Source organism: Dubosiella muris, assembly GCF_004793885.1.
GTDB lineage: Bacteria > Bacillota_I > Bacilli_A > Erysipelotrichales > Erysipelotrichaceae > Dubosiella > Dubosiella muris.
The window spans coordinates 1-57,671 of record NZ_SRYG01000009.1 but is presented as its reverse complement, the minus strand read 5'-3'; the positions used below and the strand labels follow the sequence as shown (position 1 = coordinate 57,671).

The 57,671-nt window shown below is 53.6% G+C and carries 52 protein-coding genes and 1 rRNA gene (1 of these 53 running past the window's edge); 12 read left to right on the top strand and 41 right to left on the bottom strand.

The annotated features are described in order from the left end of the window. Nucleotides 1-478, top strand: partial view of a TetR/AcrR family transcriptional regulator gene (locus E5336_RS05615; protein ID WP_277820796.1) — the 3' portion only. It extends 107 nt beyond the left edge of the window; only the last 478 of its 585 coding nucleotides appear in the window; its start codon lies off the left edge, out of view; the stop codon is at nt 476-478. Here E5336_RS05615 and trpA read toward each other — a convergent pair. From trpA to E5336_RS05580, 7 genes are read right to left on the bottom strand one after another with little or no spacing between them, the layout of a single operon-like run. Continuing rightward, a complete protein-coding gene (trpA, locus tag E5336_RS05610) occupies nt 412-1,200 on the bottom strand; it encodes a tryptophan synthase subunit alpha (protein ID WP_135980097.1) in 789 nt (262 codons plus the stop codon). The two genes, E5336_RS05615 and trpA, sit on opposite strands and share 67 nt — an antisense overlap. Further along, on the bottom strand, nt 1,193-2,377 hold the full coding sequence (gene trpB / locus E5336_RS05605; RefSeq protein WP_135980096.1) for a tryptophan synthase subunit beta: 1,185 nt from the start codon (nt 2,375-2,377) through the stop codon (nt 1,193-1,195). The genes trpA and trpB overlap by 8 nt, the downstream gene beginning before the upstream one ends. Then, the gene (locus E5336_RS05600; protein ID WP_135980095.1) at nt 2,374-2,976 is read right to left on the bottom strand and encodes a phosphoribosylanthranilate isomerase; all 603 of its coding nucleotides are present in this window, start codon (nt 2,974-2,976) and stop codon (nt 2,374-2,376) included. Before E5336_RS05600 ends, trpB begins: the two co-directional genes overlap by 4 nt. Next, the gene (trpC, locus tag E5336_RS05595; RefSeq protein ID WP_135980094.1) at nt 2,967-3,755 is read right to left on the bottom strand and encodes an indole-3-glycerol phosphate synthase TrpC; all 789 of its coding nucleotides are present in this window, start codon (nt 3,753-3,755) and stop codon (nt 2,967-2,969) included. The genes E5336_RS05600 and trpC overlap by 10 nt, the downstream gene beginning before the upstream one ends. Continuing rightward, on the bottom strand, nt 3,748-4,758 hold the full coding sequence (trpD, locus tag E5336_RS05590; RefSeq protein WP_135980093.1) for an anthranilate phosphoribosyltransferase: 1,011 nt from the start codon (nt 4,756-4,758) through the stop codon (nt 3,748-3,750). The genes trpC and trpD overlap by 8 nt, the downstream gene beginning before the upstream one ends. Beyond that, nucleotides 4,755-5,315, bottom strand: a complete 561-nt coding sequence (locus E5336_RS05585) for an anthranilate synthase component II (RefSeq protein WP_135980092.1) — start codon at nt 5,313-5,315, stop codon at nt 4,755-4,757. The genes trpD and E5336_RS05585 overlap by 4 nt, the downstream gene beginning before the upstream one ends. Further along, nucleotides 5,299-6,747 (bottom strand): anthranilate synthase component I family protein, encoded by a 1,449-nt coding sequence (locus tag E5336_RS05580; protein ID WP_135980091.1) that lies wholly within the window; start codon nt 6,745-6,747, stop codon nt 5,299-5,301. The genes E5336_RS05585 and E5336_RS05580 overlap by 17 nt, the downstream gene beginning before the upstream one ends. A gap of 447 nt (nt 6,748-7,194) precedes the next feature. On the opposite strand from E5336_RS05580, the gene E5336_RS05575 reads away from it, so the two are divergent. After that, entirely contained in the window at nt 7,195-7,815 is a 621-nt protein-coding gene (locus E5336_RS05575) for a flavin reductase (RefSeq protein WP_135980090.1), read from the top strand. A gap of 19 nt (nt 7,816-7,834) precedes the next feature. Here E5336_RS05575 and E5336_RS05570 read toward each other — a convergent pair whose 3' ends face one another. After that, nucleotides 7,835-8,467, bottom strand: coding sequence for a bifunctional 4-hydroxy-2-oxoglutarate aldolase/2-dehydro-3-deoxy-phosphogluconate aldolase (locus E5336_RS05570; RefSeq protein WP_135980089.1), 633 nt, complete (start codon nt 8,465-8,467; stop codon nt 7,835-7,837). Then, complete coding sequence (gene uxaC, locus E5336_RS05565; RefSeq protein WP_135980088.1) at nt 8,464-9,879, bottom strand: glucuronate isomerase; 1,416 nt, start codon at nt 9,877-9,879, stop codon at nt 8,464-8,466. Before uxaC ends, E5336_RS05570 begins: the two co-directional genes overlap by 4 nt. Nucleotides 9,880-10,145: 266 nt before the next feature. Between uxaC and E5336_RS05560 the strand changes: the two genes are divergently transcribed. Beyond that, nucleotides 10,146-11,138: a LacI family DNA-binding transcriptional regulator gene (locus E5336_RS05560; protein ID WP_135980087.1), complete on the top strand. Its 993-nt coding sequence runs from the start codon at nt 10,146-10,148 to the stop codon at nt 11,136-11,138. A 93-nt stretch (nt 11,139-11,231) separates the two neighbouring features. Then, nucleotides 11,232-11,687, top strand: coding sequence for a MarR family winged helix-turn-helix transcriptional regulator (locus tag E5336_RS05555; RefSeq protein ID WP_277820795.1), 456 nt, complete (start codon nt 11,232-11,234; stop codon nt 11,685-11,687). Between the two features lie 9 nt (nt 11,688-11,696). On the opposite strand, the gene E5336_RS05550 is transcribed toward E5336_RS05555, so the two are convergent. From E5336_RS05550 to lepB, 9 genes are all read right to left on the bottom strand, one after another. Next, nucleotides 11,697-12,629 (bottom strand): MucBP domain-containing protein, encoded by a 933-nt coding sequence (locus tag E5336_RS05550; RefSeq protein ID WP_135980086.1) that lies wholly within the window; start codon nt 12,627-12,629, stop codon nt 11,697-11,699. Beyond that, on the bottom strand, nt 12,622-13,401 hold the full coding sequence (locus E5336_RS05545; protein WP_135980085.1) for a hypothetical protein: 780 nt from the start codon (nt 13,399-13,401) through the stop codon (nt 12,622-12,624). The genes E5336_RS05550 and E5336_RS05545 overlap by 8 nt, the downstream gene beginning before the upstream one ends. A 14-nt stretch (nt 13,402-13,415) precedes the next feature. Beyond that, on the bottom strand, nt 13,416-14,177 hold the full coding sequence (locus tag E5336_RS05540) for a hypothetical protein (RefSeq protein WP_135980084.1): 762 nt from the start codon (nt 14,175-14,177) through the stop codon (nt 13,416-13,418). A 3-nt stretch (nt 14,178-14,180) separates the two neighbouring features. Next, on the bottom strand, nt 14,181-14,675 hold the full coding sequence (locus E5336_RS05535; protein WP_135980083.1) for a hypothetical protein: 495 nt from the start codon (nt 14,673-14,675) through the stop codon (nt 14,181-14,183). A gap of 1 nt (nt 14,676) precedes the next feature. Then, nucleotides 14,677-15,693, bottom strand: coding sequence for a hypothetical protein (locus E5336_RS05530; protein ID WP_135980082.1), 1,017 nt, complete (start codon nt 15,691-15,693; stop codon nt 14,677-14,679). Nucleotides 15,694-15,750: 57 nt separating this feature from the next. Next, the gene (locus E5336_RS05525; RefSeq protein ID WP_135980081.1) at nt 15,751-16,578 is read right to left on the bottom strand and encodes a class C sortase; all 828 of its coding nucleotides are present in this window, start codon (nt 16,576-16,578) and stop codon (nt 15,751-15,753) included. A gap of 96 nt (nt 16,579-16,674) precedes the next feature. Further along, nucleotides 16,675-18,342, bottom strand: coding sequence for an isopeptide-forming domain-containing fimbrial protein (locus E5336_RS05520; RefSeq protein WP_135980080.1), 1,668 nt, complete (start codon nt 18,340-18,342; stop codon nt 16,675-16,677). 11 nt (nt 18,343-18,353) lie between these two features. Beyond that, nucleotides 18,354-22,178 (bottom strand): DUF7601 domain-containing protein, encoded by a 3,825-nt coding sequence (locus tag E5336_RS05515; RefSeq protein WP_135980079.1) that lies wholly within the window; start codon nt 22,176-22,178, stop codon nt 18,354-18,356. 19 nt (nt 22,179-22,197) lie between these two features. After that, entirely contained in the window at nt 22,198-22,794 is a 597-nt protein-coding gene (gene lepB / locus E5336_RS05510; RefSeq protein WP_277820794.1) for a signal peptidase I, read from the bottom strand. A gap of 468 nt (nt 22,795-23,262) precedes the next feature. Here lepB and E5336_RS05505 point away from each other — a divergent pair, with 468 nt between their 5' ends. Next, nucleotides 23,263-24,294 (top strand): Rpn family recombination-promoting nuclease/putative transposase, encoded by a 1,032-nt coding sequence (locus E5336_RS05505; RefSeq protein WP_168353568.1) that lies wholly within the window; start codon nt 23,263-23,265, stop codon nt 24,292-24,294. 48 nt (nt 24,295-24,342) lie between these two features. Here the strand turns inward: E5336_RS05505 and E5336_RS05500 are convergent, their stop codons facing one another. Genes E5336_RS05500 through E5336_RS05470 form a run of 7 tightly spaced genes read right to left on the bottom strand, consistent with a single transcriptional unit; the run spans nt 24,343 to nt 29,648 of the window. Beyond that, nucleotides 24,343-25,428 (bottom strand): MraY family glycosyltransferase, encoded by a 1,086-nt coding sequence (locus E5336_RS05500; protein WP_135980076.1) that lies wholly within the window; start codon nt 25,426-25,428, stop codon nt 24,343-24,345. Next, on the bottom strand, nt 25,428-26,357 hold the full coding sequence (locus E5336_RS05495) for a rod shape-determining protein (protein WP_135980075.1): 930 nt from the start codon (nt 26,355-26,357) through the stop codon (nt 25,428-25,430). Before E5336_RS05495 ends, E5336_RS05500 begins: the two co-directional genes overlap by 1 nt. A 1-nt stretch (nt 26,358) precedes the next feature. Next, complete coding sequence (locus E5336_RS05490; RefSeq protein WP_135980074.1) at nt 26,359-26,568, bottom strand: DUF1146 family protein; 210 nt, start codon at nt 26,566-26,568, stop codon at nt 26,359-26,361. 12 nt (nt 26,569-26,580) lie between these two features. Continuing rightward, nucleotides 26,581-27,411: a 4-(cytidine 5'-diphospho)-2-C-methyl-D-erythritol kinase gene (ispE, locus tag E5336_RS05485; RefSeq protein WP_168353567.1), complete on the bottom strand. Its 831-nt coding sequence runs from the start codon at nt 27,409-27,411 to the stop codon at nt 26,581-26,583. Next, entirely contained in the window at nt 27,371-28,252 is an 882-nt protein-coding gene (gene rsmA / locus E5336_RS05480; protein ID WP_135980072.1) for a 16S rRNA (adenine(1518)-N(6)/adenine(1519)-N(6))-dimethyltransferase RsmA, read from the bottom strand. Before rsmA ends, ispE begins: the two co-directional genes overlap by 41 nt. Next, the gene (rnmV, locus tag E5336_RS05475; RefSeq protein ID WP_135980071.1) at nt 28,249-28,782 is read right to left on the bottom strand and encodes a ribonuclease M5; all 534 of its coding nucleotides are present in this window, start codon (nt 28,780-28,782) and stop codon (nt 28,249-28,251) included. The genes rsmA and rnmV overlap by 4 nt, the downstream gene beginning before the upstream one ends. After that, nucleotides 28,779-29,648: a YitT family protein gene (locus tag E5336_RS05470; RefSeq protein WP_135980070.1), complete on the bottom strand. Its 870-nt coding sequence runs from the start codon at nt 29,646-29,648 to the stop codon at nt 28,779-28,781. The genes rnmV and E5336_RS05470 overlap by 4 nt, the downstream gene beginning before the upstream one ends. 108 nt (nt 29,649-29,756) lie before the next feature. On the opposite strand from E5336_RS05470, the gene deoD reads away from it, so the two are divergent. The 5 genes from deoD (at nt 29,757) to rho (ending at nt 39,084) form a co-directional block, all read left to right on the top strand. After that, nucleotides 29,757-30,470, top strand: coding sequence for a purine-nucleoside phosphorylase (gene deoD / locus E5336_RS05465; RefSeq protein ID WP_135980069.1), 714 nt, complete (start codon nt 29,757-29,759; stop codon nt 30,468-30,470). Nucleotides 30,471-30,576: 106 nt separating this feature from the next. After that, complete coding sequence (locus tag E5336_RS05460) at nt 30,577-33,039, top strand: PD-(D/E)XK nuclease family protein (protein WP_135980068.1); 2,463 nt, start codon at nt 30,577-30,579, stop codon at nt 33,037-33,039. Further along, a complete protein-coding gene (locus E5336_RS05455) occupies nt 33,036-36,194 on the top strand; it encodes a UvrD-helicase domain-containing protein (protein WP_135980067.1) in 3,159 nt (1,052 codons plus the stop codon). Before E5336_RS05460 ends, E5336_RS05455 begins: the two co-directional genes overlap by 4 nt. Before the next feature lie 59 nt (nt 36,195-36,253). After that, on the top strand, nt 36,254-37,588 hold the full coding sequence (locus E5336_RS05450; protein ID WP_135980066.1) for an NCS2 family permease: 1,335 nt from the start codon (nt 36,254-36,256) through the stop codon (nt 37,586-37,588). Between the two features lie 83 nt (nt 37,589-37,671). Continuing rightward, nucleotides 37,672-39,084: a transcription termination factor Rho gene (gene rho, locus E5336_RS05445; RefSeq protein WP_277820793.1), complete on the top strand. Its 1,413-nt coding sequence runs from the start codon at nt 37,672-37,674 to the stop codon at nt 39,082-39,084. A gap of 18 nt (nt 39,085-39,102) precedes the next feature. Here rho and E5336_RS05440 read toward each other — a convergent pair whose 3' ends face one another. The 5 genes from E5336_RS05440 to E5336_RS05420 all read right to left on the bottom strand — a co-directional run bounded on the left by E5336_RS05440 (nt 39,103) and on the right by E5336_RS05420 (nt 44,663). After that, the gene (locus E5336_RS05440; RefSeq protein WP_135980065.1) at nt 39,103-39,720 is read right to left on the bottom strand and encodes a cytidylate kinase-like family protein; all 618 of its coding nucleotides are present in this window, start codon (nt 39,718-39,720) and stop codon (nt 39,103-39,105) included. 153 nt (nt 39,721-39,873) lie between these two features. Continuing rightward, nucleotides 39,874-40,176 carry a hypothetical protein gene (locus E5336_RS05435; protein WP_135980064.1) on the bottom strand — a complete coding sequence of 101 codons (303 nt, stop codon included), beginning with the start codon at nt 40,174-40,176 and terminating at the stop codon, nt 39,874-39,876. Nucleotides 40,177-40,264: 88 nt separating this feature from the next. Beyond that, complete coding sequence (locus E5336_RS05430; RefSeq protein ID WP_135980063.1) at nt 40,265-41,515, bottom strand: glutamate-5-semialdehyde dehydrogenase; 1,251 nt, start codon at nt 41,513-41,515, stop codon at nt 40,265-40,267. Continuing rightward, nucleotides 41,512-42,330, bottom strand: coding sequence for a glutamate 5-kinase (gene proB, locus E5336_RS05425; protein ID WP_135980062.1), 819 nt, complete (start codon nt 42,328-42,330; stop codon nt 41,512-41,514). The genes E5336_RS05430 and proB overlap by 4 nt, the downstream gene beginning before the upstream one ends. A gap of 14 nt (nt 42,331-42,344) precedes the next feature. Beyond that, nucleotides 42,345-44,663, bottom strand: coding sequence for a beta-glucosidase (locus E5336_RS05420; RefSeq protein WP_135980061.1), 2,319 nt, complete (start codon nt 44,661-44,663; stop codon nt 42,345-42,347). Between the two features lie 89 nt (nt 44,664-44,752). Here E5336_RS05420 and E5336_RS05415 point away from each other — a divergent pair, with 89 nt between their 5' ends. Beyond that, entirely contained in the window at nt 44,753-45,478 is a 726-nt protein-coding gene (locus E5336_RS05415) for an SDR family NAD(P)-dependent oxidoreductase (RefSeq protein ID WP_135980060.1), read from the top strand. A gap of 10 nt (nt 45,479-45,488) precedes the next feature. On the opposite strand, the gene E5336_RS05410 is transcribed toward E5336_RS05415, so the two are convergent. Next, complete coding sequence (locus tag E5336_RS05410; protein ID WP_135980059.1) at nt 45,489-45,770, bottom strand: hypothetical protein; 282 nt, start codon at nt 45,768-45,770, stop codon at nt 45,489-45,491. Between the two features lie 68 nt (nt 45,771-45,838). Here E5336_RS05410 and E5336_RS05405 point away from each other — a divergent pair, with 68 nt between their 5' ends. Beyond that, nucleotides 45,839-47,053 (top strand): peptidoglycan bridge formation glycyltransferase FemA/FemB family protein, encoded by a 1,215-nt coding sequence (locus E5336_RS05405; RefSeq protein WP_277820792.1) that lies wholly within the window; start codon nt 45,839-45,841, stop codon nt 47,051-47,053. Between the two features lie 69 nt (nt 47,054-47,122). On the opposite strand, the gene kduI is transcribed toward E5336_RS05405, so the two are convergent. From kduI to E5336_RS05355, 10 genes are all read right to left on the bottom strand, one after another. Continuing rightward, a complete protein-coding gene (gene kduI, locus E5336_RS05400; RefSeq protein ID WP_135980057.1) occupies nt 47,123-47,989 on the bottom strand; it encodes a 5-dehydro-4-deoxy-D-glucuronate isomerase in 867 nt (288 codons plus the stop codon). Next, the gene (locus E5336_RS05395) at nt 47,980-48,645 is read right to left on the bottom strand and encodes an RpiB/LacA/LacB family sugar-phosphate isomerase (RefSeq protein WP_135980056.1); all 666 of its coding nucleotides are present in this window, start codon (nt 48,643-48,645) and stop codon (nt 47,980-47,982) included. The genes kduI and E5336_RS05395 overlap by 10 nt, the downstream gene beginning before the upstream one ends. A 10-nt stretch (nt 48,646-48,655) precedes the next feature. After that, a complete protein-coding gene (locus E5336_RS05390; protein WP_135980055.1) occupies nt 48,656-49,465 on the bottom strand; it encodes a gluconate 5-dehydrogenase in 810 nt (269 codons plus the stop codon). 32 nt (nt 49,466-49,497) lie between these two features. Next, entirely contained in the window at nt 49,498-50,526 is a 1,029-nt protein-coding gene (locus E5336_RS05385; protein WP_168353566.1) for a LacI family DNA-binding transcriptional regulator, read from the bottom strand. A 257-nt stretch (nt 50,527-50,783) separates the two neighbouring features. Then, nucleotides 50,784-52,142 carry a citrate transporter gene (locus E5336_RS05380; RefSeq protein WP_135980053.1) on the bottom strand — a complete coding sequence of 453 codons (1,359 nt, stop codon included), beginning with the start codon at nt 52,140-52,142 and terminating at the stop codon, nt 50,784-50,786. Between the two features lie 120 nt (nt 52,143-52,262). Continuing rightward, the gene (locus tag E5336_RS05375) at nt 52,263-53,015 is read right to left on the bottom strand and encodes a M28 family peptidase (protein WP_135980052.1); all 753 of its coding nucleotides are present in this window, start codon (nt 53,013-53,015) and stop codon (nt 52,263-52,265) included. Further along, on the bottom strand, nt 53,012-53,617 hold the full coding sequence (locus E5336_RS05370; RefSeq protein ID WP_135980051.1) for a hypothetical protein: 606 nt from the start codon (nt 53,615-53,617) through the stop codon (nt 53,012-53,014). Before E5336_RS05370 ends, E5336_RS05375 begins: the two co-directional genes overlap by 4 nt. Nucleotides 53,618-53,793: 176 nt before the next feature. Next, nucleotides 53,794-55,932 (bottom strand): hydantoinase/oxoprolinase family protein, encoded by a 2,139-nt coding sequence (locus tag E5336_RS05365; RefSeq protein WP_135980050.1) that lies wholly within the window; start codon nt 55,930-55,932, stop codon nt 53,794-53,796. 62 nt (nt 55,933-55,994) lie between these two features. Next, the gene (locus E5336_RS05360) at nt 55,995-57,023 is read right to left on the bottom strand and encodes an aldose epimerase family protein (protein WP_135980049.1); all 1,029 of its coding nucleotides are present in this window, start codon (nt 57,021-57,023) and stop codon (nt 55,995-55,997) included. Between the two features lie 544 nt (nt 57,024-57,567). After that, nucleotides 57,568-57,671 (bottom strand): 23S ribosomal RNA (locus E5336_RS05355); the annotation flags it as partial.

Here is a 57,671-nt window from a genome sequence, read left to right as displayed (position 1 = left end):
TTACGAATGCCTTGCCCAAGACGCCCCGCTGACCATCACGCGCCTATGCGACCAGGCCGGCGTCGGCCGCCGCACCTTTTACCGCCACTACGACGGGCTGGACGGCGTGTTCGCCGACTGCCTGGAACAACTGCTCACTCGCTACCAGGACGCCGTTTCCCCGCTGCAAACGTACGACCTCGAACAAATCGCCACCGAGTTTTTCTCATTTTGGAAACAGCAGAAAAAAGAGCTTTTGCTGTTGCGCCGCTACGACGCGCAAAAGCTCCACTATGGCTTGCTTTCGGGTGGCATCCGGCTCGTCCAGGCCCGCTCGAACCACCGCTTCGCCTTGTTTTCGACGTATTCGGCCGGCGGCTTTCTCGCCCTGCTGAACGAGTGGATCGAGGAAGATATGCGAACGCCCGTCGATCAGCTCGTTTCCCGCCTCGTTTCGGAAGCGCGCAGCGCGTCTTTCAACGCCTTCGCCAGCTCGTAAACCGCCTGCGGCGCCTTCTCTTTGTGTCGGGCGCAAAGATCGACAAACGCGCTGCCGACAATGACGCTATCAGCCATATCCGCCATCGCCTCCGCCTGCTTTGGCGTCGAAATGCCAAAGCCGATCGCGCACGGACAGTCCGTATGCGCCCTGACCTGGCGCACGACGTGTTCCAGTTCGTTCGAAAACGAGGAGCGCATCCCCGTCGTTCCTAACGAGGAGACGCAATACACGAAACCTTCGGCGTCTTTAACGATCGAAGGGATCCGGGCTCCCGACGTCGGCGCCACGAGCGGGATCCACGCCACGCCATGGGCCCGGGCCGCCGTTTCGAACTCCGCTTTTTCCTCGTACGGCACATCCGGCAAAATGACGCCCTCGATGCCGGTTTCCCCGCATCGTTTCATAAACGCCTCCACGCCGTAGGCGAATACGACATTGGCGTACGTCATGACGACCAACGGAATCGTCGTCTTTTCGCGTACCTGCTTGACCATCGCGAACACGTCATCGGCCACGATGTGGTTTTTCAATGCCCGCTCGCTGGCCGCGGCGATGACTTCCCCTTCCGCGACCGGATCGGAAAACGGGATACCTAGCTCGATCAAGTCGGCGCCCGCCTGTTCCAGCGCCAAAATGTTTTCTTTCGTCGTTCGCAAATCGGGATCGCCGCACATCACATACGCGATCAGCGCCTTGCGCGCGAATACTTTCCTACGCATCGACTTGCTCTCCTTTCCAGCGCGCGATCATCGCGCAATCCTTGTCGCCACGGCCCGAAACCGTCACGACGATCGTCTCGTCCTTGCCCATGTTTGGCGCCGCCTCCATCACGTACGCCAAAGCGTGGGCGCTCTCGATCGCCGGAATGACGCCTTCCATCTTCGACACGTACTCGAACGCCTGCACGGCTTGCTCGTCCGTGATGGCCACGTATTCGGCCCGGCCCCGGTCGTGCAAATCGGCGTGTTCCGGACCGACACCCGGATAGTCCAGACCGGCCGAGATGCACGTCACCGGCGCGATCTGTCCATGCTCGTCCTGGCAAAAATACGACTTCATCCCGTGGAAGATGCCCGGCTTGCCAACGTGGATCGTCGCCGCGCTTTCAGGCGCGTCCACCCCGGTCCCAGCCGCTTCGCATCCGACCAGGCGCACCGCCTCGTCGCCGATGTAGTCGTAAAAGCTGCCAATCGCGTTGGAGCCGCCGCCCACGCACGCCACCACCATGTCCGGCAACCGCCCTTCTGTCTCCAGCATTTGCGCTTTGGATTCCCTGGAAATGACGGCCTGGAAATCGCGCACCATCGTCGGAAACGGATGCGGTCCCATGACGCTGCCCAGGCAGTAATGGGTGTCGTCCAGACGCCGGGTCCACTCGCGCATCGCCTCGTTGACCGCGTCTTTCAATGTCGCCGTGCCCGACGTCACCGGCACGACCCGGGCGCCAAGCAGCTTCATCTTGTACACGTTGAGCGCCTGCCGTTCGGTATCCTTCTTGCCCATGTACACGACACATTCCATCCCAAAGAGCGCCGCGGCCGTCGCCGTCGCCACGCCGTGCTGTCCGGCGCCCGTTTCCGCGATCAGCCGGGTCTTCCCCATCTTTTTAGCGAGCAGCGCCTGGCCAAGCACGTTGTTGATTTTATGGGCGCCCGTATGGTTCAAATCCTCGCGCTTCATGTAAATTTTCGCGCCACCCAAATCCTCGGTCATGTTTTTCGCGTAGTACAACCGCGAAGGCCGGTTGGCGTACTGCGCCAGCAATTCGCCTAGCTCCTGTTGAAACGCCGGGTCGTTTTTATAGCGCTCGTACGCCTGTTCGAGCTCCTCCAGAGCGCCCATCAGCGTTTCCGGCACATACTGGCCGCCATGCCGGCCAAATCTTCCTTTGCTCATTGTCTTTCCCTCCTGCATCGCGCGATCAGCGCTTTCATTTTTTCTCCATCTTTTTTTTGGTCCGTCTCCACCGCCGAGGACACGTCGATCCACGACGCCCCCGCCTGGCACGCCGCCTCCACAAGCGCGACATCCACGCCGCCCGCCAAGCCAAACGGACGCGTCATGCCCTTCAGCAGCGTCCAGTCAAACGGCTTTCCCTGCCCTTTGCCCCCATCCAGCAACACGAAATCCGCGCCGCTTTTTTGCGCCATCGCGATGTCCCGTTCGCTTTTGACTTCAAACGCGCACAGAACCGGCCGGCCGGTTTTCTCGCGCAGCCACGCCACGTCCGCTTCCGATTGGCTGCCATGCAGCTGCGCCATCGCGATCACGCCGTCCTCCAGGAGCGAGGCGATCGTGTCCAGCGGACAGTCGACAAAGACGCCGACGACGCCGATGCCTTCGTCCACTCGTTTCGACAACGCACGGGCCTGCTCGATCGTCACCGAGCGAAACGAAGAGGGCACGTCGATGACCAGCCCGATCCAGTCGGGACGGTACGCGTTGACCAGATCCACATCGACCGCGGAGCGGATGCCGCAAATCTTCACCCGCATCGCGTTTCTCCTTTGAGCGCGGTCAGCATCGCCCGTTTGTCTGGCGCGCGCATCAAGGTTTCGCCAATGAGCACGGCGTCGACGCCGGCTTTCTCAAGCATTTCGATTTGCTCGCGCGTTCGATAGCCCGACTCGGCCACGAACACGATGTCCTCGTTTTTGACAAGCGTCCGCAAGCGAGGGGCCCGCGAGAGGTCGACGTGGAAATCGCGCAGATCCCGGTTGTTCACGCCAAGCAGGCGCGCTCCGCATTGTAGCGCCATGTGCAGCTGCGCTTCGGTGCGCACTTCGACAAGCGGGTCCATGCCCAGCTGGTTGGCAAGCGCGATCGCGCGGCGCAATTCGTCGGGTGTCAGCAGCTCCACGATCAGCAACACGCCGGCCGCGCCCATGACGGCCGCCTGCACAATCATGTACTCGTCGACGACGAAATCCTTGCGCAGCACCGGCACGTCGACCGCCTGGCAAATGGCTTCCAGCGCCGCGTCGCTGCCTTGAAAATACGCGGGCTCCGTCAAACACGAAATCGCGCTGGCACCTGCCTCTTCGTACGCTTTGGCGATGCGCACCGGATCGAACACCGGGGCGATGACGCCTTTGGATGGCGAGGCTTTTTTCACCTCGCAAAGAAACGCGAGCGGTTCGGCTTTGAGCGCCTCGTACAACGACGGATGAGCCGGAATCGGGCGCGCTTTCAGCTGTTCGAGCGGCACCCGTTCCTTTTCCCGGGCGATCCGCTCTCTTGTGCTTTGCGCGATCGTCTGCAAAAGATCAGCCATGGCTTTCCTCCACGAACGTATCAAGCGTTCGCAGCGCCGTGCCCGAATCAATGAGGCGCTCGGCCAGACGGACTCCCTCCGCGATGGACGCCGCTTTTTGGGCCACGTACAAAGCCGCTCCGGCGTTCATGCATACGATATGGCGGCGCGGGCCGCGCTCTTCGCCGGCCAGGATCGCGCGAGTCGTTTTCGCGTTTTCCATAGCGTTTTGGCCGGCAAGCTCTTCTTTTTGGCAAACCGGATAGCCAAAATCGGCGGGCGCGATCGTGTACGTCTTTCTCGTTTTCCCGTCGATTTCGCATACGAGAGTCGGCGCGCTGGCGGAAATCTCGTCCAAACCATCCATGCCGCAGACGACCAGTCCCCGCTTGACGCCAAGCTTGACGAGCGCCTGCGCCATTGGCTCGACTAGACCGGGCTCGTACACGCCAAGCACCTGCCGACAAGCACCGGCCGGATTGGTGAGCGGGCCGAGCAAATTGAAAATCGTCGGCATGCCTAGCTCCTTGCGCACGGGCGCGGCGTAGCGCATCGCCCGGTGATGGTTGGGCGCGAACAAAAAACAAAAGTTCGTCGTTTCAAGCAGCTGCCGGCACCGGCTGGCGTCGACGTCCAAATTGGCCCCGAGCGCTTCGAGACAATCGGCCGCCCCGCTTTGGGAAGTCACGGCCCGGTTGCCGTGCTTGGCGACTTTGACGCCCGCGCTGGCGATGACGAACGCCGACGTCGTGGATATGTTGAACGTGCCGGCGTGGTCGCCGCCGGTGCCGACGATTTCCAGCGCGTCGCTGGCGTCCCGGACGGCGATGGCTTGCGCGCGCATGCCCTGGGCGGAGCCGACGATTTCGTCGACGCTTGGCTTTTTCATGGCGAGCGCCACCAAGTACGACGCGATCTGGCTGGCGGTGCACCGGCCTGTCATCATCTCTTCCATGACGGAACGCGCCATGGCGCAGGAAAGATTTTCATAGGTGGATAGTTTTTGAACGGCTTCGGTAATCATGCGAGCACTCCTTTCATAAAATTGGCGAAAATTTGCGAACCGCAAGGCGTCAGTACGGATTCGGGGTGGAACTGGACACCGAACACGGGATACGTGGTGTGTTCGATGGCCATGATCTCCCCGTCGCCTGTGGCGCTGGCAATCAGCTCTGGGGGCAGGTCGTCGACGACGAGCGAGTGGTAGCGCCCGGCTTCGAATCGTTTCATTCCTTCAAACAACACCGAGGGATGACACACGTCGACGCGCCCGGCCTTGCCATGGACGATGGATGAGGCGGGACGGATCGTGGCGCCAAACGCGGCCGCGATCGCCTGATGGCCAAGGCATACGCCCAAAATCGGCACGTGCTTGTAAAAACGGCGGATGACGTCCACGCAAATGCCGGCGTTTTCGGGCCGGCCCGGGCCTGGCGACAGCACGATGGCGGCCGGATCCAGCGCTTCGATCTGGTCGAGCGTCAGCGCGTCGTTGCGCGCGACATAGACGGTGTCGAACGCGCCCATGAGCTGCGCGAGGTTGTACGTGAACGAGTCGTAGTTGTCAATGAGCAAAAGCATGGCTTTCTCCTTCCAGCGCCTGCACGATGGCGCGCGCTTTGTTTTGGCATTCCTGCGCTTCGTGTTCCGGAATGGAATCGAATACGATGCCGGCGCCGCTTTGCACCCGGACGACACCGTTTTGCAGCGTCGCGAACCGGATCGCGATGCAGAAGTCGAGGCGGCCGCTAAAATCCATGAATCCGAACGCCCCGCCATACACGCCGCGCGGCGCGGATTCGAGCTCGTCGATGATCTCGCACGCCCGGATCTTGGGCGCGCCCGAGAGCGTGCCGGCCGGAAGCGTGGAAAACAGGGCGTCGAGCGCGGTTTTGCCGGGCGCGAGAACGCCGGTGATCGTGGACGACAAGTGCATGACTTGCGCGCATTTTACGACGTCGAGCGTGCGGGTCACGTCCACGCTGCCGCACCGGCACACCTTGCCGAGGTCGTTGCGGCCCAGATCAACGAGCATACGGTGTTCCGCGAGCTCCTTTTCATCGCGCAGCAAATCCCGCATGAGCCGCTCGTCTTCGTGTGGCTCCTTTGCCCGCTTGCACGTGCCCGCCAGCGGAAACGTGGCGACGTGGTCGTGGTCGACGCGCACAAGCGTTTCCGGGCTCGAGCCCGCCATTTCGATGTCCTGCCCGGCAAAGTAAAACAGGTACGGGCCCGGGTTGGTTTGGCGCAGCGTTTCGTATACGGAAAACAACGAGCCATCGGCCAAAGCGGTGCAAGGATTGGAGAGCACGACTTGAAAGATCTCGCCTTGCTCGATGTAGCGTTTCGCCTGCTTGACCATCGCCTCGTAGCGGGTGGTTGGACAGGCGGGGCGCAGCGGCTGGCGCAGGCGCAGCAGCGGATGGGCCTTTGTTTGGGGGCCGTCCAGCGTTTGGCACATGGCCTCGATGCGCAAGACGGCTTCGTCATAGCCGCGGTTTGGGTCGTCTTTCACGATGCCGGCGATCAGGATCATTTGCTCGTTTTGGAAGTCGAACACGATCAGGTCGTTGACGAGAAAGAGCTCCATGGCGTTCGTGTCGCCGGTTCGCAACGCGAGCGTTGGTTCGGTGTACTGAATGAAATCGTACGCGAAATAGCCGGCGAGCCCGCCGCAAAAATACGGATAAAGCGCGGGCGTCTTGTAGTCCAAAAGCAGCCGCTCGAGCGCGTTTTTTGGATCGGAAACGACTGTCGATGTCGTTTGGACGTGCGTGGCGTCCTCGATCGTGAGGACGTTTCCTTTGAGCGTGATGCGTTTCTCGAACCGGACGCCGACGTAGGTGAAGGCGTCGGGCTCGTCGCTTTCGAGCGCAAAACCGGGCGTGCCGAATGCGTGGAATTTTTGAAAAACCTCCTGAGGGGTGTTTTTCATTGGCAAAATTTCCGTCAGGGGCAGCCGCCTGGCGCCGGTGCCGGAAAACAGATCGTGAATTTGTTTGCGTGTTTGCATACGTTTCTCCTTTGATGCAAAAAGCTCGTCCTTGACGAAGCTTTTCGCTTTCGTCAAGGACGAGCTGTGTCTGTATACGGCCCGCGGTGCCACCTTGATTCTTCAAAAGAAGCGCTTGGAGAATGCTGTCACATTCCTGATCTTTGACGCAGATCGTACGTCATGGAGTACTCGGCGTTCGCCTTTGACCATGCCCTCGGCGGTCCATTTGGCCGTCCGCCTTTCCATCCGGCTTCCACCCTCCCGGACTCTCTATGGGCGCGTAACGACTTTGATCTCCGCTTCATCGGTTTGTTGGGTTCACAATACAGAACAATGAAAGAAATGTCAAATAGTTTCATCTTTTTTCATCTGTTTTCATCGCATCCGTTTTTTCCTATGGGCATTTTTTTCGCATTCTTTTTTAAAATCGCCGATAATAAAGCTATTAGAAAACGAGGTAATTTTATGGACGCACAAGTCATGAGAGATTTTGTTTACGGACTCTTTGTCCTGACTGGGGGGCACGACGGAAAAAACTCCGGCTGCATCATCAACACGGCGATTCAGGCTTCGGAAAACCCGGATATCATTACCGTCAGCGTAAGCAAGGACAGTTATACCCGCGAACTCATTCAGCAATCGAGAAAATTCAACATTTCCATTCTCGATGAAAAGGCGCCGTTCGATTTGTTCAAGCATTTTGGCTTCCAGTCGGGGCGCACGTTCGATAAATTTGGAAGCTACGAGCATAAGGCCGTTTCGGAAAACGGATTGTATTATGTCACCGAAGGCACGAACGCGTTCATCAGCTGCGAGGTCGACCAGGAAATCGACCTGGGCTCCCACGTGATGTTTGTCGCCTACGTGACGGAGGCGAAGACGATTTCCGACGTGCCAAGCGCCAGCTATTCGTACTATCACGCCCACATCAAGCCGAAGTTCGAAGACAAAAAAACGACAACAGGCAAAAAGGGATGGCGCTGCGTCATTTGCGGCTACATTTACGACCAGCCGGATCTGCCTGCGGACTACATTTGTCCTTGGTGCAAGCATCCCGCTTCCGATTTTGAGGAGATCGACTTATAAAAAGCGAAAAAAGAGGCGTTTAAACCTCTTCTTCCAGCGCGCGAACCGCTTCGCGCGTTTTTTCTTCGATTTTTTCAAACTGGCCGGTCGCGATCCACTCTTTTTTCACCATCCAGCTGCCGCCCACACAAACGACAGAACCGGATCGCAAATAGGCGTTCATGTTTTTCAGACCGATGCCGCCGGTTGGCATGAATCGCATGAAAGGATACGGGGCGCTCATGGCCTGGATCCTGGCGAGTCCGCCGGCTGGCTCGGCCGGGAAAAACTTCACAAGGCGAAGGCCGAGCCGGTCGCATGTCTGCACGTCGCTTGGGGTCATGACGCCAGGGCAAACCGGCGCGTGGCGATCGAGGGCGTGGCGAATCAATGCCTCGTCGGTGGCGGGCATGACGAGAAAATCCGCGCCGGCGTCCAGCGCCTCGTCCGCCATCGTTTCCGTTAAAATCGTACCGGCGCCGACAAGCATTGTCGGAAAGGCGGCTTTCATCGCCTGGATCGACGCTTTCGCGGCGGGCGTCCGAAACGTCACCTCGGCGATTGGCAAGCCGCCGGAAACGAGCGCCCGGGCAAGCGGCACGGCGTCAGCCACGTCGTCGATTACGACGACGGGCACGATTTTGTGCTTGGCGAGAATTTGTTCCAGGCTCATACGTGGGCTTCCTCCAAATCGAATCCAAAGTAGCGTACCGCGTTGTTGTAGGAGATGTTTTCCATCAGCTTCTTCAACGCTTTTTCGTCGTTTGGATACTCGCCGTTTTCCACCCAGCCGCCAAGCAGATTGGCTAAAATGCGGCGGAAGTACTCATGTCGCGTGTACGACAGGAAGCTGCGCGAATCGGTGAGCATGCCGACAAAATTGCCGAGCACGGACAAGTTGGCCAGCCGGGTCATCTGGTCGATCATGCCTTGCTTGTTGTCGTTGAACCACCAGGCCGAGCCTTGCTGGATCTTGCCTTGAGCGTCGCTGTTTTGGAAGGCGCCCAGCAGCGTGCCGATTGGCGCGTCGTCGTTTGGATTGAGCGAATACAAAATGGTTTTTGGCAGGGCGTCTTCTTTTTCGAGCGCGTCCAGAAAACGGGAAACGGGTTCGATCGGGGTGTATGATCCAATCGAGTCGTAGCCGGTGTCCGGTCCGAGGGTTTCGAACATTTTCGTGTTGTTGTCGCGGATGGCGCCATAATGGATTTCCATCACTAAATCGCGTTTGGCGTATTGTTTGGCCAAATGCAGCAGCAGGGCGGTCTTGTATTGTTCCTGCTCTTTCCGGCTCAAGCTTTCGTTGCGGCGCGCTTTTTGGAAGATGGCTTCCAGTTCGGCGTCGGATGCCGGCTCGAATACCATGTAGTCGATGCCGTGGTCGGTGGATTTGGTGCCCATGGACACGAAGAAGTCGAGGCGCCGGTCGAGTGCTTGAAGCAAATCGGCGAAGCTTTCGATGGGCATTCCGGCGCTGTCGGCCAGGCGCTTCACGTAGTCGTTCCAGCCTTGTTTTTCGATTTTGTATACCGCGTCCGGACGCCAGGCCGGGATGATTTGCACGTCGAATGCCGGATCCTGGGCGATTTGCGCGTGGTATTCGAGCGAGTCGGCGGGATCGTCGGTCGTGCAGACGAGCCGCACGTTGGATTCGCGAATGAAATCCCGGGCGCTTTTTTTCGCGAGCACCTCGTTGGCCAGATTCCATACGTCTTCGGCGGTTTCGCCGTTGAGCACGCCTTCGTAGCCAAAATATTTTTTGAGTTCCAGATGCGACCAGTGCACCATCGGATTGCCGATCGCGTTTTCGAGCGTTTCGGCGAATTTTTGAAACTTTTCGCGGTCGGACGCGTCGCCGGTGATGTACGCCTCGTCGACGCCGTTGGAGCGCATAAGACGCCATTTGTAGTGGTCGCCACCCAGCCAGATTTGGGTAATGTTTTCAAACTGGCGGTCTTCCGCGATTTCTTTTGGCGAAAGATGGCAATGGTAGTCTAAGATTGGCATCGACTCGGCGTAGTCGTGGTATAAATGTTTCGCCGTGTCGTTTTCCAGTAGAAAATCGTTGTCCATAAATGATTTCATGTTTTGAACCTCCTGCGCGAGCGGTTTCGATTCCGCGAGGGATCTTCTTTACGCCCACAAATTATATGAAAGCCTTTACATCACAAATTTAAGAGGATTCGCCGGATATCGCAAGCGAAATACTTTCAAAACCGTCTTTTTTCGCTTCTTTTTTGTGTTTTTGAACCGGTTTAGGTGTAAGCCTTTACATCCGATCGAAAAAACTTGACCAAAAAGATGGACTTTGCCGGCAAGTGGGTTATCATAGGAACAAGGAGTATTCCACTATGAACATTTACGACATTTCCAAGCAGTCCGGCGTCAGCATCGCCACGGTTTCGCGCGTCCTTAACAATTCGGGGTACGTGTCGGAAAAGACCCGGGCGAAGGTGCTGAAGGTCATCGAGCAAAACAACTATTCGCCCAACGCGTTCGCGCGCGGCATGGCCAACTCGACCATGTCCACGATTGGCATTTTATGCTCGGACGCCGGCGACTTGTACCAGGCGCAATGCATCCACTTTTTGGAGCCGCTGCTGAAAAAGAAAGAGTTTGCCGCCATCGTCAGCTGTACAGGCTACGACGAGAAAAATCAGGAAAACGACTTGCAGCTGCTTTTGGAGCGCAACGTCGACGCCTTGATTTTGATTGGTTCCCATTTTATTAGCGAAAATCCGAAGAAAAACGAGTATATCGTCAAGGCGGCCCAGCGGATCCCGGTTTGTCTTTTGAACGGGTTTCTGGATGCCGAAAACGTCTTTTGCGTGCTGCATGACGACGAGGAGGCCGCCCGCAAGCTGACCGACCTGGTGCTGGAGCGCGGCTCGCGCGCGCCTGTTTTTTTATTCCGCCACGATTCGGGCTCCACGCAAAGAAAACGACAAGGCTTTTTGGACGCGTGCGCCCGCCATGGCGTGACGGGGATAGAAAAGCGGGTTGGCGGCGACTTTGAGGAGATCGGCCGCGCCCTTTTGGACTTGCTTCAGGAAGAAGGCGCGTACGACGCCCTGGTGGCTTGCGACGACGAGATCGCGGTCGCGGCGCTCAAAAGCTGCCAAAAGGCGGGGATTTCGGTTCCGGACGAGATGCAGGTGACCGGCTTCAACGCGTCTGTCCTTTCCCGGGCTTGCTCGCCGGAGCTGACAAGCTACGACAACCGGCTCGCGTTTATGTGCGAGGCGGGCATGAACGCGATCATGCTGGCGCTTCACCATGAAGACTATCCGCTCAAAACGACGTACAACGGCAAACTCGTCGAGCGGGATTCGACCAGAAAATAGGAAAGATCGGCCGGGATCTTTCCTTTTTGTTGCGAAGCGAAAAAGAATGTGTCATACTATTTCAAATTTGAAGTGTTAAGAGAGGGGACTTTTATGAGCAGCGACACGACGAGTATTGGTTTCGCCCAAAAGGTGCTGCGTGACTACACGCAGACGATGAAGCCGCTTGCGAAGGCTTGCGGCTGCTCATCCACCGCGGTCGATATCATTTTGTTTTTGGGGAACAATCCGGCGTACACGCTCGCCCGCGACATCGTCGAGATCCGGGGCATCCGGGCCAATCTTGTTTCCATGAATTTGGAAACGATGGAAAAAGAAGGCTACGTGACGATTCAAACGAGCGCGCGCGACCGGCGGCAAAAGGAAATTCATTTAACGCAAAAAGCGCGGCCGATTCTTGAAAAAGGCCAGGCGCTTCAATCTCTTTTTTTCGATCGGATCTTTGCGGGGATCGACCCGCAGGATCAGGAAACGTTTGTGCGGGTGTTCAAGACGATTGTGGACAATCTTGACAAAAAAAACAAAAAGATTCAGGAATCAGGCGCCTGAATCTTTTTTTTACTTCTCTTCTTCGCGTCGTTTTCGGACGAGGAAATACGCGATGCCTCCCGCAATGACGAGGGCGAGCGCGCCAAAGCCGGCTATGACTGGCCACGAAAACCAATTCGAGCTGGCTTGCTCGTTTTTCTCGCCTTCCGGCCCGGCCAGTGGCACATCCGGATCGTCGATGTCAATGATTTCCTGCGGCGTGTTCGGATTGTCCGTTCCCTCTTCCGCTTCGCCAGGTCCCGGCGCTGGAGCCGGCGTCGTTCCTTCCTCCGCCGCGGGCGGAGTTGCGGCGGGCGGCGTTGTGGTTCCCGGGGTCGCCGGGGTCGTCGTTGCCGGCGAGGTGATCGTCGTCGTCTGGTCGATGATGGTCGTTTCCCCTGGCAGCACCGTTGTCGTTCCGGCTGGAACGGGCTGGTACACGAATCGCCAGTCGTTTCCTTCTTCCTTTAACGTCCCTGTGATGTTGTAGGCTTGCGGCTGGTAGCCTTCAATGTACAAATACGCCACAACGGGACGGTCGCCGACGTTGCCGGTGTATGTGACGCTTGGCGCCAGCGTGTTTCCGTCTTCGTCCACGTAGTGAATCATGTATTGCGTGGTGTTGGAGCGCATGCCGTACGACACGACAAGATCCATGTCTTCTTTGACAGGAAACGACGCGCGCATTTGCGCGGTGTCGTTGTCTTTGCCGCTTTCTTTGATTCCTTTGACGTAGTATTTGCTGTCGGGATCAAGCTGGACGTCTTGCGCATGGAACGTGAACTGAGTGTTGTACGGCAGGTTTTTAACGAGAATTTCATCCCGGCCGTCGATGCTGCCATGGTTGCCGGCGTGAATACGGACGGTATACGTGTAGTCCTCGGCCTGGATTGACAGGCCGGTTGTTTGCATACCAAGCGCGAGGGCGAACGCCATGGAGAGCCATTTGCCTTTTTTATTCATGCCGTTTTTCCTCCTTGTTTTCTTTGATTCCAACAAGCGCGAGGCCAAACAGAATGGCGCCGCTCAGCGCGCTGACCAGCAGCCACGGCAGCCGGCTTGTCCATGTCGCCGTGTTTGGACTTTTGGTTGTTTGCCCGGTCAGGATGGTCGTCGTTGGTTTTCCTTGCGTGACTTGATTTTGCGCGGGGATGTTTTTTTCCACCGCGAATTCCATTTGCAGATCGGCCAGCGTCGACTGATAGCTGTTGCCTTGCGTTTCGCCATCGAGAACGACTTGGAGGGAAACGGTGCCTGCCTGCCCTTGTTTTAGCGTGTCGACAAGGAAAAACTCGTCGAGCGAATCGGTGGCGTCTTTGAGTCCCGTGCCTTGTCCGGCTTCTCCTCCAAGCGTTTCTGACTGGTAAATCGTGTCCGTTCTTCCTTGCGGGTCGGTGTAGACGAGCGCGTAGGCGTACGCCCCGCCACTGGCGGCGGAGCCATCTTCCAGCGAGCGGAGAACGGCGTTGCTTAAATACCAGTCGGTGGCGTCCTTGTTTTCGTTTTTTATCGTGATTTCAATGGTCGCGTCATCTCCGGGCTGCATTCCATAAAGCAAATCGTCGACTTGCCCGGTCGTGAAGTTGTTTTCCATCGTGTTTTGTTTCGAGAACACGACGGCCCATTCCGTTTCGTTTTGAAACGACTTCGCCTGGATGGGCGTTCCGTTTCCCATCCATACCGAAAGGGCGCAAAGACTAAGAGAAACGCGTTGGATCGTAGTGAGTTTGTTCATCTTTTTTCCCCTTTCTATTGAAGCGAGAGCGTGGTCCCGCGGACGTGGACGTCTTTTCCCCACGCGCTTTTGATGGCCTCATCGGCGTTGTGTTCCTGAATGGCGTCGACTTTGGCTTCGACACAAAATTCGATTCCATCATACGTGTAGGAGGTGGTCGTGATGACTTTGCCGTCTTCTTCCGTCACTTCCACTTTTTTATGTTCGTGCAGCTTCCGGTCAATTTTAAATCCGTCCGTCAAAGGCGCGCTTGTTTCTCCAGCCTCTAACAGATTTTTATAATAATAGACATTTCTTTCGTTAGTCGACGCGGTTTCATCTTTGATCCATTGCCCGTTTTCCACGATCGAAAAATCAATGAGATCAGGCGAAATGTCTTGAATTTTATTTCCATCTTCGTCAATCCAGTACTTCACAAGGGTTACGCGGACAAATTCGTTGATTTGGCCTGTGTTTTTTACCGCAAGCACTTCCGGGTACCGCTGACCTATTTTAAAATCTTTCATTTCCACAATCGACTTTAACAAGGAACCGGATTCATCGCCTGTCCACTCCCCGTTTTCCTTGTAGTCGCGGGAAGCGACGACGCGATCGTTTTCGACTAACGAGACGCCGATTTGCGTTAACGAAAGCCGCGACTGATACGTGTCGGAATAATAGTTGAGCGCGGCCCGTGTTCCCTGCACGCCGGATCCAAGCAGCAAACCAACGGCCAGCACAAGAAGCAAGACGGTGACAATCGGCTTTGCTAAAAAGTGTTTTATTTTCTTCATCATCTTTTATGGCCTTTCTATTTCGATTTGCTCGTTCCAGTTTGCTTCCAGCGGATTGCCGGATTCATCGTATTGGACCGGCACGGATTCGGACACCACGATCACATTGAAATCGTGCTCTTCGGGCTGTTCGGCGTCAATCGTGATCAATAGCTCGTCGGTTGGCTGTTGTGGCGTTACAATGTCCTGATAATACCAATACTCGCCTTTTTCCACCCATTTTCCGCTGACACTGGTAAATTGGAGCGGATATTCCGTCCCGCTAAACGCTCGCACGCGCACCCATACCGGAATGGAGTTTTGTTCCGCCTTGACTGAAATTCTTTTTGTCCAGCTTCCTTCCGGAAATTCCTCCTCGATGGTCGTATCGGAATACAAGTCGATTCGTTTTTGACCGCTCGCTTCCGCGTACGTTGTAAAATAAGCGAAAGTTTCCTGGACCCCAACCATCGCGATCAGGCAAAGGGAGGCGATGGATAAATACATTGTCATTTTTTTCATCTTACTGCCCTCCAAAATCCTGCTCCGGCTTGTTCATGCCCATATCGTTATACGTGAAGCGATTGGTTACGGAACTGCCATGATGATCGGTGTTGTTCGATGTGTTTTCAAAAGAAACCGAAGCGATTTCCTCGGCTGACACGATCGTCGTGTCCTGCGTGCTTGCGCCTACGATTTCATAGGAGGCGCCCGAGTACACCTCTTCGATCACAACATACGATCCTACCGGAATACAGTTGAGCAGCTGAACCGAATTGGTTCCTGTTCCATCAAACACGATGGATTCCACGTTGGAGTACACTAGCTCCTGTCGCGTCTCGTCTTTGTACGCCGCAATGGAGAAGACAAACGTCGCGTTTCCATTGCCATCAAATTGATTCAGGGATTTCACGATTTCCAGCGATCCCAGGCGCGAACTTTCTTCCACTTTGAGTGTGATTGTCAAATCGTCGTTCCAGGTGCCCGGATTGGCGGAAGAGATTTCTCCGTTCATCGCGTCCTTGCCTGGAAGCGAAATGAGCATCGGTTGGAAATTGTACGTGTGCAACACCGAGTTGGCGTATGTAACCAATGTTTCTCCTTGCGGTGTTTTTATTGTTCGAAAATAGTCTTCCATATTTTGGCTGTGTGGAAGAGCGAGATACAATCCCGATTCGATTGGCGCGCGCGCATCCAAAGACGTGGTGATTGCGGGCGTTCCGGCTTTTTGTTCCTGCACAAGTTTCGCCGCTTCCTGCGCGATGGCTTGATAATCTTGATTTGTGATCGTACTTAAGTCGACCAACTTGTCTTTGAGCGTTTGGAACGCTCCAATGGTTTCATAGGAATACGTGTCGTATACCGGATCTTCAATGGCATCCGCCACTTTATATAGATCAATCACAATGTCCGCGTTGGCTGTATCCTTGTATCCGTCAATTTCGAATTGAACCGAGCATTTTCTTGGCAAAGAAACCGCTTTGACTTGTGTTTGTGAAATAAAGAAGGCGCCGACGAGTCCAAAGACACCAAGAACCATCCAAAATTTCCTATATTTATTGCTTCTTTTCTCCATACTTTTCCCTTCTTTCTCTTTTTACTTTCCTATCTTTCTTTTCACGCCCATCCAAATCGCGATTCCAATCAAGAGGATAACGCCGATGCTGATGGCTACGATATGTTTATCGACGAGCCGCACTTCCGCTCCGAAGTTTACGAAATCTTCCGGCCTGTTTTCCACCCGATGTCCCCGGAACAGAAGACGGTGCGAATTGATTCCATATGGCGTGCAAGTCACCAAGGTCGCGAGATCTTTCCCTTCCTCGATTTCCAGATCCTGGACTTCTTCGGGAAGAACGGTGCGAATCTGGTCAATTTCATACGTGTATGTTTTCCCTAAAATACGAAATAGAAACACGTCTCCTGTTTCCAGCTGGTCCAGATCGGTAAATAGTTTTGCGGATGGCAGCCCTCGATGTCCGGAAACCACCGCATGAGTGCTTTCGCCTCCTACCGGCAGCGAGGTGCCTTCAATATGCCCGATGTTTTGTTGGAGGATTTCCTCTTCCAGTCCGTGATACAACGGCAGCTTGATTTTTACGGAAGGAATCTCAATGGATCCCATCAAACCGTTTCCATCGAGCGACAATAAACTTTCATAGCGCGCATGCAGCTCTTCGGAAGGAAAATACCGATTTTGTTCCTTTAAAAGATCCGCGTTGTACTGTCTCGCCTCTTCAAGCATTTTTTCCGCTTCCGCCGAGTCCATTTGATCAACGACCGAGTTATAGCCTCCAATCACGCGTGAAGCACGCGAGGCGTTCCACCATTCGGAAATCGTAGGATACAACAGTAGGGACAACCCTACAATGAAGACACCTACCAATAGAATCGTCGACCAATTCTTTGTAATAAATTTTTTCATATAAGGTTCTCCCTACCATTGAATCCGGTTTCCCGGATTCATGGTATTGTTTGTTTCGTTTCTATATTTAATTCTTTTTAATTGTTTGTGTACTGTTTATTCGTGTGACATTCTTTTCTTGGTAATCAGAAGGATTCCTGAAATCACGATCAGGCCCGCACCAATGGTGTAGAGCAGAGTCGTACCCATACCACCTGTGGATGGGAGGAGAGCGCCGGTTGTATTTAAAACCTTGACTGCAATATTTGTATTTTCATGTTTAATATCGTCTGTAGCGTTCTCAAAATTATCCGTAGCATCAACATCTACTGTGGATTCCACAGTATATCCCAAATTTGAACCTGGAGTAGTAAGCGCTTCATGTGTGATTACAACCTTGATCGGTCCTGCCAATTTATTAAATCCATCTGGCGCGGCAAACTCGTGAAGATAATATGTTCCTGCATCCAATCCTTGAAGTATAAACTTACCAGTTGCATCTGTTTTAATAATTGAAACAGTGCCTTCTCCGCTTGCTTTTTGATACGTTGGAATCGTTCCTTCAGAAGCAGTCGTTGGTTTAAATTTAATAACATCTGCACCGTTCTGAACCTCTTCTTCTGTTGTTCCCGCCGAGGTTTTGTTTGTACTCAAATAAAATTCTGCATCAGCCAGGGCCGTTTCAGTTGCTTCTGGTTCCTCGCCATTTTGGGTATATTTATAAATTCCGATTGGCCAAGTGTATGTATGAGTCTCTTTTTCGCCTGTTTCAAAGAAAGACTCCGTTTTATCTCCATATTGTAAGTTAGCACTATTTTTATTTCCGTTCCCAGCGATAACAGCATTTTCATTTAACGTCGCCTGGTACTCCACCACGATCGTTGTCCCAACTGGAAGACTCTGAATCCAGGTATCGGCGAATTTAATCTCAAATCCTCGATCCGTTGTACTTGTTATCGTAAAACGATTAGCTCCAGCTTGGTGTATTGTTTCATCAATCTTCACAGCAATGCTGTCGGATTTTAAGGTTAAACCTGCCTCCATCTTATCAATCAATTTATAATTCATAGCTCCGGCAGCGGTCGTGATTGTCGCTTTAAAATTTACCGTATCGCCAATATTCGCATCGTTTTTATTTCCCCATGAATTATCTGGTTTTTCCTGAACTTGTTTCTCTAACGTTGGAATCCCATTCTTTTCTTTAATGGTGACATTATTGTTGTCAGTTGTTCCTAACGCGCATAAGGCACCTGCATCCGAATCCACTAAGTAATATCCTAAATCTAAGTCACTAAATGTTAATGTATTCCCCTGCGCTGTAGCATGTTGAGTAGCATGGATATTGTGTTCTTTTGCATATTGCAAAGCCGCATCCGTTAAAATCTTTCCATTTACAAATTGTCCCTCCGCTGTTACTTGCGCATTTGGATGTACTACTACATAGTCTTGCTCTTTCAATTCAAAAAATTGTGCACCAACCCCGGATTCAAGAAATCCTTTCCAAGCTGGAAGAACTTTATACGAGTATGCTCCCTTATCTGTTTGATCTGCCGGCTTTTTATAACTTTCCAAATCCAACATTCTATAAATCGTATACGTTTTTCCTTCTAAAGTGTTTTGAATTGTGATACTTCCTCTTGTTTTAGCGGATGTACCCTGATTTTGATCTGCTTCTGCTTGTACATTTGTTGTTAAGCCAAGCACAAGAAAGAATGCCGCGAAAACAGTCAATAGTTTTCTGATTTTTCTCATTTTGATTTTCCCTTTCCCTTTGTTAAAGATCATGAAGAAACTCCTTATTTCTTCCTTCTCTTTTTCTTCTGGATTCCAATGACATACACGGATGTTGTCATCAATCCAGCTCCACTTGCAATCAGTGGAGGATTTATTCCAAAACCTCCTGTTTCCGGAAGTTTAAAGAACCGAACGTTTTTGAAATATACTGTAGCCGTGTTACCACCTTGAGTAATTGTTCCCGTTAAGGTTTTATCCGGCGATAAAACATAGTTTCCATTACTCGTTCCTGTGTACACTTCAGTAGAAGAATCCACATTTAACTCTGATACAGTATAAGTCGTTCCAATAGGCAAATAACTAATCGAAATATATTCTCCTTTTTTCAGAGTAATATTACTGTTGCTTGCGATAATTAAATTATCTTCAATTTTATGGTTATTTGCGTCATATTTTGTATACGCATAATCATCAAGAAGTTGCTGCCCGTTTTTAGAAAACTTCACATTAAACGTAAAATCTGTGGTTTGATCCAAATCTTCTGTTTCTTTATAAATATTCAACCCGCCTGTGGCTTGTCCGGTTTCTGCACCAGAAACTGATGGAAGGGTAAATTCCATATAACATGTAGAACCTGAAAGTCCACGCTCTGTATAGTAAATTTTCAACCGGTATTTTTTTGTCGTGTTCTGGCCTGACACAGGAAGAATAGATGTTCTTAAATCAACATGGGCTCCACGCGAAGGTTTCACTCCACCCAAATCACAAATCTTTCTATAATTTTCGTATTGACCGGTTGCTTCGTTATACTCTCCTAAAAATACCCATAAATCATCATCGCCATAGAAGAAATATTCCAATGGACCCACATAATCTTGATCAAGAGTGAAATCAATATCATACGTCATTCCAAATAAATTGTTATGCGGCAAGCCATCATCTCCAGGTGGATAGTGCTTCAAAGTGCCATTTGTTTTATAAGTTTCTGTGGCGCGAAGGCTACTGTTATAATTTTTATCGTAAGTTCCCGCATGCGGATCTGTGTTTTTCACTCCATCTAATGGCCAAAAATTATTCGTCCAAATAGTCGTATATGTCGTGCTTCCTGTTTTTGGATGATTAAATGTGTCCAAATTCTTAATTGTTTTAACATTTGCCCCTGAAACACTGCTTAATGTATAGGTATCTCCTTGACGGGTAAAAGTTAATTGATTCCCTTTTGGATACACTTTTTTTCCAATTTGAGATGTTGATCCAAATATTTTTGGAGCTATGATTCCACTATTCCATTTTAAATTTCCGTTCGTATCAACTCCGGTAACCATATCAAATACAAAGCCATTTCCACTTGGATCCCCTGCGCTCCCGTTATATGAGTTGATTTTATGATTCTTCTTCCAAGTTATATCGGCTAGTCCAGTACCTGTATTTGAATTTCCAAAAGCATATTTACTTCCCGACCCGGTATAGTTAGAAGGGTTATTGATACCTTTTGCTTTACTATTAACACGAGTATTTACCCCATCTTCTGTGATGTCGTAATCATAGAATGTTGCATTCGAGCTAAAGTTGGAACTTGATAAGTCATAGACAAGTCGAATTGTCGTGTTTGGCTGAATCAATATGTATTTATCAGGGTCACTATTATAAGTTTCTTGCCGATTCGTAAAGTGGGTTGTGGATGGATTTTTTATAGTCCAATCTGTTCTAGTATTACTTTCCGCGTTTTTTCCATCTTTTAGCACCCAAATCTCTTTCAATTTATAATTTCCGTTATGGATAAGAATATCAAAATACGAAATATTTGGTGCTGAATGATACTGATAGGATTTGGCCTCATATATTTTTGAAACAACTGTTTTTTTATCGAATTTCCCATTTGTTGTTAATTTATAATGCTGCAATGAGACATTTTGTCCTAAGGAGGGTGTACCATTTGTCATATCAACAACTGGAATTGTATTATCACCTTTATTTGTCGATATATTTTTTTTCACATTCCCATAGGTCTGCACTGTAAAAGTTGGGTTGGGAGTTTGTGAAGCTTTCGCGCTGAACATTTTTCCCCGCAAAGAAAATCCAAGAGTTTTGTTCTCCTCATTTAATAATTGAGAATTTTCCTCTTTTTTGGTATCTTCTTTTAATTCATTATTTTCCACTTCGATAGAAGACAACGTTTGAATTGTATACTCTGTTCCGATTTCCGCCTCTGGCGCCACATCCTCCAACTCTTTGGAAGTGTCATACTTCTCCACAAACTGTTCAGTTGGTGTCAACTCGGCATCAAACTTCTGGTCTTCCAGATTCACTTCCTGTTCGCCAACAAAGAAGCGAAGTTTGTAAAGCGACAGGTCAAGCAGTTGTTCCGGATCGACTTCTTCCAGACTTTGCGCTTTTAATTGAGTGACCTCTTCCTGGTCTTCTTGTGGAATGTTTGTTTCATCCATTTTCTCCACGACAAGCGTTGGAACCGGTTTATTTTCCTCTTCCTCTTTTTGCTGGAGGTTGTCTTCCTGGATTTGATCAAATTCTTCCACGGTCATGTTTTGTTCTTCATCCAGTTTATCCTGCATGTTTTCCTCGGTTGGCAAAACATAGTTTTTCATGGCAAGCCCATCGTTTTCATCGACTGGCTTTTCTTCCTTCTCTGTTGTCTCGTCGACTTCAGTTTCCACACCCGCGATTTTCCGTGGTTTTAGAACGAGAGTGAAGTCCTCGGTTTCCGCCGTAAACTCTTCCGGAAGCTGATACTCGATTTCTTGTGGTTCCTGTTCCTCTCCATCCGGTTTTGGTTCTTCTTCCGGTTTTGGTTCTTCTTCCGGATTTGGATTTTCTTCATCAGGTTGTACAGGCTGTTGCTCCGGTTTTTCCACATCCACCTGCTCTTCTTTTGGATGGACGTAGGCGAGAACTTTGTAGTCTTCTTCGTTTACGATCACTTCCCGAACTTCGTCTTCAAAATCCCCGATAATCACTTTGTTCTTATTGTGGTCTTTCACAATGCCAACATAGGATTGAATTTTTTTATCTAGATCGTTTTCGTCTTCCTGATCCCGGAAGAAAACGAGATCGCCGTTTTGCGCTTCATAGTCTTCCGGTTCGAACAGTTCTCTTTTCGTTAAATCTTCGATCCATTCATTCCAGTCGTGTCCGTATGGGATTTTCTCGTTCGAGACTCCCGCATATTTCAGAACAAACGACACGAACATGATGTTCCAGTCTTCATATGGGCGGCCATACCATTCGCCATAGCGGGTATATCCTTTTTCCACGCCATCCACGATTTCAAAGTTTTCGAGCACTTCCTTGTATTTCAGCTGCGAATCCGCCACCTGAACGATTCGTTTCGAAAGCTCTTCATCGAGTTTTTTCGGAATGGAGTTTTCCCACTCATCTTTTGTTTCCTTCAACGCTTTGTTGGACTCGCATTCGCGTGCATGGGTATGCTCCTCTTTGCCGCATACTGGATCGACGCTCAAATAGCAGTTTGCCGAATGGCTATGCCCTTTTTCTTCCGGTGCTTCCTCTTGCGTGCAAATCAAATTTTTTTCTTCAATGGTTTCAAAGCATTGTTCATTGTGCTGGTGATTTTCGTTTTCTTCCAGTCCGCAAATTTGATTTTCCACTACACGAATCTCATAACATTCTTCCCCGTGCGTATGTCCTGGCTGCGTTTTACCCTCTTCCTGTCCGCACAATGGATCTTTGGAGTGGTTGCATTCATCGGTATGTTGATGCTCCTCTTTTTCGCAATAAAAGGTCGTCTTGTCGTGTTCCAAGGCCACAGCCGGTAAAATCAGCGCGTAGGTCGTGCAAAAAACCACCAGACAGCTTAACGCCGTGACGCAACGGTGCCATATCCGTTTCCCAATCTTGTTTCCCTTCATATTCAATTCCTTCCTCTACTTATACCACGCCGATCTTATTGAACGGCCATACTCTCGCTTTCAGCTTCCCTACGATTTGCTCCTCGGCAACCGGTCCAATGGCCCGCGTTCTTGAGTCCATGGACACGCTGCGATGGTCGCCCATCACAAACCAGCGTTTCTCGGGCACTTGATACGGATACTCCAAATCCGTGTCCCCGAGCGCTTTGTCTTGCAAATACGGCTCGACGATTTCCTCGCCATTGACGAACACGGTGCCGTCGTCGTCGATATATACCCAGTCGCCTGGTCCGGCGATAACCCTTTTTACTAATATCTTGTTGTTATAGTAGAACGCAATAACATCCCCTGTTTTGAAGTCGCTTCCTTTCAGCGACAACACGATATCCCCAGCCTCCAACGTCGGCGTCATACTGGTTCCATAAATTCGAAGCACGGGCAGCCAGAGCGTGGCGGCCAAAATCGCGATCGCCGCGACCACGACGAGCACGCCCACCGTACTTTGTAAAGTGGACCGGTATTTTGTATTGTGTTTGACCCGGTCCCTTTCTTTTTCGAGCAGTTCCAGCGAAGGGATTTCACGAACCTCCCTGACTTGCTTTGGATTTTTCTTCACATTCCATCCCTCATTGATCGTTTCCCTTCGATTCCTTTCCCAACTTTCACAAATTGTTTTAATTTTTTTAAATCATTCGTTAAAAGTACTCAAAACATAGCTTATAAATAAGTCAAAGTCAACCAATCCATGCCGGAAAGATTCTAATTTTGTTAATACATATCAGTAATACATAGCTCCTCTTTTCCCATTTGTGACCAATCATATGATTTTTTATACGACTGTTCCTATTTTTGTAAAAAAGACGTCGAACGAAGAAAACAAAACAGATTTGTTGAAAAACCGACTGGATAAAATAAAGAAATGGGATTTTTATCCTTTTTTCTTTGCGTTTTCAAAGAAAATTGTTATAATCGGGCAGAAACATTTCAAACCAGTCGCTCGACCGGTTTACATTTTTTTATTCGCGATATGGAGATTCTCTCCTTTATCCTCAACCATTATCCAAGAAAGGAATTTCATTCATTTATGTCAAACAAGGATATTTCCCAAAAGGCCCTTCTGCGCGTTCCGACCGTTCTGGCCTCCTTGATCAACCTTCTGCTTTACGACAACAAACCCGTCATTCAGCCTTCGCAAATCCGCTATCTTTCGATTTCCCAGCCCTTTTTGCTCGATAAGCGATTTCATCCCCTGTACCACGACGTATGCGTTCTCGTAATGGGTTCCAAAAACAACCGGCCTTTTATTTTTTGTATCGAAAACCAGACAAAGGCGGACCGGATGATGCCCATTCGCTGTTTTTGCTACATGGGCGCCGTCTTCTTATGGCAAATGCGCCAAATCAAAGCGACCAAGCGAAAAAAAGATCCTGTCATTCCATTGACGCACCTCATTCCCTGCGTTTTGTTCACATTCCACTATGACCGCTTCGCCTGGCAACCAAAATCTTTCGCCCAGCTGTTTCATTTTGACGCCTATCCCGACTTGAAACCATTTCTGTTCGATTATAAAATGAATATAGAAAACATCTCGTGCTGGAGTCGTGAAAAGATCGAGTCCATTTCCAGTGATTTCCGCATTATCGCGGATTATTGCGCGCAAATGCGTCAGTCTCACGGGAAACAATATATTCCACCGACCCACTGGAAAATAGAATACATCGAAGAAACCTTGATGACGTTAGCCGCCTTGTCAAACGACAAAGAGATGAAAAAGGCGTTTTACGAGTATTTAGAACAATTTCAACCAGACGATTCGAAAGGAGAACAAACCATGGCAAGTGTAATCAACAATATCATTCAAAAAGGTAAAGCCGAAGGCAGACGAGAGGCCGAAAAACAATGGTACAAAGAAAAAAACGCTTTGAACAAGGAAAAAATCGCTTTGAACAAAGAAAGAAATGCTTTGAAAACCGAAAATGGCGAAATGATCTCCACGTTTGTGATCATCGCCCAAAAACTCATGCTCAACCACGGTCTTTCCGCCAGGCAAGCGTGCGATCAGCTTGGCTACTCCGCCAACATCCGCAAAAAGGTGTTGCCCTTTCTTATAAGCTAACAAAAAAAGGAGATCCGATTTTTCTGATTCATCGGTATTCTCCTTTTTCTATTTTTCCATTTTCTTTTTATGGCGGTTGCTTTTCATTCTCTCCATCATCCGCTCCATTCGATGCCACAATCCAAGCATCGGGTGGAACTTCACGGAAATCATCGCCGACTTCTCGATAAACAGCTCTACGAAAAACAGCAAAATCAAAATGGTCAAAAATCCCAAATTGCGATTGATCATGTACACATAGGCGCTCAAGCCAAACAACGCCGTCATCGAGCACATGATGATCACCGTGTTGCGGTGGCCGAACTGATTCATCAGCAAATGATGCAAGTGGCTCTTATCCGCCTGCGAAAACTTCATTCCCTTCAACGTTCGCCGCAAAATCGCCGACAACGTGTCCACGATCGGCAGCATCAGTAGCAGGATCGGCAGCGCCAGCGTCAAAATCGTGCTCGATTTAAACCCCATCAGCGAAATCGCGGAAATCATGAACCCCAAAAACAACGAGCCGCAATCCCCCATGAAAATACTCGCCGGATGCGAATTGTACACCAGAAACCCCAAAGTGCTTCCCGCCAAAATAAACGCCAGCGCGATGATATCGGGACGCCGTTCAATGAGCGCCAGACAACCGGTCACCACAAAAATGATCACGCTCATGCCGCCCGCCAGGCCATCCAGCCCGTCAATCAGGTTCACCGCGTTCGTAATGCCCGCGATCCAAAGGATCGTAAACAAAAACGAAATCAGGCCAAAATTGATTTGGATCCCAAACGGCAGACGAATCACATCCACCTGCACGCCATAATAAATCAGCACAAGCGCCGCGACCACCTCAAAAAACAGCTTGACGACCGGCTTAATATCAATCAAATCATCCACCAAGCCGGTAAAAAACATGATCGAACCGCCAGCCAAAATGCCGGTAATCGCCCGATCCGCCTTCATGTACACCGCCATCGTGATCATAAACGCCAAATAAATCGCCACGCCGCCAATGCGGGAGATCTTGCCATGATGGACCGTTCTCTTATTTTCCTTCGCATATGTTTTGGCCGCCACCGAATACCATTTCACCAAAGGGGTGATCCCCAGGGAAATCAAAAACGGCAGCACCATTACCTTCAATTCATTCACTACGCCAGCTCCTTTATTGTCTTGAGCATATCATATTCCGGGTCCTTCGAACAAATCACAGGACATTGCAGCTCCTTCGACAACAATTTGGAAAGGCCAAACAGCTCCGCCAGTCCGCCATGCAGGTCCACGCCCCGGCTGGCAATCTTTTCTTGAGCCGGCAAAGAAACCGTTTCAAACAACGACTTCGCCCACCAGGCGATTTGATTTTCCACCTCAAGAAAACACGGCCACAAATCCGAACCCCGCACCTGAATCTTCACATAGTTTTGATAGCGGTCAAACGCCGCCGCGCTCAACGTCGCGTTTTTGCGCTCCTGCAACAACGACGAAGCCGTCAGCATCATCGCGTTGGCGTCCTCGCTCGAAATGAGACAATTCGTCTTTTTTGCCACCAGCGTCTGAATCGCCTCGCCCACCTGCCGGCCCGCGAATGGAATCGACTTGCGAATGACGCAGCGCCCCTCCACAAAAATCGCCATCTCGCAAACCGAGTGTCCGACATGGATCACAAAGCGGGTGTCCCCAAACGACTCGTACACATCGACCAGCGTCACGAACCTCACTTTTTTCACCCCTTCGCTTTGCAGGATTTCCTGCCACTTCTCCCGCTCCGTTTCCGGCAAGGAAAACGGAACGTACACCAGCAAGCTTGGCTTGAGCAAATGCTCATGGGCGCCAATGCGCTGCAGCCCCTCATGCACCAGCACCCGCAAGTCATGAAGCAAATACCCGTCATCCACCGGATAATGCACCTGGCAGCGCCGCGGATCCCGATACACAAACGACAACGCCTCTTTTCCCACTTTCTCCACGCGCCCTTCGCAAACCCCATAGCACGCCGGAAAACGAACGAGCTCGTCGCCCCGCACATCGTACAGCCGAAACGTGTGCGCTCCCACATCGAGCACATACCATCTCTCAAACATGTCAGCCACCAAACCCGTTGTAAATCGTCAGCTCCAAAATCGCCTGCGACGCCACATACGCCAGCGACAACGACAACAAAAACAACAGGACCACCACTTTCCGCGGCTCGCGCACCTTCATGAACTTCTGAAACTCAATCGCCGAACACGCGTAAAAGCTCACGCCAAAACACACAAGAAAGATCACGAACTTCAAAACCGAATACGACATCTTCCATCCCCCTTATCCAACCTGGACGATTTCCACAAACGGATACTTCGTCCGCAAGCTTTTGGCCGCCCGCTCCAAAACGGACTTGTCCCTGGAAAAGCCCATCACCGCCGAGCCGGACCCCGTCATGCGCGCCAAAGCGACACCCTGCGCCAGCAAATCCTGCCGGACTTGCTCCACCGCCGGCACAAGCTCGATGGCAGGCGCCTCCAACGCGTTGCATACCGACGCCATCAGCGCGTCCAAATCGTTTCGCTCCACCGCCGCCTGCGTTCGATCCACATCCATACGCGTCTGGACGCCCTCGTCCCAGCGCGCGAACGCCTGCGGCGTCGAAACGCCTTGCGCCGGCTTCACCAGCACGATAAAAAACCGCCAGTCCGACTCGATCGGGACGACCCGCTCGCCTATGCCTTGCACGCGGGCCCACCGGCTCAGCAGGCAAAACGGCACATCCGCCCCCACCTTCGCGCCCAGCTCCATCAGCCGCTCCAGCGACACATCCAGCCCCTCCAGCTCGACAATCGCCTTCATGACGGCCGCCGCGTCCGCGCTGCCCCCCGCCAGTCCCGCCTGTTCGGGAATCCGCTTGACGACCCGCACAAAAAAACGCGTCGAAAATCCGAACTGTTCCCGCATCACGTCAATCGCCTTGCGCACCGTGTTCGCTTCCGGAACGTCCATTCCCACGAATTCCACCACGTCCCGGGCGGCCGGCTCGATTTCCACTTCGTCAAACAAGGAAACCGGCGCCATGATCATATCCAAATCGTGATAGCCCCGCGCGTCGACGCCCAAAACGTCAAGCGCAATGTTTACCTTTGCAGGCGCGTATCGTTTCATAATTCTCCTCATACAAACGGATAAAATCCTCCAGCTCGAGCTCCTGCGCGCGCACGCTTGGCTCCAGCCCCGATTTTTCCAGCATCGACTTCGCGGCTTCCTTGTCGGCCAGCCACGCTTGCAAATTATTGTAAAGCGTCTTTCTGCGCTGGGCGAAACACGCTTTTACCATCTCGAAAAACAAATCCTCGTCCGCGACCGGCTCGCGATCCACGAACGTGAACTGAATCACCATCGAATCCACGTTCGGCTTTGGCATGAACACGTGCCGCGAAACATCCATCACCTTTTTCACCCGGCACCGGTACGCCGTGATGACGCTTAGCGCGTTGTACGCCTTGTCCGAATGCCGCGCCAGAAAGCGCTCCCCCACTTCCTTCTGGAGCATGACCGTGATCGTGTCCGGATGCTCCCTGGCCTCGAACAGCTTAAACAAAATCGGCGTCGTGATATAGTAGGGCAAATTCGAAACAAAATCCACCCGCTGTCCGGGTTTGCGCCGCGCCCTGATTTCCGCGTCGATATCCGCCTCCAGAAAATCCTGAAGCAAAATCTCCAAATGGTCGCTTCCGATTTCCGCCCGCAAAATATCCGGCAGCCGCTCGTCGATCTCAAACGCCACGACATGCTCGCTTTTCTCGCACAAAAACTGCGTCAAAGCCCCGATTCCCGGTCCGACCTCGATCACCAGATCGTTTGGCGACGCGATAGCCGCGTCCGCAATTTTTTCCACGACTTTCGGCTCGATAATAAAGTTTTGCCCAAACGCCTTTTTGGCATGAACATCGTACTGCGCCTGGATCCGTCTTGTGTTTTTGATCGTCGCGATCGCCTCGTTCATAGTTTTTCCTCCAAAATTTCCAAAAGGTCTTCTTTCGTCACGTTCATCTCGTTCAGCCGCCGGAAACACGTCTTCGCGTTGCACGGCCCGATCCCGAGCCGTTCGCACACGCCATGGCGAAGCGCTTTGTTTCCCACAAAGCCAAAGTCGATAAAATCAGACCACGCCAGCGACTCGTTGTGCTCGATAAACGTCACCCGCTGTTCAAGCGCCCGCCACAGATCTTCCTTGCGCGCGTGCTCCACGCCCACCTTTTTCGTCGTCCGCGCCTTCTCCTTTGGAATGAACGCGTGCTTGGCTTGCGGAACAGCCGCCTTGATTTGCCGGCGGATGTGCTCGCCAGGCGAGTCCGGATCCGTAAACACGATCACGCCCCGCTCCTGCTGCGCTTTTTTGATTCGCTCCAGCGTTTGCGCCGACAGCTGGTCGCCGCCCGTCTCGATCGTGTCGCAGTCGAAATACGCCCGCAGCGTGCTGGAATCGTGCTTGCCTTCGACAACGATCATTTCCTTGATTTTTTGTTTTGTCATTGGACGAGCCCCCGGCTGAATCCCTCGCCATGCACCGAGTGCACGTTGTTGACGATCATAAACGCGTGCGGGTCGATCGCGTTCACGAGCCGCTCAAGCTCCGGATACTGCTGCTGCATGATCACGCACATCACCACCGGCCGAAACTCCTCTTTGTAGCCGCCCTTGGCTTCCAGCAGCGTCACCCCGCGATCCAGCGCCTCCATCAACTCGTGACGAATCGCGGACCACTGGTCGGAAATGATCATGACGTTCATCGCCGCCTGCGAGCCAAGCATAATCATCCGGTTGATCATCACGCCCGAAACGACGACCGAAAGCACCCCGACCAGCGCGTCCTGCAAGCCGTACGTGTACAAGCCAAGCAAAACCGTCAAAATGTCGATGATCATGACGCTCTTTCCTTCATTCAGCTTTAAATACTTGTGCACGAGCAACGCCAAAATATCCATACCGCCCGTGCTCGCGTCCACGCGGAACACCAAACCGAGCCCGACCCCCATGCCGACGCCCGCGAAACCCGACGCGATGATGGGATCCAGCGCGAACGTACCGGCCGGAAACAGTGTCACCGTCCAGGAGAACAACGTGATCAGCATCGGATAAATAATCGAAGACAAAATCGTTTTCAGCGCGAACCGCTTTCCTAAAAAAATCGCGCCGACGACAAACAAGCCGATCGTCAACCCGTCAATGACCCAAACCGGGTCGATCGGAAACACCGGCTGCAACGCGACGGCCACACCGGCCACGCCGCCCGACAAAATGTTGTTGGGCAGCACAAGATACGCCACCGAGGCGGCGAGAATAATATTCCCGATTACAATATAAATAAGCTGTTTCACGGGACTGACTTTTTTTTCCATGATGCAAGACTTCCTTTACCTCAAAATTATAACACCAAACCGGCATGGGTCACGAAAAATTGCATTCCGTCAGCGCTTCCATTATGCTAGAGGAAAAAGGAGGTTTTTATGGGAACACCACACAATGAAGCCGCCAAAGGGGAAATCGCCCGCGTCGTTTTGATGCCCGGCGATCCATTGCGCGCCCGCCACATCGCCCAAACGTATTTGCAGGACATCCAGCCGTTCAACACCATCCGCGGCATGCTCGGATTCACCGGCACCTACAAAGGCGTGCCAGTCTCGGTCATGGGCAGCGGCATGGGCATTCCAAGCATTGGCATTTATTCGTACGAGCTCTTCACCACCTACGACGTGGACGTCATCATCCGCATCGGCTCCTGCGGGGCCTACGCACCCGAGCGCCACGTTTTCGATGTCGTACTCGCCGACTCCGCGTACAGCGAATCGACCTACGCCCTGACGATGTCCGGGGACGAAAACATGATCCAGTTTCCCGCGATGGACGTCAACGCCTGCATTTTGGACCAGGCTCTGGCGCTGGGCATCCGCGTCGATCCAATCCGCTTTCATTCCAGCGACGTTTTTTACAACGGCATCGAGCAGCCCAAAGCCGACGCGATCGCTCTGGGCTGCCAAATCGTCGAAATGGAAAGCTTCGGCTTGTTTCACAACGCGAACGTCTGCGGCAAAAAAGCGGCCTGCCTGTGCACGGTTTCCGACTCGTTTGTGTACGAGGACGAAATCGCCACCCCGCAGCAGCGCGAGCAAAATTTCGACGCCATGATGCGGCTCGCCCTGGAAAGCGCCATCGCGCTTTGACGCCAAACAAGTCCATCCGGACTTGTTTTTTGGTTTTTCCATCCATAAAATTATGGTAAAATAAACAAAAAGTTCAGAAATAATAGAAAAAGAAAGGAGGGATTGGATGATCCAGATCCCTGACGAGTCGATCTTGCTCGCGCCCGGCGCCTTGCACCTGAGCTTGTACGACATGGTGCACCGTCAAAAAGGAAACTGTCTAAACATTCAGATCTTTTCCGTCGAAACGTATATCCGCACTTTGCTGCCGCAAGCCGGGCCAAGCGAAATCGAAACGCTTTACGCCTGCCAGGCGGCTTTACGCGCCTTGCCGGAAACGAACTCGTTTTCCGCCTCGCGCGCCGACCTCGACTTTCTCAAAGCGTGCCTGCGCTTTTTAAAGCTGGCGGCCTTGTACGGCATCGAGCGCTTTCCCGAAACGACCCGGAAAGAGCGCGACTTAAACGAAGTGCTTACACTTCTTGGCCCGGTGCCTCTTGGCGTGCCGACCCGCGCCGACCTGGAAGCCATCGACGTTCCGTACACGAAAATCTTCATTTTGCCAACCGAGTGGACTTTCGAACAGTCCTACTGGATCGACTTTCTGCTCGCGCATGGCGCCCGCCTGCTCGAAAACGAAACAAAATCCGAACCGCCCGTCTACTTGTCGTGCGCCAACGCCCGCAAGCAAATGGAAATCGTGGCCGACCGGATTCTCGAACGCCGCCTGCCGGCGACAGACGTGTTCGTGGCGCTCGCCGATCCCGGCGACCAGGAGGTGCTCGCGCAAATCTTCGACGCCCACCGCATTCCGTACACCTTGCTGCGCCAGCCGCAAACCACGACGGTTCCCGACCGGTTTCTGGCCGGATTGCGCTATTTGCGCCAGCCGGACAAGGAAACGTACCTCGCCTTGATCCAGGCGCTCTATCCCGAGGAAAGCGCCCCTGTCGTCCGGTATTTGAACCATTTCGACGGCATCGAGCTGGACGCCATCCCATACGAGGACAACGCGCTCATCAGCGAGCGGCGCTATTTGACGTGGCAGCAGGAAGAGCTGGACGCCAAGGCGTGGATGGAAAGCCACCGGGCGCTGCAAGCGTGGACCCGACACGACGTGGAAGCGCTCGCCGCCGAGATCCAGGCCACCATTCCCGAGCCAACCGAGGAGGATTTGAACGCGTTTGACACAATCGTGCAAAACTACGCTTCCATCGCCAGCCAAATCGAAACCGGCGACGATTTCTCCCTGTTCATCCAGTTTCTAGAGCGAGCCTCGTTCGCCCAAACCGCCCAGTCGCTTTCGGGCGTGCTAGTCGGCACCCGGCAGGAAATCAGTCCGCTGCGGCCGACGACGTTCTTTCTGGGCGCCCACGCCAAGGTGTTTCCGGCTTTGTCCATGTATAGCGGCATCTTTGATGAAAGCTTTTTGGCCCACACGACGTTTCCGCCGTTAAAAGAGCGCCTCAACAAGCAGCGGCAAGCCATCTTTTCCACTTTGGGGGCTTGCGCCGAGCTCACGATCATCGTCCCGCAGTCCGACTACGCCGGCAAATCGCTGGAAGCGAGCGCCGAGCTGGAGTCCTGGGTCGCCAAACGGCCAACCTTCGTCAACATTCCGGACGTGTTCGCGACGACGGTTCCCGGTTTTGACCTCGATCCCGGGCAGGCCCAGTCCTTGTTTTTTAAAAACGGCCGCCACACGACGACGTTTTCCAAGGTGAGCACGTTCGAGCAATGCCCGCTGCGCTACTATTTGCGCTACGGTCTGGCGTTGAACCGGCCCAAAACCCAGGACGACATCCGGGTGGACGGCAGCTTGCTTTCGCGCGTGCTTCAGCGCGCCCGCACACTGCGCAACGCGACGTTCGCCGAACTGACCCGCGACCAGATCCGTTCGCTAGTCGCCGAGGAGTTCGCGTTCGCCAAAAAAATCTTTCCGTCGCGGACGGCGGCTTTCGACAGTTTGATCGTCGAATACGGCGCGCGCATTCACGATTTGATTTCGACGCTGGAAATTTTCGAGGACCGGCTCCATCTTGCCTTGCTCAACAAGGAATACGAGCTGGATCAGGGCTTTGGCTGGAAAGACGTGAGCGTGGAAATGAAAGGGCCGATCGAAAAGTACGACCCGATGAAAGTGTCGTTTCTTGTCGTCGATCCCGCGCTTGAGGAAGCCGGCATCTTCGACGACAAAGGCGGACTGGGGGTGTTCGACTTGTCCCTCAAGCAGCACGCCGTGCCGCAAAGCGCGTTCAAAGTCAACTACCGCACGACCCAGCCCGACGCCATTGAAATGAGCGAAACGCAAAAAAACGACGAGGTATCCTTGCAGCGGTTCGTGGACGGATGGGCCGTGCAGGACCTGCCGCCCGCCGCGCAAGACCCGCTGCTGGAAAAAGTGCTCAAAAAGGTGCCCACATACACCGAAAAAGAAGAAAAGATGCAGTCTAAAGTCGAGCAGGCGCTCGAGCGTCTGGCGCAAGGCGACATCTTGCCGGTGCATGAAAAAAGCGCCTGCGTGTATTGTCCATACAAAATCATTTGCCGCAACGGCGCCTCGACCAAGGAGAAAGGAGAACGCGCATGATTCAATTTTCCGACCAGCAGCAAAAAACGATTGATTCCCGGGGAAAAAACGTTGTCGTTTCCGCCAGCGCGGGCTCGGGCAAAACGTCGGTTCTTGTCGAACGGCTTTCCCGGCTCGTCATCGAGGACCGAATTTCGATCGACACGATTTTGGCGATGACCTTTACCGAGGACGCGGCGGCAGAAATGAAAGCCCGGCTCAAATCCCGCCTGTCGGCCCAGGAGCCAAGCCCTTATGTGCTTGACCAGCTCGCCCTGCTCGAGCAGGCCGACATTTCCACCATCGACAGTTTCTGCTATAAAATCGTGCAAACCTACTACTACAAAATCCCAATCTCGTACACGATGTCGCAACGCGTCGACAACGGGACGTATCAAAAACAAGCGTTTGAAACCGCCATGCGGCGCGCGATGGCCGACACCGATCCTGTCGCGATGGCGAAGCTGCGGCTGTACTTTCACGCGTTCCACAGCGACGACGACGTTTGGATGGACGCTGTCCGCCGCTTTTTGGCGTTCGCTAACGCCAAACCCGATCCCGGCGCCTGGATGCGCGGCTGTCTGAAGCCCAACGAGGCGCTGGAGCCATGGTTCTTTCAGTTTTTCAAGGAACGCGCCGAAGCGATGGCGGACATGGCCGAGGAAATGCTGGAAACCGTGCGCGACATGGAGTTTTCCCGCGCCAAGACCCAGGCCGACAACGAGGAGCTGTTCGCCTCCAAAGCGCGTCTGCTTCGCCGCTGCCTCCAGGATCTGGACAACATGGACTACCCGGCGTTCCGCGTCCATATGATCGACGCCATCGAAAACACGAAGCGTTTTCCAAAGTCGGTCAACAAGCACAGTTTCAAAGACATCGCGGACGAGTACAAGCAAATGGAAACCGAAATCGTCGACCACTTGTTCAGCCTGGAGCGCTTTGCCAGCGACGAGGCGCGCCAAGCTGAAACGGCCGCTTTGTTCGTCGAGCTTTGCGTGCGGGTGCACGCCAATTTCCAGGAGGAAAAAAAAGCGCTGGAAATTTTGGACTTCAACGACATGGAGCATTTCGCCTACGCCCTGCTGCAGGATCCTCTTATTCAGGAGGAAGTTCGCAACAAATACGCCGTCATCCTCGTGGACGAGTTTCAAGACACCAACGAGTTGCAGGAAAGCATCATCGCCTGCATCGAGCGAGGCGACAACGTGTTCCGGGTTGGCGACATGAAACAGTCGATTTACGGGTTCCGGCAGGCGAAGCCTTCCATCATGCTCGGCCATATGAAAAAACAGGACGAGCGCCACGAGACGCTGATCCTGGGGGAAAACTACCGTTCGTCCGCTTCGATTGTCGCCTTTAACAACGACTTTTACGAACGCATCATGAACACGTCGTTTCTGACGCCGCAGTTTTTCGCCGAGGACGTCGCCAAAGTCGGGACCGACCGCCAAAAACAAATCGCGCAGCATCCGGTTCGCTTTTTATTCACCCAGTACGAAGACTGGGCGATCGACCAGGGCGTGTCCAAAATCGAAGCTAAAAAAACGCACCGGCTGCACCGGGCGGATTTGATCGCCAACGACATTCTCAAGCACCACGCCAAAGGCATTCCGTTTCGCTCCATGTGCGTCTTGACACGCACCCATGGCACCCACGAGTTTTTAAAAGAAAGCCTCGAGGCGTACGGCATTCCGGTTCTGGCGGAAATCAACCACGGTTTTTACACCAACCACGCCGTCCAAATCATCATGGCTTGCCTGGAGGCAATGCTCGATCCCGACCAGGACATCGCGCTGACTGGGGCGCTTTGCTCTCCGTTGTGCGGCGTGAGCCAGTCGCAAATCGCGGCGTATGGCGCCAGCCGGGATCCGGACGCGTCGCTGTATTCGGTCATCAAGGACAAATCGTTTATGGGCGCGTTCCACGAGCTTCAAACCTTGTTGGGATTGCCGGTGCCCGCGCTGCTCCGGCACGTATACAACCGCAACCAGTTTTACTACCAGTACACCAACGCGCAAGACAAGACCAATCTCGACTTGCTGCTGGAAAAAGCGGTTCAGTTCCGCGACCCGCGCAACCTCACGGCGTTTTTGGCGGAAATCCGCGAGGAAGCCGATCTGGACCGGACAAGCGAGGCGTATCCGTACGGCAAGGAGGAGGATGTCGTCAAAATCAAGACGATGCACCACTCCAAAGGGCTTCAGTTTCCGATCGTCTACATCCTCTCCCAGCAGGAAAGCCGCGACATGGACGCCTCTTCGCCTATGCTTTTTGACGAGCAGCTCGGCATCGCGATGCGTTCATTAAGCGAAAACGGCCGGCTCAGCCGCCCGTCGCGGGCGACGATCGCCTTCAAAACCAAAAAGTTCCACGACGAGCTCGCCGAGGAAATGCGGGTGCTTTATGTCGCCACAACCCGCGCCGAGCAGGAGCTTGTGATCGTGGACGCGATCAAGTCGCTGGACATGTACCGCTATCCGCTCAACGCCAGAGCTCTGCTGCAAAAACGCAGCTATACAAGCTGGCTGCTTCACACGTACTTAAACGAGCCAAGCGCCTTGTTCGTGCTGGACGAGGTCAAAGAGCTGTACACCCGCCAGGCCGTCAAAAAAAAGAAGCGGTACAAACCCGCTTTCCACTACTATGAAGGACCGCGTGAAAAAATCGAGTCGCAAACCGCCTCGCGGGCCAAGCAGGAACGGCGATGGAAGCCTGTGTCGCTCAAGGAAAACACCCGGACCGTGCGCGGTACGCTGCTGCACGCCGTCGTCGCCACCTTGCCGTATCCGTACGAGCGAGAAGCGATGGAGCGTCTGGCCAAAGAGCGCGGGGAAACCCTTTCGCCGCTGGATGTCGAACAAATCCTGGCGCTTAACGAAAACGCCGACTACGCCCGCTGGATGGCGTGCCGCCACGAGTTTGAGTGCGCCTACTCGGTGATGGAGCAGGGCCGGATCACGCACGGGTTCATGGATCTTGTCGTGTTCGCCGAAACCGAAACGATTATTGTCGATTTCAAGAGCGACTACGTCGCTTCGGCCAACGAGTTAAAAAAACAATACACCCCGCAGCTTGGCGTGTACAAGCACGCGATGCGGCTCATTGACGCCGACCGCCCGGTCCGCACGTTTATTTATTCGTTCTACTTAAAAAATATGTGTGAATTATGTGAGTAAACATTTGAATAATCTGTCTTTCTATATTACAATAAACCACATAGTGAAAAGGAGATTTTATGAATAGCTTAAACAAATTTTTCAAGCTTGAAGAAAAACACACGAATGTGAAGACCGAGCTTCTCGCCGGTCTGACGACGTTCCTGGCGATGGCGTACATTCTGGGCGTCAACCCGAGTGTTCTGGGCGACGCAGGCATGAACGTGCCTTCCGTGTTCATGGCCACGGCGCTTTCGGCGGCGTTTGGTTCGATCCTCATGGGGCTGTTAGCCAACTATCCGGTTGCTTTGGCGGCCGGTATGGGCGTCAACGCGTTGTTTGCATATACGATTTGCGGCCAGATGGGAATGAGCTGGCAGGCGGCTTTGGCGGCTGTCTTCCTGAGCGGTTTGATCTTTGTCGTGATCTCGGTGACGGGCATCCGCAAGCTGATCATCGACTCGATCCCTGTCCAGCTGAAGCTGGCGATCGGCGCGGGAATCGGTTTCTTTATCGCTTTTGTCGGTTTTAAAAACTCGGGCATCATCGTAGCCAACGAATCGACTTTCGTCGGCATGGGAAATTTCACGGATCCAACAGTTTTGCTGGCGATCCTTGGCATTCTCGTCACGATCGCGCTCGTCGTGAAAAAAGTGCCGGCCGCGGTGTTCGTGGGCATGGTCATCACGGCGATCGTGGGCATCATCTGCGGCGCGTTTGGCATCGACGGCATGCCGGCTTTGCCTACGGACTGGAGCTTAAACTTTGAGATGGACGCCGCGGGTGCCTTCGTGGGTGGCTTTGGCGAATTGTTCGCCAATCCGATGAACGCGGTCATGATCATCTTCTCGTTCCTGTTTGTCGATTTCTTCGATACGGCGGGTACGTTGGTGGCGATTGGAAACGAAATCGGCCTGGTGAACTCGAAAGGCGAGCTGGAAGGCGCGGAACAGGCGCTGCTCGCGGACTCGATCGCGACGGTTTTTGGCGCGGCGATCGGTACTTCGACTGTAACAAGCTTCGTGGAATCGACTTCCGGTGTCGGTGTCGGCGGCCGGACAGGCTTGACGGCGATCACGACGGGCGTGTTGTTCGCGTTGTCGATTTTCATTTCTCCAATTTTGCTTTCCGCGATCACGAACGCCGTTACGGCGCCAGCGCTGATCGTCGTGGGCGTCATGATGGCGCAGCAGCTTCGGGGCATCGAATGGGAAAACATGATTTACGCGATTTCGACGTTCATCACGGTGATCTCGATGATCCTGACGTACTCGATTTCCAACGGTATCGCGTTTGGCTTCATCGCGTACGCGATCTCGATGCTGGCGGCTGGTAAAGCGAAAAAAGTGCATCCGACGGTGTGGGTTTTGCTCGTCATCTTCGTTTTGTATTTCGCGACGCCGTATTTTATGTAATAAATCACAACTTTGGCGGTCTAGGGTTTTCTAAACCGCCTTTTTTTCGTTATAATAAAAGACAGTAAAAGGAGGATCTATCCTTGATTCAAATAGAAGGAATTTTGGAAACATTCCACCAGGGTTTCGGTTTTATCCGAACCGAGCGGGACGGGGATGTTTTCGTAGACAGCGCGTTTATCAGCGCTTACGATTTAAAAAATAATGATTTCATTATCGGAGAAGCCGAAAAAGACCGCGAGGGACGCTCCGAATTTATTTTAAAAAAGATCACATCCGTCAACCGGATCCATGTCGAGGAAATCGACATCGCCAAAGTGCAGCGCGAGCTTCAGGAAAAGAAAAACCGCGAACGGGCGGGCGCGAGCGGCATTTTGGAAGTCATGGAAAAAGGCTTCGGCTTTTTAAGACAGGAAAACTACTTGTCCGGCGATGACGACGTGTATGTATCGGAATCAAAAATCAAAGCGCTCAAGCTGCGCACCGGGGACTCCATCGAAGGGGTCGCCTCGCCCAAGCACGGGCAAAGCGCGCGGGCGCTCGAAAGCGTGGACAAAGTCAACGGCCACACCATCAAAGAATGCCTGAGCCGCAAACGGTTCGACCAGCTCACGCCGATTTTTCCAAACCGCAAGCTGAAAATGGAAACCGTCAAAGCCAACTACGCCGGACGTATCGTGGATTTGTTCGCGCCCATTGGCTGCGGCCAGCGCGGCATGATCGTCGCGCCGCCCAAAGCCGGAAAGACGACGCTGCTGGAAATGTTCGCGCAGTCGATTCTGAAAAACCACAAAGACGTGTACTTGATCGTGCTGCTCATCGACGAGCGCCCCGAGGAAGTCACCGCCTTCAAGGAAATGGTTATCGAGGCGGCCGGTGAAAACAAAGACCACGTCGAAGTCGTCTACTCGACTTTCGACGAGCAGCCCATGCACCACAAACGCGTCGCGGAAATGGCGCTCGCCCGCGCCAAGTCGCTCGTGGAGTTTGGCGAAGACGTCGTCATCCTGCTTGATTCCATCACGCGTCTGTCGCGCGCCTACAACTTGATTGTCCCATCCACCGGCAAAGTGCTTTCCGGCGGTTTGGATCCCAACGCCTTGTACGGTCCCAAACGTCTGTTTGGCGCCGCCCGCAACTTGCGGGAAGGCGGCTCGCTGACCGTGATTGCCAGCGCGCTGGTCGAAACGGGCAGCCGTATGGACGAGATGATTTTCGAGGAATTCAAAGGAACTGGCAACATGGAGCTGTATTTGGACCGGACGCTGGCCGAGCGCCGCGTGTATCCGGCCATCAACATCCAGCGCTCCTCCACCCGTCACGACGATTTGCTGCTGAGCAAGGAGGCGTACGACATCGAAGAGCTGATCCGCCGGGAATGGTTTGGTTCCAACAACACCATCGAAGACACGCTCACGGTCTTAAAAGCGATGAGCACGACCCGTTCGAACAGCGTCTTGTGCAAAGCGCTGCTCGAATCCAAAAAGAAAGCCTAGAAAAAAAGCGCAGAGTCCTCATCCCTGCGCTTTCGCTTTTTCCTCAAACACGCCCACAAGCAAGTCGACGGCTTCCTCGGGCGTTTTTTTCGATGTATTGATCAAGACGTCGAAATCTGCCAGGTCGCCCCATTTGCGATGGGTAAAATACTCATAAAACCGCGCCCGTTTGCGATCCGTGTCCAGCACCTCTTTGCGGGCCCGCCCCGCCGGAACGTGGTATTCTTCAATGACGCGCCGCACCCGGTCCTCCAAATCTCCATAGCAGTACACCGAAATGATTCCCGGCTCGTGGCGCAAAATATAATTCGCGCAGCGGCCGACCAAAACCATGCTTTCGTTTTTCGCCAGCTCTTCCATAATGGTGCGCGCCGTGTCGTACGCCTTCGTCGAAAGGCTCAGCTCCGTCAAATACTTGACGCCGTAGTTCATCCGGCCGCTCAAGGAAAACTGTCCCGCGTCGTTCAAATTCTCATCGGTAAAAAACATCTTCGAAACCCCAAGCTGCTCCGCGGTTTGTTCCAGAATTTCCTTGTCGTAATACGCGATGTGCAGACGCTGGGCCAAACGGCGCCCGATTTCTCTTCCATAGGAGCCGTATTCACGAGAAATTGTCACTACTATTTTTTTATCCATAATCTTTCCTCTAAAATCATTGTATTATTAATCCAATTTTATCATATCTTCTATAGCAATTTTCGAGAAAATCAAGGTTTTTTCCAAATTTTCCAAATTATTCCACGAAAAAAGGACGCGACCGCGATCCCGTCCCCGTTTTTCTTTGTCAAATTACGCTTGAGCCATCGCCTGCGCGTACGTGCGGCGTTCCGGACTCAAATTGTCCACATAATAGCGAATCGTGAGCGCTCCCGCCACCTTCGTGCGGATCTTCGGTTCCACGATGTATCCATCGCCTTCCAGCATGGCAGCCACCATCGCCTTGCAGCAGCTGCTCAGGTTTTTAACCCCCGGCTCGCATTCGTTCATAAAGTCTTTGGCGTTCAGCTCAATGTACAGCCACATCTTGTCATGCGCCTCCTGCTTCTGCTCTAAAATGCGGGTCGCGTATTGCTCCTGTGTCCATTTTTCCATGGTGCTTCCTCCCTTTCCGGTTTATCATACAAAGTTTTTTTCCATTTGGCAAATCTGCCCGAAACCTACGCGTTTGGAACCGGTTTCGTCACGGACGCACTTGTCCGCTGCCCAATATGATGAATTTCGTCGTCGTCAAAGCGAGCAGTCCCATCGGGCCGCGGGCATGCAGCTTTTGCGTGCTGATCCCGATCTCTGCCCCATATCCGAACTCGAATCCATCCGTAAACCGCGTCGACGCGTTGACATAGACGCACGCCGCGTCGACTTCCTTTAAAAACTGCTGCGCATGGGCGTAGTCGTTGGTCAAAATGGCTTCCGAATGCCCGGTATTGTACGTGTTGATATGCTCGATGGCCTCGTCCACGCTGCCCACGGTCTTGATGGACAACTTCAGCGCCAGGTATTCCGTCCCCCAGTCCGCCTCGCTGGCCAAGGCGATCGAAGGATCCGCCGCGACGATCGTGTCGTCCCCGACCATCTCGACTTGCTTGTTTCGCAGCGCCAACGCCAAATCCGGCAGCAAGGCGTCCACGATGTTTCGATGCACGACGAGCGATTCCACCGCGTTGCACACCCCGACCCGCTGCGTTTTCGCATTCAAAATAATGGCGACCGCCTGCTCGAGATCGGCGCTTTCATCCACAAAAATATGGCAGTTGCCCGTGCCCGTTTCAATGACCGGCACCGTGCTGTTTTCCACGACCGAGCGAATCAGCCCCGCCCCGCCTCGCGGAATAAGCACATCCAAATACCGGTTTTGCTTCATGAGCTCGATCGTCGCCTCGCGCGACAAATCTTCCACAAGCAGCAAGCAGTCCGGCTCGATCCCGCACGCCTCCAGCGAAGCGCGAATCGACGCCACGATCGCCTGAATCGAATGGATCGCGTCCCGGCCGCCTTTCAAAATCACCGCGTTGCCCGTTTTAAAGCACAAGCCAAACGCGTCGGCCGTCACGTTGGGCCGCGCCTCGTAAATGATGCCCACGACCCCGAGCGGCACCCGCGTTTGGCCAATGAGCAAGCCATTAGGCCGCTTCTTCATGCCGGTCACCTCGCCAATCGGATCGTCGAGCTTCGCGATTTGCGTCAACCCCTCCGCCATGGCCTCGATTCGTCCCGCATCCAAATACAGCCGGTCCAGCAAGCCATCTGGCATCCCGTTGGCCCGGCCGTTGGCCATATCCTGCGCGTTGGCCGCCAAAATCTCCGCCTTGTTGGCGACCAGATCGTTGGCGACGCGGCACAACGTCTCGTTTTTCAAATTCGTTGGCAGCTTCGCCACCACTTTTTTCGCCTGGCAGGCCCTCTGGCCCAAAGCCTCGATCGTTGTTGTCATCGTGTTTGTCCCCCTCTAAATAACGTTCCTTTGTCCTGCCCGTCCATCAATTCGTGGATAATATGAAAATCGCGGCCATTGGCGATAATCATATCGCATCCGTTTTCAAAGCAAATCCGGGCGGCTTCCAGTTTTGTCGCCATGCCTCCCGTGCCTACGTTCGAGCCGCTTGAGCCTTTCGCCATTTCGAAATACTCGCGATCGAGCTCCTCGACGACCCGGATCAACGTCGCGTCGGGATCCTGGTTTGGATCGTTCGTGAACAGGCCGTCGATATCCGAAAGCAAAATCAGCAAATCCGCGTCCACCAGCGCCGCCACCGTGGCGCTTAGCGTGTCGTTGTCGCCAAACTCGATTTCCTCCGTCGCGACCGTGTCGTTCTCGTTAACGATTGGAATGACGTTGAGCTTTAGCAGCTCGTTGAGCGTGTTGCGCGCATTGCGCCGCGAACGGGCGTGCGACGTCGTGTAGTTGGTGAGCAGCACCTGGGCCGCCGTCTGGTTGTATTCGTTGAACAGCTTTTGGTAAATCATCATCAGCTTCGCCTGCCCGATCGAAGCGCACGCCTGCTTGAGGGCGAGATCCTGCGGCTTGCTTTGGAAGCCCAGCAGCCGCGACCCCACCATGATCGCCCCCGACGACACCAGAATAACTTCCTTGCCCTGGTTGAGCAAGTCGCTCAGCTCCCGCACAAGCACCTCGATTTTAATCAAATCCAAATGCCCGGTTTGCGGATGCATCAGCGAGGACGAGCCGATTTTGATCACGATTCGCTGCTTCCTTTTTAGTTCCTGTCTTGCGGTTTCATTTCCCATCCATGTTCTCTCCTTTACGTGTTTTCTTTTAAAAACGCCAGCAGCGCGCGCCAGTCGACGTGCCGGGCGCCACGAACGACGTGGCCGTTGAGCAAATCCAGCAACCCCTGGCGCGTCGCGGCGTCGATGGCGTTCATCTTCAAGATCCGCAGCGGCGCCGTTTGCAGCAGCTCGCCCTGGCGTGCCGGCACTTGTTTCAGCAGCCAGCGCGCCACCGTACGCTCCATCCAGCCGCCCTCCATCAAATCATTCAGGCACACGTTTTGATCGTAAGGCTTGCGCGCGCTTTCCGCCATGAAAATCTCCCGTCCGCAAAGACTGGCGAAATCGGATCGGGTGAGGCGCCCCACGTTTTTCGCGCTCGCGTACGCCGGCACGACCGAAACCGAAACGCCATCCGTTTCCAGCAGGAACCGATGGTGAATCGCTCGGGAACTGGACCCCACCTCGATTTGATGAACGCCTTTTCGCAGCACCCAGCCGTCGAAATACTCCATCAAGTCCTCGTCTTGCACAAGATAGGAAACGAATGCCTCCTCGTTTGGCGCCAAATCCAGCTTCTCGAAATAAAGAAGCTTCTGCGTGGAAAACGGCAGCGCGTCGTTGCGATAAATTTGCACGACTTCCGACCCGCGCCGCTTGCCGGTGTTGCGCACCCGAAAGCCGATACGGCGGCCTGTCCGCTCAAATTCCGAATACGCAAACGTCGTATACGACAAGCCGTAGCCAAACGGAAACAACACGTCGACCTGGGCGCCGTTGTAGTATTTGTACCCCGTGTACACGCTTTCCACGTACGCGCTCGCCTTCCAGCCTGTCCGCACCGGGATTTCCAGTCCGGGACGCGGCCACGTTTCCGCCAGCCGACCCCCGGCCTCGGCTTGTCCCTGCAAAACCCGCGCCAGCGCGCTTTGCCCATAGCTGCCGCCCAAATACGACAGCGCGACGCCCTGCACCTGTTCCAGCCACGGCATCGCGACCGGACCGCCGCAAGCCAGCGCCACCACGACGCGTTCATGCACTTGCGCGATGCGGCGAATGACCTCGTTGATTCCCTCGGGGAGCGCCAGCGTCTTGCGGTCGAACCCTTCGGATTCCGCCTGGGCGGGCAACGCCGCGCAAACGAGGACGACTTCGCTTTTGCGCGCCAGCGAGACGGCCTGGGCGCACCACGCCTCGTTGGTTTTTCCTTCCTCGTCGAATCCTTTAGCGTAATACGCGTGATCGAACACGTCGACTAGTCGTTCGACTTCGAGCGGGTTGACTTTCGAGCTTCCCGTCCCTTGAATGCGGGGATGCTTCGCGAATGCGCCCACCAGCGTCACTGAACGGGTACGGATTGGCAGCGCGCCGTTTTCGTTTTTGAGCAGCACGATGCCGCTTTCCGCCGCGGCGCGGGCGATTTGTTTCCGCTCGCTCCGGGAAAGCGCGGCGCGAGGGCTTTGTCCGGCCTGGTGCACGAGCAGTTCCAGCAGCGGCAGGACGCAAGCGTCCAGCCCGCCCTCTGTCCAGCGCCCTTCGTCAAGCGCCCGCTCCAGCAATGTCGTCGTTTCGTCGCTAACACCGGGCATTTCCAAATTCAATCCCGCCTGAAAGCTTTTCAACACGTCGTTGACCGCGCCCCAGTCGCTTATGTACGCCCCGCCAAAGCCCGCCGAACGGCCAAGGTCGAGCAGCGCCTTGTTTTCGGTACAGTACACGCCGTTGAGCCGGTTGTACGCCGTCATCATCGCCGCGACATCCGTTTCCTTTCCGATGGCGCGAAACGGCCGCAAATAAATTTCCGCCAGCGCTTTGTCGTCCACGATGGCGTCGCACACCATGCGGCCGGTTTCCTGGTTGTTGCACACAAAATGCTTCACACACGCCGCGACGCCCAGGCTTTGAATGCCGGCGATCATCGCCGCGCCCATTTTCGTCGACACGAGCGGGTCTTCGCTGTAATACTCGAAATTGCGCCCGCCCAACGCGAACCGCTTGTGGTTGACACCTGGCGCCAGCACCATGGCTACATCCTCCTCGATACAATCGGAAGCCAGCGCCTGGCCGACTCGCTCGATCAATGCCGGATCAAAGGTGGACGCGCACGTGACGGGTGCCGGATAGCAAATGGCGGGCACGCTTTCATGCACCCCGAAATAGTCCGCCTCCTTGACTTGCTTGCGCAAGCCGCTGGGCCCGTCGCTGATCCAGTAGTCCGGCAAACCGAGCCGCTCGATTCCGCGCATCCGCCAGTAATCGAGGCCCGAAAGCATTTCGCATTTTTCCTGGCGCGACAGCCGCGAAAGTAGCGCCCGCGCTTTCTTTTTTTCCTCATCCGTGATAAAACTCATAAATTTAGTATACCATGAATCGCGAAGTGGTTGCCGGAAAGGCCAAACAATCGCATAATAAAGAAAAGAAAACGAAGGAGGCAACAACAATGAACAAAGTATGCATCGTGACCGGCGGCACCCGCGGCATCGGTCTGGAAACCGTCAAGACGTTTTTAAACGCCGGCTACCACGTGGTTTTGTATGGGTCGCGCGAGGAAACCGTCCAAAAGGCGCTGGCCGCCCTTTCCGGTGAAAACGTGGAAGGCCGCTGGACCCCGTTGACCGATTACGAGAAAATCAAAGCGGATTTCGATGACATCGCCACCCGGCTTGGCTCGATCGACGTGCTCGTCAATAACGCGGGTGTCTCGGACGCCACCCCGCTGGAAAAGTACACCATCGAAAATTTCGACCGCGTCATGGACTTGAACGTGAAAGCGCCGTTCGTCTGCACGAAAGCTGCCGTCGAATGGATGAAAAAACAAGGAGCCGGCGTGATTTTAAACACCAGCTCGATGGTCAGCACGTTCGGGCAGCCTAGCGGCGTCGCCTATCCAACCAGCAAGTTCGCCATCAACGGCATGACGAAATCGCTGGCGCGCGAACTGGGAAAATACGGCATCCGCGTCAACGCCGTGGCGCCGGGCATCACGGAAACGGACATGGTCAAAGCCCTTCCAAAACAAGTGATCGACCCGCTCATCCAAATGATTCCGCTGCACCGGGTCGGCACCCCGCAAGACATTGCCGAGGCGTTTTTGTTTTTGGCAAGCGACAAGGCGTCGTACATTACCGGCGCGATCCTGCCAGTCGATGGCGGCCAAGTTCAATAAGCGCGCGTTTTTAGCGATCCTCTGGATCGCTTTTGATTTGGATTTCGATTTTCCCGGCTTCCCGCTCGTAGTGGGCCGCAAGCCCGGCAGCGTCCAGCGCCTGGTGGCACGCGGCGAGCAGCCGATAGCACTTGGCTAAAAACAACGTTTTCTCGCCGCCGTATTCCAGAGTGCGGATCGGCCGCTTGAGCGCGGTGATCGCCGGCTTGAACCGGCCGGCCTCGTAAAGGGCGAGCGCGCGCTCGTACCCGGTACGGACGCGTGAAAACTCGCTTGTCGTCATGTTTTTCATCCTTTCCTCCTTTTTTATTTGAAATCTCTTTTGTATAGTATGATAATATACCGATGGAGGTAAAGGACATGCAGTTTACGACCAATCTTTCAAGGGAGGAATACGACGCGTTCGTCGCCAGCCATCCCAATTCAAACTTATTGCAAAGCTATGACTGGGCCCGTGTCAAAAGCAACTGGGACCATCTTTATACAGGCATGAAAAACGAGGAAGGAAAATTGATCGCGACCGCGCTTGTTTTGATCAAGCCGCTTCCCGGCGGTTTTTCCATGATGTACATTCCTCGCGGGCCGATTCTCGACTACACCAACCAACCGCTGCTGACGGCGTTTTTGCGCCATCTCAAGCAGGAAGGGAAAAAACGCCGCGCGCTGTTTATCAAAATGGATCCCGCCATCATCATCGGCAAGTATCCGTCTTCCGATACCAGCCGGCCGAAAAACGGTCAGGAGGCGCTCGTCAAAAACTTTGAAAACGCCGGATGCATCCACCAGGGATTCACGACGATGATTTCCGAAAGCATCCAGCCGCGCTTCCACTCGATCGTGGATCGTCCCGAGGACTTGCTCGCCTCGCTGCCGAAGAAAACGAAAAAGCTCATCAAGGAAGCCGAAAAGCGCCATTTGAAAATCGTGCAGGGCCGCCATGCGCTGCTGGAGGATTTCGCCAGTCTGGTGGCAAAGACTGAAGATCGCAAGCACGTCGCCCTGCGCAGCAAGGAATACTTCAAACACTTGCTCGACTGCTATGGCGACAACAGCATCATCATGCTGGCGATCGCGGACCTTGGCTTGATTTTGTCCGAAAACCAAAAGAAGCTCGCCAAAATCGAAGCCGACTTAACCAGCCTGCCGGAAAACCAAAAGAAAAAGCGCTTCACGCTGGAGGAACAAAAAGCCGGACTGGAAAAAGACATCGCCAATTTGGAACAATTCGGAAAAGAGCTTGGCACGCTGGATCCGACCCCGATTGCCGGCGTCTTGACGATCAAGTACGGCAAATGCGCCGAAATGCTGTACGCAGGCATGGACGACCGGTTCCGCCGCTTTATGCCCCAATACAAGACGTACATCGAAAATTTCCAGTGGGCGTTCGACCATGGCTGCGAGGAATTCAGCATGGGTGGCGTCGAGGGCACCCTCGACGACGGGCTCACGCACTTTAAAGACAATTTCGCCCCTTTGATCCACGAGTACATTGGCGAATTCGACTTGCCAGTCAACGCGCTTTTGTACAAGCCAAGCAAATGGGCCTACAACCGCCGCAAAGGCGGCCAAGACTAGAACAGCGACTGCTGTTCTTTTTTCATGCAAAAAAGATCCCTTGCCTAAACGGTAAGGGATCGAAAATGTCTAGCGAAGGTCTTTCATCAACACTTCGTCCATGTCGTCAAAATCCTGGTTCTCGCCAACCATGCCCCAAATAAACGTATAGTTGCGCGATCCGCTGCCCGCGTGAATCGACCAGGACGGGCTGATGACCGCCTGCTCGTTGCGCACGACCAAATGGCGGGTTTCCTGCGGCTCGCCCATATAATGCATGACGAACGCGTCTTCCGGCAAGTCGAAATACAAGTACACTTCCATGCGCCGGTCGTGCGTGTGGCAAGGCATCGTGTTCCATACGCTGCCCGGCTCCAAATGCGTCATTCCCATTTCGAGCTGGCACGATTCGACTTGGCCGGGCAAAATATATTTATTGATGGTGCGGTGGTTCGAATCCTCGAGCGTGCCCAGCTCCTTTTTGTTTTCCGGCAAAATTTCTACGTCGTAAGGCTGCTCCGCTTTTTTATCCTTCAAGATCCGCTTCGCCGGATACGAGCGATGCGCCGGACCAGAACACAAGTAAAACTTGGCCGGATTTTCCTCGCTCTCGCTTTCAAAGACGATGTCTTTGGTTCCCTGGCCAAGGTACAACCCGTCACGTGAGCCGATTTCGTACGCGACGCCATCCGCCGTCACGACGCCCGGGCCGCCAATGTTGATGAGGCCCAGCTCCCGCCGTTCCAAAAAATAGTTCGCGCGTAGCTCGTCGCCCGCTTCCAACTTCAGGGCGCGGCCAACCGGCATCGCCCCGCCAAAAATAATGCGGTCGATGTGGCTGTACACAAGCTTGATTTCATTTTCGAAAAAAAGCTTTTCCACTAAAAATTCCTCGCGAAGCCGTTTCGTGTCGTAATGTTTTTCATCTTGCGGTGAGCAAGCCGTTCTTACTTCCATTGCGAATTGTCCTTTCCATTTTTCTGAATTAGATCCCGAATCAAAGCCGCGTACTCTTCGCTGGCGCAATCCTGGAAAAACCGCGCCTGAAACGACGGCCGCCCGATGACGCCTTGCACAAGCTGCGCGTCGAGCTGCGGCAAAATCGCCTTCAAGTCCTGACACGTCACCGCTTTGACTTGATCGAGAATTTGCTTGTTGCGCTGTTCGGGAATGGCGCGCTCTCTTGGATAGCCTTGTCCGGCCGGTTCGCAAAAAAGCTTTTCAAAAATATATTCGAGGTTTAAATCGCCGCCCCAGCCAAAGCCTTTCGCAAACGGCAAGGCGATAGCGTTGCCGTCGTTGATTTGGGCGAACGTGTACGCGTCAAGCGGATCTTCGATGTGTCCGCATAAAACCCCCGGAAACGCGTTGCACGCCAGCATCGCGCCCTGGCCGGTTCCACAGCCCGTCACGACATAGTCGGCCGCGCCTGAATTCAGCAGGATGGCCGCCAAAATGCCGTTTTGCACATACGTCAGCGCCTCGTCCTGCTCGTCGAACATGCCATAGTTGACGACTTCGTAGCCATACGGCGCGACCGCCTTTTTGAGCGCGCGCTCGACGGCCGCGTTTTTGGAAGCTTGCGAGTTTTCATTGATCAACGCGATTCGCATACGGCCTCCTTTACTGCGGCGTCCGGCCAAGACTGGCCAGAATGCCGCCATCCACGTAAAGAATGTGTCCGTTCACAAAATCCGAAGCCTTCGACGCCAAAAAGATGGCAGGGCCTTCCAAGTCTTCCGGCGTCCCCCAGCGGTGCGCGGGCGTTTTCGCCAAAATAAAGGCGTCAAACGGATTGGCGGACCCGTCGGCTTGCGGCTGGCGCAGCGGCGCGGTTTGACTGGTTGCGATATAGCCCGGACCAATTCCGTTGCATTGAATGTTGTGTTCGCCAAATTCAGCGCAAATGTTTCTTGTCAGCATTTTCAGTCCGCCTTTGGCCGCGGCGTATCCGGCCACCGTTTCCCGGCCCAGTTCGGACATCAGCGAGCAAATGTTGATGATCTTGCCTGCGTTTTTTTGAATCATGCCCGGCAAAACGGCTTTCGCCATAATAAACGGACCGGTCAAATCGACGTCGACGACTTTGCGAAAATCCGCCACGCTCATCTCCAGCATGCTCGTGCGCTGAATAATGCCCGCGTTGTTGACGAGGATATCCACCGTTCCGACTTCGGATTCGATTTGCCTGATCATCGCCGCCACGTCGTCTTCCTTCGTGACATCGCAAACATAGCCATGGGCATGCAGGCCTTGTTCGGCATACGCCGCGAGTGCCTGGGCGTTTTTTTCCTCGCTCCGGCCGTTGAAACAAATGGTGGCGCCCGCTTTGCCAAGCGCGACCGCGATGCCAAATCCGATGCCATGCGTGGCGCCGGTTACAAGCGCAACTTTTCCTTCCAGCCCGAATAGCTGGTCAATGTATGTGTTCATATTGGTTTTCCTCCAGGATTGTGTTCATGATTTTATTCCTCTTTCTTGTTTTTGACGTTTCGCGTCGAGCCCAGCGCGTGGAGCCGGCACGGGAAAATCCGGCAAGGCAGCTCCTTGTTTTGTTCCAGGATCCCGTCCAAAAGCAGCCGCGCGGCGTGGAACCCGGCCTCGTAGGCGGGCTGCACGATCGTCGTCACGGGCGGATCGACCATTTCCGCCCATTCGAGCGCGTTGATTCCAATCAAGCCGATGGACTCGGGCATCAGCTCGCGGTACCGGCGCAACACGAGGTACACCGCCCGCAAAAGCGCCGGCGTCGTGACGAAAAAACACGTCGGCTCGTCGATTCGAATTTGCTGCACGAGCCGGTACTCCAGCGAGGTCGTGTCGTCCGGATCGGCGACATACAGCGCCGTGGCCGCGCGATGGCGCAGCCGGGTGACGCTGTCGAAGGCCCGGCAGCGCTGCGCGATGGTGCCGTGCTTTCCCGGCTCTTCGCTGACGAGAATGAACCGCTTGTAGCCAGCGTCGACGGCCTGGTCGAGGGCGTCGTACACGGCCTCGTAGTCGTTGGTGCGCACCCAGTAGCGGTAAGGCGACACATGCGAAGGGTTGTAGACGACCAGAGGGCTTGGACTTTTGAGCGTGTTCCACAACAAGTCGAAGCTGTCGCTTGGGCTGACGATAAACCCGTCGACGCCAAGCGCCTTCATCTTTTCGATTTGGCGGCGTTCCTCGTCCAGATCCCAGCCGGACAGCGCCACGATCATTTGGTAGTTGTTTTCTTTCAGGCAGTCCTCGACGCCTTCCAAAAATCCCGCTTTTTCCTTGGAATCCAGAGAATGAAGCAGGACGCCAATCAAATACGACTGCTTGTTGTTGAGAGAACGAGCCAAAACATTGGGAACAAATTCGGTTTCTTCAATGACCGATTCGATTTTGTCCCGGGTCTTGCTGGACATTTTCTCGAATTTCCGGTTCAAATAAAACGAAACCGTCGTCCTGGACACGCCCGCTTTTTTCGCGATATCCGCGATTGTGATCGAATTTTTTTTTCGCATAACTACCTTTATCCTCTTTCGTTTGTGATCGGAATCCATGGGGATGTAAAGCAGTTTCCCGTTGGCCTGGCTGTCCGGCCCGTTCCGTTTTCCGTTTGTATTCAAACAAAACAGAAATTTTTATTTGTTCTAATTTTACACCTTTTCCGGCAAATTGACCGCTTTTTTTGATTCGCGCACAATGCAGGAAAAGGATGGTGTTCCGGGATACATCATCCTTTGGCCCGCAATCCGCTCGCGGAATCAATAAAACTGGATTAAATGCCCATTCCGTTCATAAAGTAGTTCATGAGCAGCAGCAAAGCGCCAATCGCCCATCCAACCGGGATGGTGTATTTCATGAATCCCTTCGAGCTGACTTTCGTATAGCCAAGTCCCCAGGCGACCCACGACTGCGTGATGTCCAAATGCTGTGGAACGATCGTCGTGATCGCGAACAGCGGGTACAGGAACGTGACCGGCAAATTCGATGTCGCGCCAAGAATCACGACAGCGACCGCCGTACCGCATCCAACCAGGTTGGTCGGCCCGCGGAAGAAGCCGGCCGGGATGAGCACGGCCATCAAAAGCGTCAGGCCCAGCACGCTGTGCGGGAAGATGTCGCCGATAATGGCTTCAAAATATGGTCCGGCGTAGACGGCGACGTTGTTGAACATCGCCAGGGTCAGCAGGAAGCCAATCATTGGGGCCACGTCAACCGATCCATCGGTAAAGAGCTTGGAAATCAGCTGCGCGATTTTGTCGTAGCCGTTTTTCAGCTTTCCGCACGTCAGCAACGCGAACAAAGCGGAAACGAAGAAAGCCGGAATGACTTGCAGCTTGCAGATCACGACGAGCAGGATCGGCAAAATCACGGAAATCCAGGAAATCGCCGGCGCGTCACCTTGCGGCTGACTGTTTGGCGTCACCGCCGCCCAGGCGTGGGATTTGGCGTGTTTGGACAGCGCCACGCACGATACGATCATGACGATGGCGAACGCGACGACGGCCGCGATGGCGCCAAAGTAGAAGTAGTCCTGGAACGTGTACGCCGCGTCCGCGAACTTGCCTGGCTCCATGCCATCCAAAATGCCTTGATATTGTTTAAAGTTTGTCACGTTGGCCAAAATACCGCACATGATCGAGCCCATGAAGCTAAAGAGGGCGATGCTGGACGGAATGCCTAGCGCCTGCATGATTGGCAGCGCGATGACGGCGATGGCGATGACCGGCCCGATTCCCGTCATGGACGTGAAGCACAGAAGAACCACGAAGCACAGAAGGCCCATCGTAATTTTTGGCTTGTCGCCACCTAGTTCGACGACTTTGCGAATAAGCGTGGAAGCGATGCCCGTCTCGATCAGCACCCGGCCAAAGAAAGCGCCGAAGAAGATATTGACGAGAATGGATTTCGCATAGCCTTCCGGCCCGGCTTGATAGACATTGCCGATGATATCAATAACGGACATGTCCGCCATTTGCGGATTGGGCGAAAGGGCGTTACCGACCAGCACTAAAACAAGCCAAAGTGTCGTGATAATAAGGAATCCTACCATCAAGTTCTTTCCCTTTACGGCATAGTAAATTAATCCGATCAAGGAAAGCAGAAGCAAGATACCAATAATGATGCTACTCATAGTTTTTGTATCCTCCTGTAATCATTACTACGAACGGCGCGAATCGCAATTTCTTCGTGCGCCTCTTTATAACATCGAACCAGCGACTGTCTCCCGGATTTTGGACAGTTTCTGGCGCTGCTATTGAATCAATCCTTCCAGCAGATGACAGAGCACGTGGTTCATGCTCGCCTCCGACACGTGTTCGGGATCGTCGAGCGAACCGCCGTGGATCGTCTGGACGACTTCCAGCGCTTCCATCGTCTGGCCCAAGGAAGGGAAGCCGCGTTGCGTGGCTTGCAGCGATTGGGCGTCGCTTGCAGGCATCATGCTCACCAGCATGACCGGCACACCCATCGAAACGAGTGCGCCATCGTCGCTTTCCGGCAAGTTCGCCAAAGAAAGCGGATGGTATTTTTTTCGCGGCTGCCCCGCGGTCAGTTTTCGAAAATACGAGTGGAACCGTCCTTTGCGAATCCGGTACGTTTCCTGTTCTCCATACCCGCACACGTCGAGCACGACAAGACAGGACACGCATCGTTTGTCCATGGTTTGGCAAAACAGGTTTGCGCCGGTATGCCCTCGCTCCTCGCCATCCAGAAAGGCCACCCGGCAAGTACCCGCGGCGCGCTCAAGCAGCCGGATCAACACCGCGACGGACGCGAGGTTGTCGTTGGCTCCCGAACTGCCGGGCACGACATCGTAATGCGCGCAAAACATCGGCAGCGCGCGCGAATCGTCGAAGTCGCCAGCGAGCAAATTTATGGCGTCTGCGTCTTGCTGGGGCCGGCAGGGAATGCCTTTTTCTTTCAAAAGCCGGCATAGGCGCTCGCGGCGCGTCGAGGGATCGAGCCCGGCCAAATACCGGACGGTTTCTTTCATGGGTTCGCTCATGCTTGCGGCTTGAACCCGGAAGCGGGCGGCTGAGCCGCCTGGCTCATTTCCTCATAGAGGGCGCTGCTCGCGCTTTCCGAATAGCCGTAGACGAGAAAGGCGTCCAGCACGTAAGGGGAAAACGGCAGCCCCGTCATCCGTTTGGCGAAGGCCATCGCCGCGATCTCGCTAAGGACCGCGACCGGACTGCGGTTGGTAAACCAGCCCGCTTTCCAAAGCACGACGGAATGCGTCCGGGTCCAAATGGCGGGATCGCGCAGTTCCAGCACGTGGAACAACTCGTGCGCGATCAGTACCGAGGCGATGTCCACGTCGCAGCCAAACGCGTTTTTCACATCCGGCTGCGCGAGCAGCGCTTCTCCTTTTTCCAGCCCGTCCTCATACACGTGGATTGTTCCCGGTTCCTGAAAATCGGCGAATACAATGCGGGAGCTGCTTTGCGGCCGGTCCTGGAACACAAGGTCCAAGCCGAGCTTTTCCGCGAGCTCCTCCATCGGAATCGTCCCGTATTGTTCCTGACACGCCTGGGCGTATCGTTCTCCGCACGCCACGGCTTGCTGGTACATATCCTGACGTTCCTCGTCGCAAAAGCGGCCATTCATCGGCTCGCGGGAAAAAGCGTACCGCCCGCCACCAGTTCGCCTGGGGAATGTTCGTTAAATCGCGCACGATGCGCGAAACGGGGCGAATCGCGACGTCCGGTATCGAAAAATTCGGTTTTCCGGCAAGCGATTTTCCAATGCGTTCCACGTATTTTTGCAACGAAGAGCCTCTTGGTTTAGAAGATGTCATTGCAGTCACCGATCACGAGCACTTCTTCCATTGGATCCCGATCCTGGATGTCCAAATTCATCAGCAACTCGTTTTGATTCAAATCCACCGCGCTGTAGTCGCAAACCCGTGGCCCGATGCACAAGTAGTAGTCCGGCCGCAAAATCGTTTCGGATTTGTAAATAGCCAGGTCGTCCCACATCGCTTCCACCGCGCTTTGATAGTCCTTGGCTGGCGTGCAGACCGCTTTCGCGTTCGAGCACTGCACGCGGATGAATCCTTTTTTATCAATGATTCGAATTGGCGTCTTTTCGCCTTTTTTCGCGGTGAAGACATAGAAGTTGTCGGTCTTGCAGGCGCATTCGATGTCCGTGACGTCGGCACCAAAGTCGGCTTGCGCCAGTTCAAGCGCTTCCTCCTGGGAGCACTCTTTGAGCAAGTCGGTCGTTTTCACTTCGGTGGATCCCGTCGCGATGGCGGTCACCTTGCCGGATTGATTGTCGATTTCAATATGGACTTCGACCGTGTCGGCCGCCGCGCCCGAGTCGATGCAGGCGTCGATGGCTTCTTTTTTCATCGCGGCGATGTCTTCCTCGGTTGGGTTTGGAATGACGCGCTCGATGACGTCGCGAACCATGGCCAGAGACACGCCGATCGAGGAAATGACTTCCGCGTTTTCCGGGATCGAGTATTGCAGGCCCATCTTTTTGGCGCAATACGGAACGAGCGAGGCGGCTCCGCCTCCGCAGCCGACCAGCTTCATGGCGTCGTGATCCAAATGGTATTTTTCGGCCAGCGCGTTGATGCAGGCGCTGACTTTCTCGTAGTCTTTTTCCAAGATTTTCTCGGCGAGCTGCTCGACGGTGATTTGCAGCCGGTCCGCGATTGGCTGCATCGCTTTGCGCGCGCTTTCGGCGTTTCCGTGAGCGAAGTACTTTTCGTCAATGAGTCCAAGCACGTTGGCGGCATCGGTGTTCGTAATCGTGATGCGTTTGCCGTTTTTCAGCCGGATCACGACATAGTCGTTCGGGTCACCGTCTTTTGGCGCGACAAGTTCGATTTGCGGATCCTCGATTTCATCGGGATCGGTAAAGCAGGCGTAGTCGCAGCCGGCGATGTGGGCCGAACGAGGGCCGACGTCCACGACGTCCTTGTCGTTGATTCGAATCATGGAACCGCCCGCGCAGCCAAGAATGCGGACGTCCAGCGAGTTGATGTACGTGTCGTGCCCGCCGATGTTGGCGTAATCGACACCCGGACGGCCGTTTTTAATGACGCCGATGTTCGTCGTCGTGCCGCCGACTTCGAAATAAATCGCGTTGGACGCGCGCAAGTACATGAGGGAGCCCATGACGGACGCCGCCGGACCGGACAAGGCGGTCAGGATCGGGCGTTTGCGCATCTCGCTGATTTCCATGACGCCGCCGTCGCCGCGCATGATCATGAGCGGCACTTTGACGCCCGCGTTTTTTACGGAATTTTCCGTCGCGTTGGCGGTGGCGACCATTTTTGGCAAAATCGACGCGTTGATGGCGGCGGTTCTCGTCCGGCGGGTCAGCCCATACAGCTTCGTGATGTCGGAGCCCATCGTAACCGGCAAGCCCAGGCTTGTCGCCTCGTTGTAAATCATCTTTTCCTCGTCCTGGCTGTCGACACCAAAGGCCATCGAAGCGACGATGACTTCCGAGTTTTGTCCAGACAAGCTTTGAATGGCGCTGTGAATGGTTTCTTTGCATAGTTTTTTCTTGGGGATGTACTCGTTGCAAATCGGGATCTTCTTACCGGTTTTCTCATCGAGAACCACGTCTTTGAGGCGTAGCTGCCGTTTGGCCAGCAGCCCTTCCACCCCGCCTCCGGCCACGCCAATGATGCCGACTGGCGCGACGTCGCCTTCGATGAAGGCGTTGGTGGCTTGCGTTGTCGAGTGGGCGACAAAAACGACGTCGTCGGGTGAAATGCCGTTTTCGCGCAAACAGTTTTCAAACGACTGCACAACGCCCAGGGCGACTCCTTCTTTGGCGTCGTGGGTCGTTTTCACTTCGTTTTTTCCAATGATTTCATGGGTTTCGTTGTCCATGGCCACGCACTTGGTGTACGTGCCGCCGACGTCGATTCCCATTCTTACTTTCCGGGATGTTTGATTCATGGTTGTTTCCTCCTAATTGATCGTACTTTTTTATGAATGAAGTTAAGTAGTTTACTTATTGTTTAAAATGTCGAGGATTCCTCCTCCTTGTCGTCATCGAGCCAATATTCGATGATTTGCACCGCGTGCTCTCCCGCTTTCAAAACCGGTTTTTCGTGCGTTTCATAATTAATCGCGTTGGGATAGTACTCGGGTTCAAAGCATACCCGTTCGTGGTATCCATACGCGACTCCTCGGTGACCGACGTAGCTTCCATCCAGGAAGTTTCCGGTGTAAAAATGGATACCCGGCAAGTTGGAGCGGGTTTCGAGCCGCAGCCCGTTGGCCCGGCACACGGCCATCGTCCGCAAGCCGCTTCCTTGAATCGAATAGTGGTGGTCATAACCGCGGGTCATTCGGATTTGCTCGTCGGCGCTGTTAAAGTCCGCGCCGATTTCCTTTTCGTTCCGGAAATCGAAGGGAGTGTTTTCGCACAAAACCAAATCGCCTGTCGCCGTACCGGTTTCATCGTTGGGCGCGTAGGCGTCAGCGAACAGCTGTACCCGGTGCCCGGCGATCGACCCGTTCCCGTTTAAGTTGAAGTAGGAATGGTTCGTCGTGCCAAAGAGCGTCGTTTGATCGGATACGCCTTCGCATTCGATGTGGATGCCGCGTTCATCCAGACGATAGGTGACCTGGACTTGGAGATTGCCCGGATATCCTTCCTCGCCATCGGGGCTGGTTGCCGTCAAAACGATACGGTTGTCCTCCACGCGGCCTTGAAACATTCGTTTGTCGAATCCAACCGCGCCTCCATGGAGCGAATTGTTGCCTTTGTTCGCGCTCACATGGTAAGTTCTTCCATTCAAATCAAATTTTGCGTCTTTGATTCGATTGGCGACGCGGCCGATCGTGGACCCGAAATGGGCGGTATGCTGTACATAGTGTTCCACGTCGTCAAAGCCCGCGACGAGTTCAAGGTCCCGGTTCTTGTCGATAAAAGAAACGAGAGTGGCGCCGTAATCGGTGACCGCGATTCGAAAACGATCGTTTTCGAGAAGATAAAGCGTTACCGGTTCGCCATGCTGATTGTGTCCAAATTGTTTTTTCATGCCTACCTCTATCGAGTGAAAACGAAGTAAACTAGTTTATCTCCTGGTGAAAAAAATCCGCTCTTCTCCCAATGGATGAGAACTGTTTCGTTTTCCTTTGCCAAAATCCTGATTCTTTTTTTCCTGTAAGTACTTACACATGCAGGAGGACTGTTTTCATCCACTTGCTCTTTTTCCTCTCTTCTGAAAAGTAAACTAGTTTATATCAAGAGGAGAATAAAATCATTGCGTGAATAAAAACGCAGGGAATGCGCATCCGCCTTTTAGACGATGCGGCTACTTCTGCTTTGGCTTGTTTACGGCTCTTAGTGTAAGCCCTTACAGCTTAGAGTGCACGTAAAATGCTCACATAAATTTCAGAAATTTTTCCGCTTTTCTTCAAAGAAAAAAAAACAAGCGAGAAAAGGCTGAAAAAAGCCATTCCCGCTTGTTTGAATAAATAAAAAAACCTCGCCAGCGGCAAGGTGGTCGTTCGATCTCTCAAAACCAGAAACACGCCTTCTTTCTCTTTCCACAACCCCTTGGTCTTGGCAAGTCATGGGCTCTGATCAAGTCCTCGGCCGATTAGTACCGGTCAACTCCACGCATCACTGCGCTTCCATACCCGGCCTATCTACCTCATCGTCTTTGAGGGGCCTTACTTCTTCT

What these genes read in the sequence shown, in the direction of transcription:
- trpA (WP_135980097.1), bottom strand. Translation starts at nt 1,200, where the DNA reads ATGCGTAGGAAAGTATTCGCGCGCAAGGCGCTGATCGCGTATGTGATG.
- trpB (WP_135980096.1), bottom strand. Translation starts at nt 2,377, where the DNA reads ATGAGCAAAGGAAGATTTGGCCGGCATGGCGGCCAGTATGTGCCGGAA.
- E5336_RS05600 (WP_135980095.1), bottom strand. Translation starts at nt 2,976, where the DNA reads ATGCGGGTGAAGATTTGCGGCATCCGCTCCGCGGTCGATGTGGATCTG.
- trpC (WP_135980094.1), bottom strand. Translation starts at nt 3,755, where the DNA reads ATGGCTGATCTTTTGCAGACGATCGCGCAAAGCACAAGAGAGCGGATC.
- trpD (WP_135980093.1), bottom strand. Translation starts at nt 4,758, where the DNA reads ATGATTACCGAAGCCGTTCAAAAACTATCCACCTATGAAAATCTTTCC.
- E5336_RS05585 (WP_135980092.1), bottom strand. Translation starts at nt 5,315, where the DNA reads ATGCTTTTGCTCATTGACAACTACGACTCGTTCACGTACAACCTCGCG.
- E5336_RS05580 (WP_135980091.1), bottom strand. Translation starts at nt 6,747, where the DNA reads ATGCAAACACGCAAACAAATTCACGATCTGTTTTCCGGCACCGGCGCC.
- E5336_RS05575 (WP_135980090.1), top strand. Translation starts at nt 7,195, where the DNA reads ATGGACGCACAAGTCATGAGAGATTTTGTTTACGGACTCTTTGTCCTG.
- E5336_RS05570 (WP_135980089.1), bottom strand. Translation starts at nt 8,467, where the DNA reads ATGAGCCTGGAACAAATTCTCGCCAAGCACAAAATCGTGCCCGTCGTC.
- uxaC (WP_135980088.1), bottom strand. Translation starts at nt 9,879, where the DNA reads ATGAAATCATTTATGGACAACGATTTTCTACTGGAAAACGACACGGCG.
- E5336_RS05560 (WP_135980087.1), top strand. Translation starts at nt 10,146, where the DNA reads ATGAACATTTACGACATTTCCAAGCAGTCCGGCGTCAGCATCGCCACG.
- E5336_RS05555 (WP_277820795.1), top strand. Translation starts at nt 11,232, where the DNA reads ATGAGCAGCGACACGACGAGTATTGGTTTCGCCCAAAAGGTGCTGCGT.
- E5336_RS05550 (WP_135980086.1), bottom strand. Translation starts at nt 12,629, where the DNA reads ATGAATAAAAAAGGCAAATGGCTCTCCATGGCGTTCGCCCTCGCGCTT.
- E5336_RS05545 (WP_135980085.1), bottom strand. Translation starts at nt 13,401, where the DNA reads ATGAACAAACTCACTACGATCCAACGCGTTTCTCTTAGTCTTTGCGCC.
- E5336_RS05540 (WP_135980084.1), bottom strand. Translation starts at nt 14,177, where the DNA reads ATGATGAAGAAAATAAAACACTTTTTAGCAAAGCCGATTGTCACCGTC.
- E5336_RS05535 (WP_135980083.1), bottom strand. Translation starts at nt 14,675, where the DNA reads ATGAAAAAAATGACAATGTATTTATCCATCGCCTCCCTTTGCCTGATC.
- E5336_RS05530 (WP_135980082.1), bottom strand. Translation starts at nt 15,693, where the DNA reads ATGGTTCTTGGTGTCTTTGGACTCGTCGGCGCCTTCTTTATTTCACAA.
- E5336_RS05525 (WP_135980081.1), bottom strand. Translation starts at nt 16,578, where the DNA reads ATGAAAAAATTTATTACAAAGAATTGGTCGACGATTCTATTGGTAGGT.
- E5336_RS05520 (WP_135980080.1), bottom strand. Translation starts at nt 18,342, where the DNA reads ATGATCTTTAACAAAGGGAAAGGGAAAATCAAAATGAGAAAAATCAGA.
- E5336_RS05515 (WP_135980079.1), bottom strand. Translation starts at nt 22,178, where the DNA reads ATGAAGGGAAACAAGATTGGGAAACGGATATGGCACCGTTGCGTCACG.
- E5336_RS05505 (WP_168353568.1), top strand. Translation starts at nt 23,263, where the DNA reads ATGTCAAACAAGGATATTTCCCAAAAGGCCCTTCTGCGCGTTCCGACC.
- E5336_RS05495 (WP_135980075.1), bottom strand. Translation starts at nt 26,357, where the DNA reads ATGTTTGAGAGATGGTATGTGCTCGATGTGGGAGCGCACACGTTTCGG.
- E5336_RS05490 (WP_135980074.1), bottom strand. Translation starts at nt 26,568, where the DNA reads ATGTCGTATTCGGTTTTGAAGTTCGTGATCTTTCTTGTGTGTTTTGGC.
- ispE (WP_168353567.1), bottom strand. Translation starts at nt 27,411, where the DNA reads ATGAAACGATACGCGCCTGCAAAGGTAAACATTGCGCTTGACGTTTTG.
- rsmA (WP_135980072.1), bottom strand. Translation starts at nt 28,252, where the DNA reads ATGAACGAGGCGATCGCGACGATCAAAAACACAAGACGGATCCAGGCG.
- rnmV (WP_135980071.1), bottom strand. Translation starts at nt 28,782, where the DNA reads ATGACAAAACAAAAAATCAAGGAAATGATCGTTGTCGAAGGCAAGCAC.
- E5336_RS05470 (WP_135980070.1), bottom strand. Translation starts at nt 29,648, where the DNA reads ATGGAAAAAAAAGTCAGTCCCGTGAAACAGCTTATTTATATTGTAATC.
- deoD (WP_135980069.1), top strand. Translation starts at nt 29,757, where the DNA reads ATGGGAACACCACACAATGAAGCCGCCAAAGGGGAAATCGCCCGCGTC.
- E5336_RS05460 (WP_135980068.1), top strand. Translation starts at nt 30,577, where the DNA reads ATGATCCAGATCCCTGACGAGTCGATCTTGCTCGCGCCCGGCGCCTTG.
- E5336_RS05455 (WP_135980067.1), top strand. Translation starts at nt 33,036, where the DNA reads ATGATTCAATTTTCCGACCAGCAGCAAAAAACGATTGATTCCCGGGGA.
- E5336_RS05450 (WP_135980066.1), top strand. Translation starts at nt 36,254, where the DNA reads ATGAATAGCTTAAACAAATTTTTCAAGCTTGAAGAAAAACACACGAAT.
- E5336_RS05440 (WP_135980065.1), bottom strand. Translation starts at nt 39,720, where the DNA reads ATGGATAAAAAAATAGTAGTGACAATTTCTCGTGAATACGGCTCCTAT.
- E5336_RS05435 (WP_135980064.1), bottom strand. Translation starts at nt 40,176, where the DNA reads ATGGAAAAATGGACACAGGAGCAATACGCGACCCGCATTTTAGAGCAG.
- E5336_RS05430 (WP_135980063.1), bottom strand. Translation starts at nt 41,515, where the DNA reads ATGACAACAACGATCGAGGCTTTGGGCCAGAGGGCCTGCCAGGCGAAA.
- proB (WP_135980062.1), bottom strand. Translation starts at nt 42,330, where the DNA reads ATGGGAAATGAAACCGCAAGACAGGAACTAAAAAGGAAGCAGCGAATC.
- E5336_RS05420 (WP_135980061.1), bottom strand. Translation starts at nt 44,663, where the DNA reads ATGAGTTTTATCACGGATGAGGAAAAAAAGAAAGCGCGGGCGCTACTT.
- E5336_RS05415 (WP_135980060.1), top strand. Translation starts at nt 44,753, where the DNA reads ATGAACAAAGTATGCATCGTGACCGGCGGCACCCGCGGCATCGGTCTG.
- E5336_RS05410 (WP_135980059.1), bottom strand. Translation starts at nt 45,770, where the DNA reads ATGAAAAACATGACGACAAGCGAGTTTTCACGCGTCCGTACCGGGTAC.
- E5336_RS05405 (WP_277820792.1), top strand. Translation starts at nt 45,839, where the DNA reads ATGCAGTTTACGACCAATCTTTCAAGGGAGGAATACGACGCGTTCGTC.
- kduI (WP_135980057.1), bottom strand. Translation starts at nt 47,989, where the DNA reads ATGGAAGTAAGAACGGCTTGCTCACCGCAAGATGAAAAACATTACGAC.
- E5336_RS05395 (WP_135980056.1), bottom strand. Translation starts at nt 48,645, where the DNA reads ATGCGAATCGCGTTGATCAATGAAAACTCGCAAGCTTCCAAAAACGCG.
- E5336_RS05390 (WP_135980055.1), bottom strand. Translation starts at nt 49,465, where the DNA reads ATGAACACATACATTGACCAGCTATTCGGGCTGGAAGGAAAAGTTGCG.
- E5336_RS05385 (WP_168353566.1), bottom strand. Translation starts at nt 50,526, where the DNA reads ATGCGAAAAAAAAATTCGATCACAATCGCGGATATCGCGAAAAAAGCG.
- E5336_RS05380 (WP_135980053.1), bottom strand. Translation starts at nt 52,142, where the DNA reads ATGAGTAGCATCATTATTGGTATCTTGCTTCTGCTTTCCTTGATCGGA.
- E5336_RS05375 (WP_135980052.1), bottom strand. Translation starts at nt 53,015, where the DNA reads ATGAGCGAACCCATGAAAGAAACCGTCCGGTATTTGGCCGGGCTCGAT.
- E5336_RS05370 (WP_135980051.1), bottom strand. Translation starts at nt 53,617, where the DNA reads ATGAATGGCCGCTTTTGCGACGAGGAACGTCAGGATATGTACCAGCAA.
- E5336_RS05365 (WP_135980050.1), bottom strand. Translation starts at nt 55,932, where the DNA reads ATGAATCAAACATCCCGGAAAGTAAGAATGGGAATCGACGTCGGCGGC.
- E5336_RS05360 (WP_135980049.1), bottom strand. Translation starts at nt 57,023, where the DNA reads ATGAAAAAACAATTTGGACACAATCAGCATGGCGAACCGGTAACGCTT.